Here is a 57,671-nt window from a genome sequence, read left to right as displayed (position 1 = left end):
CACGGGGAGGTGGCCAAGCAGACCACCCCGGCCACCCCCGACTTTCCCACCGGCCGTTCAACGACGTCCACCTACACCGATGGAACCGAACCCGCCGTCGGTGGCGGCACCACCCCGGCTGGCCTGCGCGAGTCGAGCAAGGACGCCAAGGGCAACGAGACGACCTACCGCTACAGTGCCACCGGGGACTTGGCCGAGCAGACCAGCCCCTCAGAGGTGGTATCGAAGTTCGGTCGTGACGCGCTGGGCCGAGTGACCTCGCGAACCGAGGTGTCAGCGGCCCACCCGGATGGTGTCACCACGACGTTCACCTACGACGGGCTCGGACGCCCGCTGACGCAGACCGCTCCCGGGGTGAAGAACGAGATCAGCAACGTCACCCACACCGCCAAAACCACCTACACCTACGACGCGGACGGCAACAGGCTCACCGAGACGGTATCGGATCTGACCGGCGGTGACCCGGCACGCACCACCACCTACACCTACGACGTCAAGGGCCAGGTAGAAACGGTCACCGACCCCGAAGGCAGTGTGATGCGCTCCACCTGGGACGTCACCGGCGCCCAAGCTTCGACGACCGACCCCATGGGCACTGTCCTCACCTATGCCTACACCAAGCGCGGTGAACCGTTCACCGCGACCCTCAAGAACTGGACCGGCAGCCCGGTCAGCCCGCAGGCCGCGCAGGATGTGGTGCTGGAGTCCCGCTCCTACGACCCCGGCGGGCGCCTGGCCGGCGAAGTGGACGCGATGGGCCGCAAGAGGGCTTACACCTACTTCACCGACAACCGCCTGTCCCAGGTGACCGGCGACGATGTCCGGCTGAACGGCTTGACGACCCCGACCGATGTGGTACTGGAGGACAACACCTACGACGCCGCCGGTCACCTCGTCAAGCAGGTCACCAACACACCGGCCAGCCAGGCCACCAGCGGTGAAAAGGTCACCACCGACTACGTCTACGACGCCGCCGGTCGGCTGACCTCCACCACGTTCGACCCGGCCGACCTCAAACGCAAGACCGCCTTCGAGTACGACGCGACCGAGAACGTCACCAAGAAGACCTTCACCGGCGCGAACACCACCAGGACGGAATCGACGCTCTACGCGTACAACTCCCTGAACCTGATGACCCAGCAGACCGTCGAGAACGGCGCCGACGACCTGGTCACCACTAATGTCTACGACGACCGCGGCCTGCTGACCGCGACCACCGACCCCCGAGGCAACGCCTCCGGCGCCACCGCCGCCGACTTCACCACCACGATGCGCTACGACCTCGCCGGGCAGCTCGTGGAGAAGAAAGCGCCACAGGTGAGGATCGAGAAAGCCGGGACGACCGCCGACGCGCGACCCACGGCGAAGTACGGCTACGACAGCACCGGCCTGACGACGCACACGGTCGACGCCGAAGGACGGACGATCACCTCGACGTACGACAAGGCCGGACGCCTCACCTCGGCGATCGCCCCGTCCTATACCCCGCCGGGTGGCAGTGCCGTCATCCCCAAGATCAGTTTCGGCTACGACGCCGCCGGTCGCCAGACCACGCTCACCGACCCGCGCAACCACATCACCTCCACCACCTACGACGCCCTGGGCCGACCGGTCAAGGTCACCGACCCCGGCCCCTCCGGTCCCGGCGGTGCCCGGGTGGCGGAGTACGACCTGCTCGGCGAGCAGCTCGCGGCGATCGACCCCAACGGCGCGCGTACCGAGGCCACCTACGACGACCTGGGCCGCAAGATCACCCAGACCCAGATCGAGCGCTTCCCCAGCACCGCCGCGCACACCACCAAGCTGAGCTACGACACAGCCGGCAACCTCACCAAAACCATCGCCCCGGGATCCGGCGACAAGACCACCACGTACGCGGTCAACGCCGCCGGACAGGTCAAGACCGTGACCGACCCCCTGACGCACGCCTCCTCGATCGCCTACGACCTGCTGGGCCGGCAGACCAAGGTGACCGACGCGCTGGGCAACGCCACCGAGGTCGAGTACGACCTGGCCGGGCGCAAGATCGCGACCAGAGATCTCACCGGAACCAACCCCGTTACGACCGTGCGCACCTTCGGCTTCGGCTACGACCCGGCTGGCAACCCGACCAGCACCACCTCCGGAGAAGGGCACGTCACCGAACGGCGGTTCGACGCGCTGGGCCGGATGACCTCCCTGATCGAGCCGGTCTCCGCGGGCACGTCGATCACCTCGACGTTCGGCTACGACGCCACCGGCGCACGCACCCGCACCACCGACGGCCGCGGCAACGCCACCTGGACGAGCTACAACACCCTCGGACTGGTCGAGTCGGTCCTCGAACCGGCCACCACCGCCCACCCGAACGCCACCGACCGGACCTGGAGCAGCGTCTACGACGCCGCGGGCAACGCCACCGCCACCGTGCAGCCGGGCGGGGTACGCCTCGATCGCACCTTCGACCACCTCAACCGGATGACCACGGAGACGGGCAGCGGCGGGTCGGTGGCCACTCCCACCCGCACCGTTACCTACGACACCGCGGGCCGCGTCACCGCGATCGGCGACTACACCCTCGACTACAACGACCGCAGCCTGCTGACCAAGGTGTCCAAGGCCACCAACCAGGTCGCCACCTACGCCTACGACGCCCTGGGCAACCTCAGCCAGCGCGTCGACCCCGCCGGGACGGCTACCTACACCTGGGATGACGCCAACAGGCTCAAGACCGCCTCCGACCCGGTGACCGGCCGCACCTGGACCTACGGCTACGACAACGCCGACCGCCTCAAGACCAAGACCTCCGCCAATCCGGTCAACACCCAGACCTACGACTACGACGCCGTCGACCGCCTCACCCTGCACTCGGTGAAGAACAGCTCCGGCACCGAACTGTCGAAGATCCTCTACGGGTGGGACAAGGACGACAACCTCATCAGCAAGACCACCAGCGGCACCGCCGGAGCCGGCACCAACACCTACGGCTACGACCGTTCCCGGCGTCTGACCTCCTGGACCGCGCCCGGAGGCGCCGTCACCTCCTACGAGTGGGACGCCTCCGGCAACCGCACCAAGGCAGGGGCCGACACCTTCGTCTACGACCAGCGCAACCGGCTCACCTCCGGCGCCGGGACCGACTACACCTACACCCCGCGCGGCACCACCGCCACCGAGACCAAGGCCGGCGTCACCCGCGACCTCACCTTCGACGCCTTCGACCGTCTCGTCTCCGACGGAGACGCCACCTACGGCTACGACGCCCTGGACCGGATGACCTCACGCACCAAGGGCACCGCCCAGCAGCGCTTCGTATACTCCGGCCTGAGCAACAACATCACCACCACCACCGACGGTGTGGGTGCCGTCCAGGCCAAGTACGGCCGTGATCCCTTCGGCGGCCTACTGAGCACGCAGGAGGGCGCGAGCCCCGCGCTCGCCACGATGAGCGACCTGCACGGTGACGTGGTGGGCACCTTCTCCGGCACCGCCCTGGTCGACTCGACCGCCTACGACCCCTTCGGCAAGGTCACCCACCGCTCCGGCACCCAGCCTGCCCTCGGTTACCAGGGTGATTACACCGACCCCGACACCGGCAAGGTCAACATGCACGCCCGCTGGTACCAGCCCGGCACCGGCGCCTTCGCCTCCCGCGACACCGCCACCCTCAGCCCCGACCCTTCGGTCCAGGCCAACCGCCACACCTACGCCAACGCCTCCCCTCTCACCCACACCGATCCCAGCGGACACAATTCCATTCAGCTCAACACCGTGAACTCCCCAAACAGCGCAAGTGGCGGTTCTGGCTGGCAGTCCTTCGATATGAACGCGTACATGAGTGCTCATATCGAAAAAATCACTACCTCGCCCTGGAATAGGGAAATCAACTGGCCGGAGCCGGGAAAGCCATACAATGCGTGGGATGTCGACGGTTCGGGCCTGTATAGAAGCGACGGCGTCCAGGACTGGGAACCTTGGAATCCCGGGCTCTCGGAAGAGGAAGCGAAGCGAATCGGTTACATGACCAACGGAAGGCCGGCCCCCAAGGGCTATTGGAAGGAGAGCAAGAAAGTACGAGAAACTTACATGAATCTATACAGCATACATGCCAGCGAAAAGGAACTCTCCAAGCTCTGGAAGCAGCTGACAGCACCAAAAGAACTTATCAAAGAAGTAGTCGTACCTAAGAACGACCGTCGGTCTGGGGCGCAATCGACAAAGACCGGTAAAGCACTGGTCTGCACTTATACAGTAAAAGGTCTTTGCAAAAAGGGAGAGGTGCCGCCCGCATGGGCCGCCAAAATATACAAGAATCTTCGTAACATGAAAATGTGCTATGAACGAGGGCCAAAGCAATGCGGCATAATTATTAACCTTGTAATTCACTCTTACCAAATGTCCGGAACCAGCCCCGTTGTTCCGGACAGTAAGACCAAAGGTGACGGGAAACTACGCCATTGGCTGCTCGCCACAGGGCTGGCCATCATGATGGGCGAAAAATTCGCCAGGAAATTTCTAGCCGTGCACGAGATAGGGGAGGAAGGAACAAAGGACAGCGTGGCAGATGTAAAAGTAAACAACGATGCCATCGAGTGGGCAATGACGGGCAATCGATACATTGTCTTGATTGGCGTATACGAAACCGACCACCCAAGATACTGGAGAGAAATAAAAGAAGGCTACAGGGATTACAGAAGTGGGAAAAAAACGAAAAGTAGATATGCAGATGCGCAACCTATGGCCTGGTAGAGGCTTCCGCTAAAGATCGGGCGCGTCGAAGATTCGTGCATATCAAGGCCAGAATCCCTGCTCTCGCACTGCAAAAACCAATGACAAAAGGATCTAACCAGGTTGCTAGCTTGAACGTCGGCTACACTGACCGTACGTAGCGAACCGTCAACGCAACCACACCAAACAGGGGTCGCAATGGAGAAGTTATCGCGATTCAAACATTGCTTGATGGCAGCTGTTTTGGCGTTAACAACAACCGCATGCTCCGCCGCATATCACGTGTCGGGATTAGACTGCCTCAGTGACCCCACCGAACAGATGGCAAATCGAGCGAAAGAAGAAAAAATTCTAGACCGCCCTCCGCCCAATACCCTCCCGATCACCGAAGAGTACACATCATTGGCCTGCGAAGACGACAACAGCATTGCCGAGGTCGGCCGCCGCTATCGATTCACAAGCCCACCCGCAACAATTTCATCTCATTACGAAAAAGAAGCAAGTGCGACTGGATGGCGCTTAATAAGGGACGGGAAGAAGGATGTCAACAAGCGCCTCGGATCCAAGGAAGATTGGCCTTCAGACACATGCTACATAAAAGATCTTGGAGATTTTGATGCAAATCTAGAGCTCAGTTTCGACTACTGGTCCGATGACGTAGAAAAGGATCCGTCCACAAAAACATACTGGCTTGAAATTTCTTTTTCTCCGGATGGCGGAAATTGTCAATCCACGAACAGTTCCGGAAAATGAAACAAATAGGACCCCGACTCGTCGAGAATTTGATCCATTGAAAACCGTCTGGCCGCGAAGCGGGCGGAAACCCGTCCACGGTCTCGCGGATGCCGGCCAAGTCCAGGGCCCGCAGCTGAAGTCAGGGTTGGGGCAGGTGGAGGCCCAGAACCGTCTCAGCGGCGAACGCGCTGGTCAGGAAGCGGATGAACTGATCGACGGTGTGGACTGCGAGATTGGCTCAGTGAACACGTACAACCAGAACTTCGCACCCTCACCGATGTCGTCAGCCCGCGGTCCGAGAACGTAGCGCTTACCGCCGACAATGACCGCCAACGCCACGTAGACGGGCCGGTCGGCGACCTGCTGTACACGGAGAAGGCGGCGCGCCGCGACGCAGGATTTTTATCGGCGACGGAAAGGATGCTAGTGGGCCGGGGAAGGCCACCGCGTCGTCGTCGGGAACGTGTTCCGCGCGCTGAAACGCATGATGTGGCTCGGTGGCTGGGCCGACGCCGGGCGCGGTGACCGCGACCCCACGAGTTCCCCAGCGGCTCGCCGCCGCCGAGTGTGACACCCCGAACACCGCTGCTCGCGCCAGGACGCCGACGGTCTCGCCGACCCCATCAGGGAGACCATCTCTTCCGTGGGCATATTCACAAGGGCTTTCACGGACGGCAAGGCGTGAGCCCGTGACGGAATCCGGCGACGCGCATGGAAGGCCGCGGAGTGGCCCGGGGACGCCGGAAGGCGGGTGGACGTCCACCCGCCTTCCGTTGAGACCGCTACCAGAACCTAGAGCAGGGCGTTCTGGGTGAGCCAGTCCTTGGCGACCATCTCGGCGTCGTCCTTGTCGACCGCGACGCGCTTCATCAGCGCGACCAGGCCGGCGGTGTCGAGCTTGGCGGAGACCGCGTCGAGGGTCGTCTTCACGGTGTCGTTCACGCCGGCCTTGTTGACCAGGGGCGCGATGTTCTCCGCGGCGAAGGCGCTCTTGTTGTCCTGGAGGGAGACCAGGTCATTGACGATGATCTTCGGGTCGGTGGTGAAGACGTTGCCGACCTGGACGGTGCCGTCCTTGATGGCGTCGGCGGTGGCGTCGCCGGTCTTCTTCCACTCCTTGAACTCCAGGCCGTAGGTGTCCTTGAAGTTCTTCTCCTGGCGGGTCTGGAACTCCGGCGGGCCGCCCACCGAGTAGTTCTTGGCGACCTTGACCAGGTCCTCGATCGTGGTGAGGCCGTCCTTGGTGGCGGTCTCCTTGGTGACGGTCAGCGAGTTGTTGTCCTCGGCCGGGGCGGGGGTGAGGACCTCCAGCTCGGCGGGGAGCTTCTCCTTGAGACCGGCGACGACGTCGTCCTTCGACTTCGCCGTGGTCGTGTTGTCGACGAAGGCGAGCAGGGAGCCGATGTACTCCGGCAGGATGGTCAGGCCGCCGCTCTTGATCTGGTCGTACAGGACCTCGCGGCTGCCGATGTTGAACTTCTCCTCGACCTGGACGCCCTTGGCCGCCAGGGCCTGGGAGTAGATCTCGCCGAGCAGGACGTTCTCCGGGAAGTTGGCCGACCCGATGACGACCTTCCCACCGGCCGCCGGCGCGGAGGCGGACCCGGACCCGGCCGGAGCCGGGGAGGCGCTGGTGAGCGGATCTCCTCCGCCGCACGCGGTAAGTGTGAGCGCCGCGGACAGGAGGACCGCCGCGGTGCTGATCAGGCGCTTCATGGTGCTATTCCCTTCCAGAACGGGGGGTAGGAAAACTATCTGATGGCCTGGCGCTCGCTCACCCCCGGGGAGACCGTTACGCGCTGCACCAGGGTGAACCCGAGCTGGACGAGAAGCGCCAGCAGTGCTACGAGGACCGCCCCGCCGATCGTGCTCGGGAAGTTCTTGGTCGCGAGACCGTCGATGATGAAGCGGCCGAGGCCGCCCAGGCCCACGTAGGCGGCCACGGTCGCGGTCGCCACCACCTGGATCGCGGCCAGGCGCAGGCCCAGCAGGATCAGCGGCAGCGCGACCGGCACCAGCACCCGGCCGAGGACCTGCCCGCCGCGCAGGCCCATGCCGTACGCGGCGTCGCGCAGGTCGGGGTCGACCCCTCGGACGCCCTCGTAGGTGTTGACCAGGATGGGCGGTACGGCCAGCGCCACCAGCGGGATGAGCACCGGCAGGATGGTGCCGACGCCCATGAACAGGACGATGAGGACCAGCAGGCCGAGCGTCGGCAGGGCGCGGGCCGCGTTGGCGGTGAGGATGACGAGCATCGCGCCCCTGCCGGTGTGACCGATCAGCAGCCCCAGCGGTAGCGCGATCAGCATGGCGAGCAGCAGCGAGAGCCCGGCGAACTCCAGGTGTTCGAGCAGCCGGTTGGGGATCCCGTCGGGTCCCGACCAGTTGGCCGGGTCACCGAAGAAGTCGATCAGCCAGTTCACACGGCCTCCTCTGCCCGCGCCCCGCTCAGCCGGTCCGTGGGAACGGTCAGGGACCCGATCATCCGGTTCACGCGGACCCCCTTGCCCGCGACCACGGGGTGAGCAGGCGTTGCGCCAGGATCAGCAGCAGGTCGGCGACCCCCGCGAGCACCACGACCAGCACGATGCCGACGACGATCGGGGTGTAGAACTGCCGCTGCCAGCCGTCGATGAACAGGTAGCCGAGCCCGCCCCTGCCGACCAGCGCGCCGACGCTGACCAGGCTGACGCTGGCCACCGTGGCCACCCTGAGCCCGGCCAGCACGACCGGTACCGCGATCGGCAGCTCGACCTGGAGCAGCCTGCGCAGCGGCGTGAAGCCCATCGCCACCGCGGACTGCCGCACGTGGTCGGGGACCGAGCTCAGCCCGTCGACGACCGCGGGGATCAGCACCGCCATGGCGTAGAAGGTGAGCGGGACCATCACGGTCGTCCGCGTGGCGAGACCGGTGATCGGGATGAGCACGATGAAGACGGCCAGCGAGGGCAGCGAGTAGATCACGTTCATGACGCCGACGGTCGGCTGGTAGAGCCAGCGCCACCGCACCCCGGCCAGCCCGAGCGGGAGCGCGATGATCAGCCCGACCAGGATCGGCACCAGCGCCATCACGATGTGGTCCTCGAGCAGGCCCTGGATCGTGTGCCAGTTGCGCCCGATCCAGTCCCAGCGGACCAGCGGTTCCTCATCCATCGACACCTCCCGCGAGTCCGCCGGCGCCTCGCGCGGGCCTGTCGGCGGCTCCCACGGAACCGTCAACGCCCCCCGCGGGTTCGTCCGCGCCTCGCGCGGAACCGTCGCCGCCCCCCGCGGAGCCGCCGGCACCTTCCGCCGGGACATCGGCGCCTCGCGCCGGTCCGCCGACGTCTCTCACGACCCTGGTGAGCGCCTCGTCCAGTGAATCGCGGGTGGCGACGCCCACGGCCCTGCCCGACCCGTCCACCGCGACGGCGTGGCCCGAGGGGGACAGCAGCGTCGCGTCCAGCGCGGCGCGCAGCGAGTCGCGCCCGCTGACGAAGGTCCCGTACGGCGCGAGCTCCGCGTCGGCGAGGGTGCCCGGCTCGGGCAGGTCCTTGACGGCGGCCCAGCCCAGCGGCCGGCCGTCCTCGTCCGTCACGGCCAGCCACGGCTCTCCGGTGGCGCGGGCCGCGACGGCGTCGGTGGAGGCGGGCGCGAGCAGGTCGGCACGGAGCCGCACCCCCTCGTCCGAGACGAACGACAGCCGCCTGATGCCCCGGTCGCGGCCCAGGAACTCGCGGACGAAGTCGTCGGCGGGCCGGGCCAGCAGCGTCGCGGGGTCGTCGAGCTGGGCCAAGTGGCCCCCGACGCGGAGCACGGCCACCCGGTCGCCGAGCTTGACGGCCTCGTCGATGTCGTGGGTGACGAACACGATGGTCTTGTTCAGCTCGGCCTGGAGCCGCAGGAGCTCCTCCTGCAGGCTCGTGCGGACGATCGGGTCGACCGCGCTGAACGGCTCGTCCATCAGCAGCACGGGCGGGTCGGCGGCGAGCGCGCGGGCCACGCCGACGCGCTGCTGCTGCCCGCCGGAGAGCTGGAAGGGATAGCGGTCGGCCATCTTGAGGTCGAGCCCGACCCGTTCGAGCAGCTCCATCGCCCGGTCGCGGGCCTTCTTCTTGTCCCAGCCGAGCAGCAGGGGCACCGTCGCCACGTTGTCGACGATCTTGCGGTGCGGGAAGAGCCCCGCCTGCTGGATGACGTAGCCGATGCCCCTGCGCAGTGTCGGCGGGTCGATGGTCTTGACGTCGACGCCGTCGAGGAGGATCTGGCCCTCCGAGGCGTCGATCATTCTGTTGATCATGCGGAGGGACGTCGTCTTACCGCACCCCGAGGGGCCGACGAAGACGGTTATCTCCCCGGTTGGCACCTCGAGGCTTAGATTGTCCACGGCGACGGTCCCGTCGGCGTAGCGCTTGGTGACACCGTTGAATGTGATCATGCGCAACCTCTTGTTTTCGCAGGGTTACGGCCCCCCTGCCCCAACCGTCCCCATGATCCCGCACGGGTCAGCCTATGCCCCACTTCTCCGATCTGTCTTCCAGGCTTTCCCGGACCGGCTCCGAAGCAGATCCACAAGTGTATTTCTCAACAAAAGGGCATTGAGTAGTGCGGGAGGTGCCCATGACTTGACATGATTACCCACATCGCTGGAGTCGATCCCTCTGGCACCGTACGTCACAGGCCTCACAGCCACTCCGACTCTCCACCACGCTCGCCGAACCACCAGAGGAACCGGTCCAGTGACTCAACCGCTCCTCGGTCAACGCTCGCGCGTCGAACTCATCGCCGAGCTCTATGACCGCCACGCAGCAGGGCTGTTCGCCTACTCCCACGACCAGCTGGGCAACGCGGACTCGGCCTCCGACGTCCTGGTGGCCGTCCTCTCGGGCGTCTCGGACGCCGAACCGCCGCGCGCCGCGCTGTACGCGCTCGCCCGCCGCGAGATCTTCCTGCGCGACATCGTCTACTCGCCCCCCGCCATCGGTCTCGACCCGGTCGCGGCCCTCGTCGAGCGCGTCCTGGGCGACCTGCGCACGCACCAGCGTGAGGTGCTGTACCTGTCGGGCGTGTGCGAGATGGACGCCTCCGAGCTGTCCTGGGTGCTCGACGTGGCCGTCGACACCGCCGACGAGCTGACGGTGAGCGCCTGCCGCCGCTTCGCCCAGTCGCTGGGCTACGCCCTGGCCTCGGCCAGGGTCCCCGAGAACATGACGGAGGTGTTCGGCGCCCTCGCCGTCGCCCCGGTCCGCGACGTGCTCAACCTCGCCTCCTGGGCCACTCCCCCGGCGGGACTTCGCGCCGCCGTGCTCGGGCCCCAGGCACCGCCCGCCGTTCCGGTCGCCAGACGGTCGATGTCCCCGCTGATCAGGCAGCTGTGGCCGACGACGCCCGCGTGGCCGCTGCCGCTCGCGGAGACCGGCGTCCCGACCGGTCCGCCGATCGGCGCCTCGGCCTTCCCCGTGCCGGACCTGCCGGACCATATGGCGGAGGACCGCTTCCCCGACCCCTTCGCACCGCGGGATCCCGACGCCGTCTCCACCTACGAGGCCACCACGGAGCCGATGCCCAGGCTCGGCGACTCGGTGCTCACCGCCCTGGACACCGCGGCCCTGCGGCCACGCCGCCGCCTCCAGCGCCCCCGGCCGCGCCGGGCGGCACCGCTTCCGGCCCCGATTCCCGGGGACGTGCTGGACGACGCCCCCGGGCGGGAGGACTTCTTCCGCCCGCTCACCCCGGAGGCACGGGCGGCCCGCGTCCACACCGACAGGCTCGTCGCCGCCGCCCCCCGCACCGAGGCCCCGCCCGCCGACCACACCGGGACGCCGGCCGCCGACCACACCGGGACGCCGGCCGCGGAGACGCCGCGGAGCCCTGTTCCCGCCGTTCCCGCCGTTCCCGCCGTTCCCGCCGCCGAGACCCCCCGCACCCCGCTCACCGTCGTCCCGCCCCTCGGCAACCCCGAGCACCTCGGGAACCCCGGGCACCTCGGCGACGTGCTGGACGACGGCCTCGGTGACGTGCTGGACGACGGCCTCGGTGACGTGCTGGACGACGCGCGTCCCCTTCCCGGCTGGCCCCTGCAGACCGACCAGCTCGACGCCCTCGCCGACCGCGAGCGCCACCGGCCCGCTCCGGCGCCCTTCCCCGCGCGAGAAGCCGGGCGGCACGCGTCCGCCGCCGACGACCGTCCCCGGCTCTCGCTCCCCGTCTGGACCACGCGGACGGAGAACCCCCCGCCTCCGGCGGAACGCCCCGAGCCCCCGCTGCCCGCCCCGGCCCCCCGGGCCGCCGATCCGGTCCGGCCCTCCGCCGTCGACTGGTTCGCCGACGTCCCTCCCTCCGGCGCCCGGACCCGCGAGACCCCGACCGCCCTTCCTGTCTGGTCCCCCCGGACCGACCACCTCCGCACCCCCGCCGGTCGCGCCCAGTTGCGTCTGCCCCGCTGGGTCATGCGCGAGGACCAGCCCGGCGACGCCCCCGACCGGACCGCCCCGCCCAACCACACCCTGACGCCGTACGACGCGCCGCTGGACGACGCGGCGACCATGCCGGGGAACGGGTTCGCGGCGATACCCCCGGCACCCCCGGCACCCCCGGCGCCCCTGGCCTCCGCGCCGTCCGCGCCGTCCGCGCCGCATCCGGCGCCCGAGGAGACCTCCCCCTCCGGCCGGACGTCCCGCAAGCGCGGGGGGGACCGGGCACCACGCAGCCACAAGGCGATGAAGAACGCGACCCATCACGACTGGGCCTGGGAGGTGATCGGCTTCGTCATCGCGGTGACGATCGCCATGATCGTCTTCTTCGCGGTACCGATGATGTCCACCCCGTAGGCCCTCCCGGAATCCCCGGGGCCTTTCCGTACTCCCGCCCGGCCGCGCCGGTGTGGCCGGGTGCTCAGAGCCAGCGTTCGGTGGCGGCGCGCCAGGCCAGCTGCATGCGGGTCTGGGCGCCGGCGAGTTCCATGATGTGCGAGACGCGCCGCTGCACGGTCCGCTGACTGACGCCCAGCCGGGTGGCGATCGACTTGTCCGGTACGCCCGCGACCAGCAACGAGACCAGGGAGAGGTCGTCGGAACCGAGCGGGCAGGGCGTCGTCCCCTCGGTGACGGCACCGTCCTCGGCGATCCGCAACGGCGTCGCCCGCTCCCAGCAGCCCTCGAAGAGGGCGATCAGCGCCTCCAGCAGCTGGTCGCCACGGACCAGCGCCGCCGTCGGTTCCGAGGTTCCCTCCTCCCGCGCCACCGGGATCACGGCGACCTCCCGGTCGACGACCGTCAGCCACACCGGCAGGCAGGGCGCGACCCTGGCCTGCTCGCCCAGTTTGGCCGCGTACGCCACGTTGGCCGGCATGCCCTGCTCCTCCAGCAGGGGCCCCTCGTAGATCACCCGATACTCGACCCCGCGGCGCAGCGCGTCCGGCTCGGCGAGGTTCTCCTCCGCGGGCGACACGACCGCGCGGCCCTGCCGAAGGCAGAGGACCTCGTGGCGGGCGTTCTCCTGCAGGTGGTCGAGGTGCTCCCGGAGCACGACGCGGTTCGGCAGGACCTCGATCAATCGGCCGGCGTCGCGGCGGCGGGCGCCCTCCCGGTACTCCTCGGAGAGCCGGTCCACCTCGCGCCGCGCCCAGTCGAGCGCCTGCTGGTGACGGAGGAGCTGTGAACCCAGCACGATGTCCGGCGCCACGGCCGTGAACCGCCGCCTGCCGGGACCGACCGTCCTGACCAGCCCCCTGACCCGCATGGACACCAGCACCGTCTCGGCCGTCTCGGCGTCGACACCCAGGTTCCCCACGAGGTCGGCGACCTCCGCCTCGGCGGTGGTGACCAGGAACCGGTAGACGCGCTCCTCCACGGGATCGAGTCCGAGGGATTCCAACATGACGCACATGATGACATCCGAAACGCCAGCGAAAGTTACATTCACCGTCTAACCGGACTTATATCGCCATTGTGAATTAACCGGGCGTGGGTCATATCGGGCGTGGAACGCACCACCCCCGCGACGGTGGAAATCGAGGGCGATCGGGGTTGTGACAACGATCTGTCAAGGCTAGTATCACGGCAACTCTTAGGAAACTTTCTTAAGAGAAAGTTAAGGCGGGAGCCTTCGTGGCCCCTGGTGAACCGTTCGAACCGACCAGGAGCTGCGCGAACCTCGATGACACGATCCGTCGTCACCCGCAGGTCCGGCCGCCCGGACGTCTCACACCGTCCGGAACCCGCAACGGAACCGGTAATGCGGAGCCTGCCGTCCTTACTCGCCCTGACTGGATTTGCAAGCCTCTCGCGCGAGCCACTCGCGCCCCGGTAGCACGGAATCTCGAACCTCTGCGGCCCCCACCGCACGAAGGAGTGATCAAGTGTTGAGACAGCGCATCATGGCCGCCCTCGCCGCCCTGACGGTCACGGGCGTGCTCGCGGTCGCCCTGCCGATGGCCTCGGCGTCCTCGGCGTCCTTAGCGTCCTCCGCCGCCGCGGCGGCCTGCGTGACCCCGTGGAACTCCTCGGCGGTCTACACCAACGGCATGACCGCCTCCCACAACGGCCGCAACTGGTCGGCGAAGTGGTGGACCCAGAACGAGGCCCCCGGCACCGCCGACGTGTGGGCGGACCAGGGCGCATGCGGCGGCGGCACGACGCCTCCCCCGGGCAGCTGCAGCCACCCGAACTGGGCGGCGGGCACCTGGTATCCCGCCGGGAGCATCGTCAAGTACACCGACGGCCGGTTCTACCGAGCCAAGAACGAGAACCCCGGCTACGACCCGGTGATCAGCACCTGGTACTGGGAGCCGTACACCTGCGGCGGCACGACGCCTCCCCCCACGAACCCGCCCACCTCGGGCTTCGTCGTGAGCGAGGCCCAGTTCAACCAGATGTTCCCGAGCCGGAACTCGTTCTACACCTACAGCGGCCTGACCGCGGCGCTGAGCGCCTACCCGGGCTTCGCGAAGACCGGCAGTGACACCGTCAGGAGGCAGGAGGCGGCCGCCTTCCTCGCCAACGTCAACCACGAGACCGGCGGCCTGGTCCACGTCGTGGAGCAGAACACCGCGAACTATCCGCACTACTGCGACGCGAGCCAGCCGTACGGCTGCCCCGCGGGCCAGGCGGCCTACTACGGGCGCGGCCCGATCCAGCTGAGCTGGAACTTCAACTACAAGGCGGCGGGCGACGCGCTCGGCATCAACCTGCTCGGCAACCCGTACCTGGTCCAGAACGACGCGGCGGTGGCCTGGAAGACCGCCCTGTGGTACTGGAACACCCAGAACGGCCCCGGCACCATGACGCCGCACGACGCGATGGTCAACAGCCGTGGCTTCGGCGAGACGATCCGCAGCATCAACGGCAGCCTGGAGTGCAACGGCAGGAACCCCGCGCAGGTGCAGAGCCGGATCAACGCCTACCAGCGCTTCGTGCAGATCCTCGGCACCACCCCCGGCGGCAACCTGAGCTGCTGAGCCGCCGGACGACCGGACGGCCGGTCATTCGACGGCCGCCGCGCGCCCGGCCTCCACCCCGGGCGCGCGGCCCCGCGGACCGTCCCCCGGGACGCGCGAACCCATGAGGCGGCGGCTCACACGGGCGACCCCACCTGGACGCCTTCGCGCCGGCCGCACGGCCCCGGACCGTCCCGCGGGGCACCGGGTCACTCCGACGACAGGACCAGCCCGCTGGTCGGCACACCCGTGCCGGCGGTGACCAGCACGTTCCGCACCCCGGCCACCTGGTTGGCCGAGGTGCCCCTGATCTGCCTGACGGCCTCGGCGATGCCGTTCATGCCGTGGATGTACGCCTCCCCCAGCTGGCCGCCGTGCGGGTTGACCGGGAGACGGCCGTCGATCTCGATGCCGCCCCCGGCCACGTAGTCGCGGGCCTCGCCGCGCCCGCAGAAGCCCAGCTCCTCCAGCTGGGTGAGGACGAACGGGGTGAAGTGGTCGTACAGGATGGCCGTCTGCACGTCCGAGGGTCCGAGTCCCGACTGCTTCCAGAGCTGGCGGCCGACCACCCCCATCTCCGGCAGGCCGGTCATGTCGTCGCGGTAGTAGCTGGTCATCATCATCTGGTCGGCGCCCGCCCCCTGGGCGGCGGCGGTGATCACGGCGGGTGACCTGCGCAGGTTCCTGGCCCGCTCGGCGGAGGTGACCACCAGCGCCACCGCGCCGTCGCTCTCCTGGCAGCAGTCGAGCAGGTGCAGCGGCTCCACGATCCACTTGGACGCCTGGTGCTCCTCCAGGGTGATCGGGCGACCGTGGAACCACGCGGCCGGGTTGGTGGAGGCGTGCCTGCGCATCGCGACCGCCACCCGCCCGAAGTCCTCGGAGGTGGCCCCGTACGCGTGCATGTAGCGCCGGGCGAACATGGCGACCCAGGCGGCGGGGGTCATCAGCCCGTACGGCACGTGCCAGCTCATCTCCAGCCCCTGGGACGAGGGCTCGCCGCCGATGCGGGCGTCGGGCTGGCCGAACCTGTTCCCCGAGCGCTCGTTGAACGCCCGGTAGCAGACCACGGTCTCGGCGACCCCGGTGGCGACGGCCATCGCCGCGTGCAGCACGGTCCCGCACGCCGCGCCGCCGCCGTAGTGGACGCGGGAGAAGAACGACAGGTCGCCGATGCCCACCTCGCGGGCCACGGCGATCTCCTGGTTGGCGTCCTGGGTGTAGGTGACGAGGCCGTCCACGTCCGAGGGCGCGAGACCCGCGTCGTCGAGCGCCGCGAACACCGCCTCGGCCGCCAGCTGGAGCTCGGACCTGCCCGACTGCTTGGAGAACTCGGTCGCGCCGATCCCGGCGACGGCCGTGCTCCCGGAGAAGGAGACCACGGTGGTGGGGGCCTTTCTGTGTTTCCGCCTTCTCGCCGCCGCTGGGGCGCGGTCAGCGGGAGGGGAGGGCGAACCTGACGGTGCCCGAGACGTGGTCGCCGAGGCTGACCCCGCCGCGGACCTCGACGGTGAACTCGCCGTCCTCGCAGGCGACCACGCTGCCGGTGAAGGCCAGCCTGTCGCCCGCGTACGCGGGGACGCCGAGCTTGACGTTGATGCCGCGGATGATCGCCTCGGGTCCGGCCCAGTCGGTGACGTAGCGCTCGACGAGACCCATGGTGGTCAGGATGTTGAGGAAGATGTCCTTCGACCCCTGCGCCCTCGCGCCCTCGACGTCGTGGTGGACGGGGGTGAAGTCCATGGTCGCGAGCGCGGTCGACACGACCACGGTGGGGCTCAGATCGATCGCGAGCTCGGGAAGCGGAGCTCCGACCCGCACCTCGTCGTCGGTAAGTGTCCGCATCACGCCTCCAGGGGGACCCACATGGGCAGGATCAGCTCGTCGTCCATTCGGCGGTACGTCAGGCGCACCGGCATACCGATACCCACCCGCGAAGCGTCGCAGTCCACCACGTTGCCCACGATCCGCACACCTTCCGGCAGTTCCACCACGGCGACCACGAAAGGTGTCCGGTGTCCCGGAACCGGCGGGTTGTGGTGGACGACGTAGCTGTACACCTCGCCCTCGCCGCTCGCCGTCACGAACGTGCGAGCGGCGGAGCGGCACGAGGGGCAGACCGGTCCCGGCGGGTGGCGAAGCTCGCCGCAGTCGGCGCACTTCTGGATCCGCAGCTCGCCCGCGGCGACCCCCTCCCAGAAGAAGGCGGTGTCGGCGTTGATCGCGGGTCTCAGCGGGTACGGCGTGCGCGGGGACGCGTCCCCGCGCGCCGTGGTCGCGTCCCCGCCCGGTCCCCCGGCCCGCTCCCCGGGCAGGAACTTCAGTACCCGGAACAGCATGTCGGCCACGGCCTCGCCGCCGGCGTACCAGGTGACGTTCCAGGTGACGAAGTAGCCCTCACCGAGCGCGGTCCGCTTCGGCCCGGTGATACCGGTCAGCCGGGTGGCCGGAACCAGGGACTCGCCGAGCCTCACGTAGCGGTGGTAGGTCTGCTCGCAGTTGGTGGCGACCACGCCGGTGTAGCCGTTGCCGTCCAGCGTCGCGAGCACGGCGTCGACCGGCGTGCCCGGCCGCTTCCTCCTGCTCCCGTCCACGCCGGGCATGGTCCAGACCTGGATCATCGCCGGTGGGGCCACGATCCCCCCGTGCACCCCGGCGGCGGCGGCCTCGGGGTCGGTGTAGAGCGGGTTGGCGTCGCCCATGGCGTCGGTCCAGTGCCGGATCATCGGGAGGTTCACCGGGTCCGCCTCCGCGACGCCGAGCACCTCGCCCTCGGCGATCTGCCGCTCGGCCAGGGCGGTGAGCCGTTCGTGCAGGGAGGCGGGCTCCGCCGTCGCGGGGGTCGGATTCGTCGCGGAGGTCGGGTTCGTCTGGGTGGTCGGGTCCGTCGGAGGGGTCTCGGTCATCGGGGCGGCCTCGGCAGGCTCAGGCCGAGCATGGCGATGAGCTCGCGCTGGACCTCGTTGACCCCGCCGCCGAAGGTGAGCACCAGCCCGCCCTTGGCACCGCGGTCGACGCGCCGCATCAGGTCCGCGGTGTCCGGGTCCGACGGGTCGCCGAAGCGGGCCAGGACCTCGCCGACGATCCTGCCGACGTCCTGCAGCCGCTCGGAGCCGTACACCTTGGTGGCCGAGGCGTCGGGGGCGCCCAGCCAGCCGAGGTCCATGTTGGCCGCGACCTGCCAGTTCAGCAGTTCGTTGGTCCGGAAGTAGGCGTAGACCTGGCCGAGCGCCCTGCGGACCGCGGGCTCCTCGATCGTGCCGGTGCGACGGGCCCAGGCCAGGAACCGGTCGTAGGTGTGGGCGAGGTTGCCCGCCGGGCCGAGCGTGACCCGCTCGTGGTTGAGCTGGTTGACGATCAGGTCCCAGCCCTTGTTCTCCTCCCCCACGACCATGTCCACCGGCACCCGTACGTCGGAGTAGTAGGTGGAGTTGGTGTGGTGGTTCCCGTCCATCGTGATGATCGGGGTCCACGAGTAGCCGGGGTCGGAGCAGTCGACGATCATCATCGTGATCCCCCGGTGCTTCTTCGCGTCCGGGTCGGTGCGGGCGGCGAGCCAGATGTACTGGGAGTAGTGGCCACCCGAGGTGAAGATCTTCTGCCCGTTGACGACGTAGTGGTCGCCGTCGCGGACCGCGGTGGTGCGCAGGGCCGCCAGGTCGGTGCCCGCCCCGGGCTCGCTGTAGCCGATCGCGAAGTGGCACTCCCCGGCCAGGATCTGCGGCAGGAAGAACTCCTTCTGCGCCGCCGTCCCGTACTGCATGAGGGTCGGGCCGACGGTCTGCACGGTGATGATCGGGTACGGCACCTCGGCGCGGGCGATCTCGTTGGCGAAGATCTGCTGTTCCAGCGGGCCGTACCCGCCGCCGCCGTACTCCTTGGGCCAGCCGAGCCCGAGCTTGCCGTCGCGGCCGAGGGTACGGCAGTGCTCCATGTAGGCCTGACCGAACGGGTCGGTGGAGATCCGCGCGCGTCCCTCGGCGGTGAGACAGGACTGGAAGTACTCGCGCAGCTCGTCGCGGAGCCTCTTCTGGTCGGGAGTCAGGTCGATCAGCATCAGACGAGCGCTCCGATCGTGTCGAGCCGGGCTTCCACCCCGCCCAGCAGGTGGGCGTGGTGCTTGCCCCAGGCGAAGTAGCGGTGCAACGGGTAGGTCACGTCCACGCCGATTCCGCCGTGCAGGTGCTGGCAGGTGTAGAGCGCCCGCAGCGCCTGGTCGGTCGCGGTCAGGGCGCCGACGGCCAGGTCCGCTTCGGCCTCCTCGTCCGCGCCCTCGGCCAGCCGCCACGCTCCGGACCACACGGCCACGTCCAGGGCCCGCCCGGCGATGTAGACGTCGGCGATCTGCACGGTGACCGCCTGGAACTCGGCCAGCGCCCGGCCGAACTGCTTGCGCGTCCTGATGTACTCGGTGGTGAGCGCCAGCGCCCCGGCCAGCACGCCGGAGGTGACGGCGATGTTCCCGGCCAGTGCCAGCCTGCGCAGGCCGTCGGCCGCCGTACCGTCCTCGGCCCCGACGAGCTCGCCCGGGGTGGCCTCCAGGGCGAGCGCGGCGGCGGGTTCGCCGGTGGAGGTCGGCACCGGCCGCAGGCCCGCCCGGGCCGGGTCCACCAGGAACAGGCCGACCCCGGCGGCGGTCGCGGCGGGAACCAGGACCCTCGCCGCCTGGGCGGCGTAGGGCGTGGTGCCCTTGGCGCCGTCCAGCACCCATCCGGCGCCGTCCCTGCGGGCGGTCGTGACCGGCGGGGCGGCGAGGTCGCCGAAGTCACGGCCCGGCTCGGAGGGGGCCACGGCCAGTGAGATCTCGCCGTCGGCCAGCGGGGCCAGTGCCTCGCGCTGCTCCCGGGAGCCGTACCTGGTGATCACCTGCGCCGCGACCAGGCTCTGCTCGGCGGGGACCGGTGCCACGTGGGCGCCGATCTCCCGCAGGACGACCGCCATCTCCACCGGTCCGAGTCCCGCGCCTCCGGCCTCCTCGGGCAGGACGGCACCGAGCAGCCCGGCCCCGGCGAGGGAGCGCCACAGGGCGGTGTCGTAGGACGCGCCGCTCTTCTCGTGGGCTTCGAGCCTGCTCGAGGTCACCTCCTTGCCGAGGAGGTCGACCGCGAGTTTGCGCAGATCGGTCTGTGTCTCGTCGAGATTGAAGTCCACTGGCGCTCCAGGGTTTCTGTCGGCCGCTTCGCCCTTCCGGAAAGTAGAACAGATTCTATTCTGTGTCCAGAGCCAGCTAATCGCAATAAGTCACCGAATAACCGCCGCACCGCATATGCCATGTAAGCGTGGGGCATCTTTGTGACTGGCGAGTAACCCATCGGAGTATCCTGAAATCAGATAACGTGTTCTCATGCGCACCTCGCATGTGACCACCGATACGCCGGTCATCCCGCACCGGACCGGAAGGCACGCCCCGAGCGACGCCGATCCGGCCACGACCGAGGGGGCATCCGGCATGCAGAGCGAATCGGCGTCCACAGGTGTCCGCACCAGGAGTCAGCACCAGCGACGCAAGCGCATCGTCCAGGCCGCCGCCGCCCTCGCCTCGCGGGGCGGCGTCGAGGCGATGCAGATGCGGACCGTCGCCGAGCGTGCCGGGGTCGCGCTCGGAACGCTCTACCGATACTTCCCCTCCAAGATGGATCTCGTCGTCGCCGTCGTCGGCGAGGAGATCGAACTCCTGGAGACCAGCATCGAGCGCCGCCCGCCCAACGCCACCACGGCCTCGGGCCGGGCCGTCGACGTCCTGATGCGCGCCACCCGGGGCCTGATGCGCGAGCCCGAGCTCGCCGACGCGCTCATCCGCTCGTTGATCATGGCCGATGTCGACATACCGTTCGGCGACCGCATGGCGGGCCTGCTGCTCCGCGTCGCCGGGGACGACCTCACCGTCGAGACCGCCACCGAGGAGCAGTTCGCCCTGGCGGGCTCGCTGTCCAGCGTCTGGGTGCACGAACTCATGGAGATGCTCAGGGGCCGGCGCACGTACGAGCAGATCCAGCGCCGCATCGAGATCGCCGCCGGACGCCTGCTGGCCGACTTCCGGTCCTCCCCCTCCGGCTGAGTCCGCCCCCGTCCCACCGGACCGGAGGCGCTGTTGCCGGAGGCCCCGTGCCACCGGAGGCGCTGTTCGCCGGAGCCCCTGCCACCGGAAACCCCGCCGCTCCTTCCGCCTGAAACTAGAACCCGTTACAGTCGGTGGCGGAAGCGACTAGAGCGACGTTCTGGAGCGACGCGCGAGCGGGCGGATCGGCGGGAACGGCCGCCCGGCGGCCGCGAGCTCCGACCCGGATGGCGAGGAGATCGTTATGGGTGCGGTGATCGTCGAGGCCGTGAGGACCCCGATCGGCAGGCGCAACGGATGGCTCGCCGGGCTGAAGCCGCAGGCGGTCCTCGCCGCGGCGCTCAACGGCCTGATCGGCAGATCGGGCATCGATCCCGCCGCCGTGGAGCAGGTTTTCGCCGGATGCGTCACGCAGGCCGGAGAGCAGGGCGGCCATGTCGGGCGGCACGCCTGGCTCTACGCCGGGCTGCCGTACCAGACGGGCGTGACCACGGTCGACGCGCAGTGCGGCTCCTCGCAGCAGGCGGTGCACCTGGTCGCGGCGCTCATCCAGGCCGGGGTCATCGACGTCGGCGTGGCCTGCGGCGTCGAGGTGATGAGCCGGGCGCCGCTCGGTTCCAACGTGCTGCCCGCCGATCCCCGGCCCGACGACTGGGCCATCGACCTGCCCGACCAGTTCACCGCCGCCGAGCGGATCGCGCGGCGGCGCGGGCTGACCCGCGAGCGGCTCGACCGGTTCGGCGCCAGGTCCCAGCGCCTGGCCGCGGAGGCGTGGGCCCGGGGACGCTTCGACCGGGAGGTCGTCCCGGTGACCGCGCCGGTCCTCGGCCAGGACGGGGTGCCCACCGGCGAGACCCGCGTCGTCGACAGGGACCAGGGACTGCGCGAGACCACCGTCGAGGGGCTGGCCGGGCTCAGGCCCGTCATGGGCGAGGACGGCATGCACACGGCGGGCACCTCCTCGCAGATCTCCGACGGCGCGGCGGCGGTGCTCCTCATGAGCGAGGAGGCCGCCGCCCGGCACGGCCTGCGGCCCCGGGCGCGCGTCCTCGCCCAGGCGCTCGTCGGCTCCGAGCCGTACTACCACCTGGACGGGCCGGTGGACGCGACCGCCAGGGTGCTGGCCGCGACCGGGATGAGTACGGCCGACATCGACAGGTTCGAGGTGAACGAGGCTTTCGCCTCGGTGGTCTTATCCTGGGCATCGGTGCACAAGCCGGACATGGAACGGGTCAACGTCAACGGCGGCGCCATAGCGCTCGGCCATCCGGTCGGAGCGACCGGATCCCGACTGATCACCACCGCCCTGCACGAGCTTGAGCGGTCCGACTCCTCGACCGCGCTGGTGTCGATGTGCGCGGGCGGGGCGCTCGCGACCGCGACCGTCCTGGAGCGCCTCTGAACGGCATCGCCGCCCCGGGACACCCGCGAACGGCGCCGATCCCCTGGAGCGTCTTGAGCGGCGCCGCACAAGGAGCACCACCGTTGAAATCCCGCAGGCCGCACAAGGAGCGCCACCGTTGAAATCCCTCCGCAGGCCGTACAGCGAGCAGCGCCCGTTCGACACCGGCGGCGGGGTGTGGAGCGTGCCCGTCCCGATCCCGGGCAACCCGCTCGGCTACACGCTCGTCTACGCGATCGAGTCCCCCGCCGGTCCCGTGCTGGTCGACGCGGGCTGGAACGCCCCCGAGGCGTGGCTGGCGCTGCGCGACGGGCTGGGGGCGGTCGGCATGGACGTCCGCGACGTGCGCGGCGTGGTCGTGACCCACTTCCATCCCGACCACGCCGGGCTGGCCGGTCAGGTCAGGGAGGAGTCCGGCGCGTGGATCGCCATGCACGAGGCCGACGCCGCGCTGATCGGGTTCATGCGGAACTTCCAGGGGGACGCGCACCGCGACTTCCAGGCCGACATGCTGCGCCGGGCGGGAGCGGGCACCGTCGAGGTGGAGGAGGTGACGGGGAACCGGCCGCAGCCGCCCGCGGTACCCGACCGCGTCCTCACCGACGGCGACCTGATCGACCTGCCGGGGCGCAGGCTCCGGACGATCTGGACGCCCGGTCACACGCCCGGCCACGTCTGCCTGCACCTTGAGGACGCCGACCGGATCTTCACCGGGGACCACGTGCTGCCGGCGATCACGCCGCACATCGGGATCTACCCGTACGACCGCGCGGACGTGGATCCGCTCAGCGACTTCCTGGAGTCGCTGGAGAAGGTGAAGGGCCTGGGCCGGCTCGAAGCTCTCCCCGCCCATGAATGGATATTTCAGGACACGGGGGCTCGGGCGACGGAGATCGTCGTCCACCACGAGGAGAAGCTCCGACGGCTGGCCGCCCTGCTCGCCGAGGCCGAGGGACCTCTCACTATTTGGGAGATAGCTGGACGTATGACCTGGAATCGCCCGTGGGAGGACTTTCCTCCCGTACTGCGCGGGATGGCGGCCGGAGAGGCCGCGGCCCACCTGCGCACGCTGGAGGTTCGCGGAATCATCCGCCGCGCGACGGGAGTGGATCCGGTCCGGTTCGCCATACACTCATAGACATCGGATGTCTGGCGCGACCTGAGGACGGTGCAGAGTGGCGGTCACCGACGCCGCTATCGACAAGATCAAGCAGATGATCCTGTCTGGCGAGCTCGCCCCGGGCAGCAGGCTGCCCAAGGAGGCCGACCTGGCCGATCGGCTCGGACTGTCGCGCAACTCGCTGCGCGAGGCCGTCAGAGCCCTGGCCCTGATCAACGTGCTGGACGTGCGCCAGGGCGACGGCACGTACGTGACCAGCCTGGAGCCGAGGCTGCTGCTCGACGCGATGTCGTTCGTGGTCGACTTCCACCAGGACGACACCGTGCTGCAGTTCTTCCAGGTCCGGCGGATCCTGGAGCCCGCGGCGACCGCGATGGCGGCGACGTGCATGTCCGAGTCCGAGGTCGCCGAGCTGCGCAAGATCCTCGACGAGCTGCCTCCCGACCCGAGCGTCGAGCAGCTGGTCGCCAACGACCTGGAGTTCCACCAGCGCATCGCGGCGGGCTCGGGCAACGCGGTGCTGTGCTCCCTCATCGAGAGCCTCTCGGGGCCCACCACCAGGGCCAGGATCTGGCGGGGCCTCACCCAGGAGAACGCCCTGGAGAAGACCCGCGAGCAGCACACCGCGATCTGCGACGCCATCGCCGCCCGCCAGCCGGAGGTGGCGCGGGCCTGGGCCACGGTCCACATCGCCGGCGTCGAGGAGTGGCTCCGCAGCGCCCTCGCCTGACTCAGGTGAGCGCCTGCCGGGTGCGCCGCAGGAAGTCGCGCTCGGCCGCGTTGCCGGTGCGGGCGATCGCCGCCTCGTAGGCCCGCGCCGCCTCGGCGGTGCGGCCCAGACGCCGGAGCAGGTCGGCGCGGACGGCGTGGAACAGGTGGTAGCCGTCCAGGTCGAGGCCGTCGACCAGGGTGAGCGCCGCCCCCGGCCCCTCGACCTCGGCCACCGCGACCGCGCGGTTGAGGGCCGCCACCGGGTTGGGGGCCAGGGCCAGGAGCAGGTCGTACAGCGCCAGGATCTGCCACCAGTCGGTGAGGGCCGCGCTCGGCGCGTCGCTGTGGACGGCGTTGATCGCGGCCTGGATCTGGTACGGACCGGGCCGGTCGCGCCGCAGGCACCACCGGACGACGGCCTGGCCCTCGGTGATCAGGTCGCGGTCCCAGCGGCCCCGGTCCTGGTCCGCCAGCAGCACCAGGTCGCCGTCCGGCGTGGTGCGGGCGGCCCGGCGGGAGTCGACGAGCAGCATGAGCGCGAGCAGCCCCATGACCTCGGGTTCGCCGGGCATGAGCTCGGCCAGGAGCCGTCCCAGCCGGATGGCCTCCGCGCAGAGCTCCTCGCGCACCAGCCGCTCGCCCGAACTCGCCGTGTGGCCCTCGTTGAAGATGAGGTACACCACGGCCAGGACGGCCCGCAGCCGGTCAGGGAGATCGGCCTCGGCCGGGACACGGTACGGGATCCCCGCGTCACGGATCTTGTTCTTGGCCCGGACCAGGCGCTGGGCCATGGTCGGCTCGGGCACCAGGAAGGTCCTGGCGATCTCGGCGGTGGTGAGCCCGCCCAGCAGCCGCAGGGTCAGCGCGACCCGGGCGTTGGCGGCGAGCGCGGGATGGCAGCAGGTGAAGATCAGGCGGAGCCGGTCGTCGCGCACGGCGCTCTCCTCCAGCGGTTCGTCCCCGGCGTGCAGCAGGGCCGCCTGGGCGTGACGGTCCTGGCGGGTCGCCTCCCGGCGGAAGCGGTCGATCGCCCTGTTGCGGGCGGTGGTGATGATCCACCCCGCCGGGCTCGGCGGCAGGCCGGTGGAGGGCCACCGGCCCGCCGCGACGGTGAACGCGTCCTGGACCGCCTCCTCGGCGAGATCGATGTCGCCGAGGAGACGCACCAGGACCGCGACCGCGCGCCCGTACTCGGCACGGAACACGCGGTCGATCTCCGAGGCGGGGACGCCCGGCATACCGGACGTCAGCCGTCCACCTCGCCCTGGAACGGCCGCACCTCGATCGGGAGGAGGCCGATCGCCAGGGCGAGCCTGCGACCCCATTCGAGCGCCGCGTCGAGGTCGGGCGCCCTGACGACCGTGAACCCGCCGAGGTGTTCCTTGCCCTCGGTGTACGGGCCGTCGGTCATGAGCGTGTCGCCGTCCTTCACCCGGATCACGGTCGCCGTGTCCGGGGAGTGCAGGCCGCCGGAGAAGACCCACGCACCGGCGTCCTTCATCTCCTGTTCCAGGATCTCCAGATTCCGGGCGATCGGCCCCAGTACCTCGGGACCGGGAGAACCTCCGCCGGGCTGGTAAATGCTGAGCAGATACTGTTTCATCGCGCGTTCCTCCTGGACGACCGGTGCGGCGCCGTCGCCGCCTTCCTACCCGTCACACGAACGGCGCCGGGCGCATTCGACACCGGGCGCGGCGTCCTTCGAAGATATTTCCGCCCCGACACGGAACCGTGCTCAGACGCCGAGCCGGGTTTCCCCTCTCGTTCGCCTGTGTTCGCAGGTGTCGTGACCATCTCCGTCCCCAAGAACACGATCTTCCCGGAACCGGCGCTCCGGGTGGATCGGCTCCCCGGAGGCTGAGCATGCACCCCGCGGAGGGCCCCGAGCCGCCGGACGGAGAACTCACGACCACGGACTCGGAGGGGAGGTGGGACCAAAACACTTTCCTCAGGCAATACATTAACCAGGTAAAGATTTATGGCCGACTCCTCCGGCCGAACGATTGGAGTACGCCATGCGCATCGGTGTCGCGCTGCCCACCGATCACACGCGGCTGTCCGCCGCGGCCAACTCCGTCGACACCCTGGTCGGCGAGGTGAGGGAACTCGCCGCCGCGGGGCTGACCTCGGCCTGGTTCACCCAGCGGTTCGACCACGACGCCATCACGGTGGCCGCGCTGGCCGCGCGCGAGGTGCCCGGCATCGACGTCGGCACCGCGATCGTGCCGATCTACCCGCGGCACCCGATCGCGATGTCGATGCAGGCCCAGACCGCACAGGCGGCCGGCCACGGGCGCTTCACGCTGGGCGTCGGGCTGTCGATCAAGTCGTTCGTCGAGGAGACCTACGGGATCGCGCCGCACCCCAGGATCCGGCATCTGCGGGAGTACCTGGAGGTGCTGCGCGACCTCTTCGAGAACGGCACCGCGAACCTGGGCGGCGAGACGCTGGTCGCCAGGACCTCCCTACCGGCGAGCGTGCCGGGCGCGCGGCCGCGGGTGCCGGTGCTGGTCGCGGCGGCGGGCGAGCAGACCCTGCGCGCCGCGGGCGAACTCGCCGACGGCGCGCTGCCGATCCTGTCCGGCCCGCGCACGCTGGCCGAGTACACCGTGCCGACCATCGCCCGGTACGCGGAGGCGGCCGGGCGGCCGGCGCCCCGGGTCGCCGCGATCGTCTCCGGCGTGGTGACCGCCGACGTGGCGGGCGCCCGGGCCCGCGCGGAGGAGAACATGGGGTACTACGGGACCATCCCGTCCTATCGCGCGGCACTGGACCGCGAGGGCGTCGACCATCCCGCCGATCTGGTGGCGATCGGAGACGAGGAACTCCTCGCGGACCAGGTGACCGCGTACTTCGAGGCGGGCGTGACCGAACTCGTCTACACCCAGACCGCGATCGGTTCCGCGGAGGACGAGCGCCGCACCTGGAAACTGCTCGGCGAGCTGGCCTCAGGACACCGGCACGGACCGGCGGCGGTGCCCGCCGCGAGAGGGGAACGACACGATGACGACGATGCTCGCGCAGATCGGTGACCTGCACCTGGACGACGGCGAACGGACGACCCGGCGCGCCACCCGGATCATGGACTACCTGCGGGCCCTGCCCCGCCTCCCCGACGCCGTGCTGGTCACCGGGACATCACCGACCACGGCGATGAGTCCGAGGCGGAGTGCAGCCGTTCCGGACAGCGAACCTCCAATAGAACACACCAGACCGGTGCCGACGTAATCGTGGCGGTCAGTTCTCACGCCCACGCCGACGAGACGGCTTCGCAAGATCACGACAACGAGCCACCGGATCGTCGATTTCCGTCAGGTTCGGGCCGGCGCCGTCACCATCACAGCAAGCGGGCTTGGTGCGCTCGCCCACCGGCGGTTCGTGCAGCCCGCACACCTGCCACAGCGAGGTGTAGACGTCATGTGTGCGGTTGCGCTCGTCATGAGGTCCCAACATCAGAATCCATGAACGGCCCAGGCCCTCGAACGCGACCACGACGCGCATGGCCGCTCTCAAGTGCTTGACGCACAGGCGGTTCACCGGAATCTCTCCGGTGAGTCGATAGCCGAGAGCCGCGCAACCTCGCGCTTCCAGATCACCGACGAAAGCGACGAAGGCTCTCAGGTCAGCTCCGCGCAACGTCTCGGCCTGCTTCTCCGCGAGAACGGAGAGATAGACCTCAGTCTTCGTCAGCGGCCGGTTCCGAGTTCCTGGAACCCCACTCCGCCCGGATCTCCCGCCACGGGCGGCCCTCGTTCTGGCTCATCTGCCGAAGACCGTCAGCCAGCTGGTCACTCTCCAGAAACTCCTGGTCCTGCAAGCGGCGCCAGACGGCCTCGGCGAGATTGCGGGTACGGCCGACCCGGCGCAGGTCCTGGACAAGGGTCGCCACGGCGTAAAGGCGTTCGGCCTCAAGCATCAGTCGTGGCTTTCCCCTGACCTGCGTGAGCAGCCCTTCCCCGACCCATGCGCGAACCGTCTTCTCGTCAACACCAAGGAGCTTGGCCGCGACCGTCGCTCGCACCGGCTCGGCATGAGCGAGCAGGTCGTGAACGACTTCCCTGACCGTGTCACGAGTGTCGGCCTCGTGGGTGCTGGCGGCCACTCCGTCCAGTCGCTGCGCCTGGTCGAACAGGGCCAGTGCGGCCCGCTCCTCGACCTCTTTCCTGCGAAGGGTCTGCGTCGCACCGGCCCTCTCGTGATCGCCCCGCGCCGACGCCGCCCGATGCTTCCGTTTTTTGACCGCTCCCGCCGAAGCTTTCCCGGGCTTGGCATCAACCATGAGGAGGCCTCCTTCCCGCCTCATACTACTCCCTGATTCTGGCCCAAAATCGGGAATCAGCAGGATCTCGGGCTCCCCTGCCGCGGCGCGTTCAGGGGATGAGGCCTTCGGCGGCGAGGTCGGCCCACAGGGCCTCGGGGACGGGCTTGGCGGTCAGTTCCGCGTTGCGGGTCACCTCGGCGGCGGAGCGGGCGCCGATGACCACGCTGGCGACGGCGGGGTGGCGCAGGGGGAAGGCGAGGGCCGCCTGGGGCAGGGTGACGTCGTGGCGCTCGCAGACGGCGGCGATGCGGCGGGCGCGCTCCAGGAGCGGGCCGGGGGCGGGGGCGTAGTCGTAGGTGCCCGACGGGTCGTGGGTGGCCAGCAGGCCGCTGTTGAACACCCCGGCGGCGAGCACCGAGACGCCGCGCTCGGCGCACAGCGGCAGCAGCTCGTCCTCGCCCGACTGGTCGAGGAGGGTGTAGCGCCCGGCGAGCATGACCATGTCGACATCGGTCTCGCGGACGAACCGGGCGAGCATTCCCGTCTGGTTCATGCCGGCCCCGACGGCCTTGACGACGCCCTGGTCGCGCAGCTCGGCCAGGGCCGGGTACGCCTCGGAGACGGCCTGCTCCCAGTGGTCGTCCGGGTCGTGGATCAAGGCGATGTCGACCGCGTCGAGACCGAGCCGCTCCAGGCTCTCCTCCAGCGACCGCAGCACCCCGCCCCGCGAGAAGTCCCACACCCGGCGCAGGTCGGCGGGAACGTCGAAGCCCTGGTCGTCCCGGCCGAAGGGGCCCTCGCCGGTGGCGGGCACGAGCAGGCGGCCGACCTTGGTGGACAGGGCGTAGGAGTCGCGGGGCCTCTCCGCCAGGGCGGCGCCGAGACGCCGCTCCGACAGGCCGAGCCCGTAGTGGGGCGCGGTGTCGAACAGGCGGATCCCCGCCTCGTAGGCCGCGTCCACCGCCGCGCGCGCCGTGTCCTCGCCGACCTCCGAGAACAGGTTCCCGATCGGGGCCGTGCCGAAGCCGTATCTGCTGACCTGCACCGCTTGCTCCGTTCTGTACGGCTTCATGGCTCTCATGCCGCTTGATGCATTTGTATCGCTTCATGCCTCGCGGGTGGTCATCCATTTCCACACGTGTCCGCGTGGGCTCCACCACCCGTACGGGCCCAGGGTTTCGCGCGGGCCTCGCGCCCGTACGGCTTCACGTCCCCGTACGGGCTGCGCGTCCACGCGGCTCACGCCCCGTCGAAGGCTCCCGCCCTTGTCGAAGGCTCACGCCCCTGCGCCAAAGGCTCACGCCCCCGTCGAGGCGGCCGCGTCAGTCTTGGGCCTTGCCGCCCGCCAGGCGGCTGATCATCAGGGCGACCAGGATGATCGAGCCGTAGACGAGCTGCTTCCACTCGCCGGGGACGCCCTTCAGGGTCAGGATGTTCTCGACGAGGCCGATCACCAGGACACCGGTGAGCGCGCCGAGGATCGTCCCCTTGCCGCCGTCCATGCTGACGCCGCCGATGACGGCCGCGGCGAAGGCCATGAAGATCCAGCCGACGCCCTGGTTGGCGCTGATGCCGCCCAGCCGGCCGGTCTCCAGCACTCCGGCGAGCGCGGCGACGATCCCGCCGATGACGAAGACGACCCAGAGGACCCGCTCGACCCTGATGCCGGCCGCGCGGGCGGCGTCGGCGTTGCCGCCGATGGCGTAGAGCGAGCGGCCACCCCGGAAGTAGCCGAGGGCGACGATGGCCACCGCGAAGAGGACGCCGGTGATCCAGATGGCCGCCGGCAGGCCGAGCCAGCGGGCGCTGCCGAGGTAGAGGAACGACTCGGGCAGCTCGAACAGGCTCTTGCCCTGGGTGAGACCCAGCTGGAGGCCGTGCACGACGATCATCATGGCCAGCGTGACGATGAAGGCCGACAGCTGGAACCGCAGGATCAGGAAGCCGTTGAAGGCGCCGACCAGGCCGCCGACCAGCAGGCACAGCGGGATGGCCAGGATGCCGGGCAGCTCCAGGCCGAACCCTCCGGCCGCCACCGGGATGACCAGCATCACGCCGAAGGCGGGCGCCATGCCGACCGTGGACTCCAGCGACAGGTCGAACTTGCCCGCGATCAGGATCAGCGCCTCGGCGAGGACCACCAGCGCCAGGGCCGACTGCTGCTGCAGCACGTTGGTCAGGTTGCCCGTGGTGAGGAAGACCGGGTCCACGAAGGAGCCGGCGATCAGCAGAACGACGATCACCGGGACCAGGGTGAGGTCGCGGAACCGCCCGAGCTGGACGCGGCGGCCCTGCGGGGCCGCCAGCACGGGCGGGGGGGTCTTTGTCGTGGTCATGAGTGCTCGATACCTTCCATCGCCGCCACCAGCTCGTTGTCGGTCCAGCCGCGCGGCACGTCCTTGACGATCCTGCCGTGGAACATGACGAGGACGCGATCGCAGATTCGCAGGTCGTCGAGCTCGTCGGAGACCAGGACGGCCCCCGCCCCCCGCTCGGCCGCGTCCTCCACGGCGCCGAGCAGGGAGTGCTTCGCCTTGACGTCCACCCCGGCGGTCGGGTTGATCACCACGAGCGCGTTCGGGTCGTCGGCGAGCGCCCTGGCCAGCACCACCTTCTGGGCGTTGCCGCCGGACAGGTCGGCCACCTGCTGGTCGGGGCCCGTCGTCTTGATGTCCAGCAGGTCGATCATCCGGGTGCCGCGCTCGCGGCGGCGGGCCGGGGAGACCACGCCGTAGCGGCCGAGCTTGTGGGCGATCGGGATGGTCGCGTTCTCGGCGATCGAGAGCAGCGGCACGAAACCCTGGTGGTGCCTGTCCTGGGGGACGAACCCGAGCCCGGCGCGGAGCGCGGAGGGCACGTCGCCCTGCCTGATGTCGGTGCCGTTGACGGTCACCGTCCCGGTGTCGGCCCGGTGCAGGCCGACCAGGGTCTCGGCGAGACCGACCTTGCCGCTGCTGCCGGAACCGGCGAGGCCGACGATCTCCCCCGCCCTGACGGCGAGGTCCACGTCCTCGTAGCGCCCGGCGAGACTGAGTGCCCGCGCGGACAGCACCACGGGGGCCGAGGGGGCGACCGTCCGGGTGCGGTACTCGTAGGCGGCGGTGGCCTCGCCGGTCATCGCGTCCACGAGCCGGTCGTGGGGCAGGTCGCCGACCGGGGCGGTGACGATGTGCCGGGCGTCACGGAAGACCGAGACGCTCTGGCAGATCTCGTACACCTCCTCCAGGTGGTGGGAGATGAACATCATCGTGACGCCCTGCTCGCGCAGGGAGCGCATCCGGTCGAAGAGCCGCTGGATGGCCGGGCCGTCGAGCTGCGCGGTGGGCTCGTCCAGGATGATGAACCGGGCGCCGAACGACAGCGCCCTGGCGATCTCCAGCAACTGGCGCTGCTCGACCCCCAGGTCTCCGGCCATGGTCTCCGCGTCGACGTCCACGCCGTACTGCTCGAGCAACTGGCGGGCCCGCGTGCGAAGGCTCCGCCAGCTGATCCTGCCCCGCTCCGTCTGGCGGTTCAGGAAGAGGTTCTCCGCGACGGACAGGGTGGGGATGATCGTCGACTTCTGGTAGACGCACGCGACCCTCTGCCGCCAGGCGTCCCGGTCGGCCGGCGGCGGCGCGGGCTGCCCGGCGAAGCGGACCTCGCCCTCGTCGGGACGCTGGAGCCCGGTCAGGATCGACACCAGCGTGGACTTGCCCGCGCCGTTCCTGCCGACGAGCGCGTGCGTCTCCCCCTCGCTGATGGCGATCCCGGCACCGTTGAGCGCGGTGGTCGGGCCGAAGCGCTTGGTGATCCCAAGCGCCTCGACTGCCTTGACGGAAGATGTCATCACTTGACCTGGTTACCCCAGAGAGCCTGGTCGTCCACGTTCTCCTTGGTGACCAGGGGAGCGGGGAGCTGGTCCTCGAGACCGTTCGGCAGCTGGATGATCGTGCTGTCGTGGTCGGTCGGGCCGGGCTGGAAGGTCTTGCCCTCGGCCGCGGCCTTGGCGTAGAAGAGCGCGTACTTGGCGTAGAGGTCGGCCGGCTGGGAGACCGTGGCGTCGATCTCGCCCTTGCGGATCGCCTCGAACTCCTGCGGGATGCCGTCGTTGGAGATCACGAAGACGTGCTTGGGGTCCTCCGGCGGCACGATCAGGCCCTTGGCCTTGAGCACCTGGAGGGTGGGGGCCAGGTGGACGCCTCCGGCGTGCATGTAGACGCCCTTGATGTCCGGGTGCTGCTCGAGACGGGTCTGGAGCATGGAGGCGGCCTTCGTGCCCTCCCACTCGGTCGGCTCCTCGAAGACCGTGATGCCGGGGAACTTGTCCTTCATGCAGCCGCGGAACGCCTCGGCCCGGTCACGGCCGTTGATCGACGAGAGCGCGCCCATGAGCTGGACGACCTTGCCCTTGCCGCCGAGCTTCTCGCCGAGGAACTCGCACGCCTTCGTGCCGTACGCCTTGTTGTCGGCCCGCACGACCATGTAGACCTTGCCCTTGTCGGGGCGGGTGTCCACGGTGACGACGGGGATGTTCTTGCCCTCCAGCGACTGCAGCGTGGAGGCGATGGCACCGGTGTCCTGCGGGGCCATGACGATCACCTTGGCGCCCTGGCCGGTCAGGGCCTGGGTGTTGGCGACCAGCTTGGCCACGTCGTTCTGCGAGTTGGTCGGCGGCATCAGGTCGACGCCCAGCTCGGTCGCCATCTGGGGGACGTACTTGTTGTACGAGTTCCAGAAGTCGGAGTCGGTGCGGGGGAAGTCGATTCCGACCTTGGCGCCCGCGGGGGCGGCGGCCGCGTCACCGGTGGGCTGGGCCGCGGTGGTGGCGGGCTCCGACGATCCGCAGGCGGAGAGGGTGAAGGAGATCGCGAGCAGTGCCGCACCTGTCGCCGCGGGTCCGATTTTCATACCGTTGCCTCGATTCAAAGCTGTATGGGGGGTGAATTATTTCTCGACCGACGCGTGGAGCCCGGTCATGACTTCGGCCGGAGCCTGAGCCCCTGCATCCCGCCGTCCACGGCCAGGACCGTGCCGGTGGTGGCCGCCGCGAGCGGGCTCGCGAGGTAGGCGATCGCCGCGGCGACCTCCGGGGCGCTCACCAGGCGGCCCATCGGCTGGCGGGCCTCCAGGGCCGCCCGCTCGGCCGCCGGGTCCTGTGCCGCGTCGAGCAGGCGCTGCACCCAGGGGGTGTCGGCGGTGCCGGGGTTGACGCAGTTGACCCGGATGCCCTCGCGGACGTGGTCGGCCGCCATCGCCAGGGTCAGCGACTGGATGGCCCCCTTGGACGCGCTGTAGAGCGCCCGCTGGGGCAGTCCCGCCGTCGCCGCGATCGAGCAGGTGTTGACGATCGCGGCGTGCGCCGAGCGGCGCAGGTGCGGCAGGCTCGCCCGGGTGACCCGGACGATGCCCAGGACGTTGACGTCCAGGACCCTGAACCACTCCTCGTAGGGGTTGTCCTCGATCGTCCCGGCGGCGCCGATCCCGGCGTTGTTGACCAGGATGTCCAGGCCGCCGAGCCGCTCGACGGCCTGGGCGACGGCCGCGTTGACCGCCTCCTCGTCGGTGACGTCCGCCCTGACCTCGACGAACGGGCCGCCGGAGGCGTTGATGTCGAGGGAGGCCACCCTCGCGCCCCGCTCGGCGAGCAGGGTGGCGGTGGCCAGGCCGATGCCGGAGCCGCCACCGGTGACCAGGGCGCGCAGGCCGTCGAACTCACCCATTGAGGGACCTCCATACCGGGCCGTCGGGGTAGGTGTAGTCGATGATCGAGGCGGCGTGCATGGCCGCTCCGAAGCCGGGCCGGCTCGGCGCGGCGTAGGCGCCGTTCTCGATCACCACGGGATCGACGAAGTGCTCGTGGAGGTGGTCGACGTACTCGATCACCTTGCCCTCCATCGAGCCGCTGACCGCGACGTAGTCGAACATCGACAGGTGCTGCACCAGCTCGCACAGGCCGACCCCGCCCGCGTGCGGGCAGACCGGGACGCCGAACTTGGCGGCGAGCAGCAGGATCGCGACGTTCTCGTTCACGCCGGCGACGCGGGCCGCGTCGATCTGCAGGTAGGAGATCGCGCCGGCCTGCAGGAGCTGCTTGAAGACCATGCGGTTCTGCACGTGCTCGCCGGTGGCCACCGGGATGGGCGCGATGCCCCGGGCGATGGCGGCGTGGCCGAGCACGTCGTCGGGGCTGGTCGGCTCCTCCACCCAGTGCGGGCGGAACTCCGCGAGGGCGTTCACCCAGGCGATGGCGGAGTCGACGTCCCAGCGCTGGTTGGCGTCGATCGCGATGGGGAAGTCCTCGCCGCAGGTCTCGCGGGCGATGCGCATCCGCCGCCTGTCGTCCTCCAGGTCGGCGCCGACCTTCAGCTTGATCTGGGTGAAGCCCTCGTCCATCGCCTCCTTGCACAGGCGGCGCAGCTTGTCGTCGCCGTAGCCGAGCCACCCCGGGGAGGTCGTGTAGGCCGGGTAGCCGTGCTCGCGCAGGTGGGCCACGCGCTCGCGCCTGCCGGGCTCGGCGGCGCGCAGGATCTCCAGCGCCTCCCGCGGGGTGAGCGCGTCGGTGAGGTAGCGGAAGTCGACAAGCTCGACGAGCTCCTCGGGGGACATCTCGGCCAGCAGCAGCCAGAGGGGCTTGCCCGCCCGCTTGGCCTTGAGGTCCCAGAGCGCGTTGACCACGGCGGAGATCGCCATGTGCATGACGCCCTTCTCCGGGCCGAGCCAGCGCAGCTGGGAGTCGTGGACCATGTCCTTCCAGAGCGCGCCCATGTCCTCGACGTCCCTGCCGAGCACGTACGGCTCCAGGGCCCTGATCGCGGCGGTCTGCACCTCGTTGCCGCGCCCGATGGTGAAGGCGAAGCCGTGGCCCTCGAACCCGTCGTCGGTCCGCAGGACCAGGTAGGCGGCCGAGTAGTCGGGGTCGGGGTTCATCGCGTCGGAGCCGTCGAGCTCCAGCGAGGTGGGGAAGCGGATGTCGTGGGTCTCCATCGAGATGACGCGGTACGCGCCGACCCCCGCCAGAACCTCCTCCGCCGCCTCGGCCACGATGGCTTCGACCGGCGCGTCCTCGCGGGTGTCGATCCTGTCGCTCATGCCTGCCCCACGGTCTGTCGCTGGCTCCCGAGGCCGTCGATCTCCAGCTCCACGGTCTGCCCGGCGCGCAGGTACGGCGTGCCGGGCAGGCCGAGCGCGACGCCCGCCGGGGTGCCGGTGTTGATGAGGTCACCGGGTTCGAGGACCATGAACCGGCTGAGGTAGCGGACGACCTCCGCCACCGTGAAGATCATGTTCTTGGTGTCGCCGTTCTGGAACCGCGTGCCGTCCACCCACAGGCGCAGACCCAGGGCCTGCGGGTCGGCGATCTCGTCGGGGGTGACCAGCCAGGGGCCGAGCGGGTTGAAGGTCTCGCAGGACTTCCCCTTGTCCCACTGGCCGCCGCGCTCCAGCTGGAACTCGCGCTCGGAGACGTCGTTGGAGACGGCGTAGCCCGCGATCTTGGACAGTGCCTCCTCGTGCGTCTCGACGTAGCGGGCCGTCTCGCCGATGACGACGGCCAGCTCGACCTCCCAGTCGGTCTTCACGCTGTCCCTGGGGATGAGCACCTCGTCGTTGGGCCCGACGATCGTGTTGGGAGCCTTCATGAAGACGATCGGCTCGGCCGGGATCGCGGCGTTCGTCTCCTCCGCGTGGTCGCGGTAGTTGAGCCCGATGCACACGATCTTCCCTGGTCGCGCGATCGGAGCGCCGATCCGCAGCCCCTCGGCGTCCAGCACGGGAAGCTCGTCCCGCTCCAGCGCCTCTCGGACGCGAGCCACTCCCCCGGAAGCGAAGAAAGCCCCGTCGATCTCGGCTTCCGAGATTTCGCGGAGATTACCGGCCCCGTCCAGGACGGCCGGTCGCTCCTGGCCGACGGGTCCCACTCGCAGCAGCTTCACACCGCACCCTTCGTTGATACATCGGATGTCTTGTCTCGTGATGCTGAACGACGCCGAACCCCGGTGTCAACCCCTCACCGGCCGATACATCCGATCCGTTATCGAGGAGAAACCGCAGCTGACAGGGGTAATGCCGGATCGTGCCCTAATTTTGACCTCCAGTCATCGGGTTTCCTCGCGCGGACGGAAATGGAGATCATCTGGGACGTTCGCGGTGGTGAGGGGCACAAAAGTGATCAACCGTCCAGAAACATCGGAGGATGAGGCTTGTTACGGCGGAATTTCGGTGCTATCTCCTTGAAACAGTCCCGCCCTGTGATCGGAGGAATCCGTTGCCCCGCCCCCCACGACGCCGTCTCGGCGTCGCACTCCTCGCCGCTCTCACCCTCGCCACCGGGTTATACGGCCAGAGCTCGGCCAACGCGGAGCCGTCAGCAAATATGACCACGCCAAATACACCCGATGACTTGACGCTCTGGTACGACAAACCGGCCACCGACTGGGAGACCCAGGCGCTGCCGATCGGCAACGGCGCGCTGGGCGCCATGGTGTTCGGCGGCGTGAACAGCGAGCAGATCCAGTTCAACGAGAAGTCCCTGTGGACCGGCGGCCCCGGCGCGAACGGCTACGACTTCGGCAACTGGACCTCCCCCAGGCCGAACGCGATCGCCGAGGTCAGGGCACAGATCGACCGCGACGGCAGGATGTCCCCCGAGGCGGTGGCGGCCAAGCTCGGCCAGCCCAAGAGCGGCTTCGGCGCCTACCAGACCTTCGGGGACCTCTGGCTGGACATGCCCGAGATCCCCGGGAACACCGTCACCGGCTACCGACGGGAGCTGGACCTGCGCGACGCGGTCGCCAGGGTCGGCTACACCGCGAACGGGGTGACCCACTCCCGCGAGTACTTCGCCAGCCACCCCGGCAACGTCGTCGTCGGCAAGGTCTCCGCCGACAAGCGCGGCAAGGTCTCCTTCACGCTGCGCACCTCCTCGCCTCGTGACGACAAGCAGGTCTCGGTCTCCAAGGGCCGCCTCACCGTCAAGGGCGTGCTCGCCGACAACGGCATGAGGTTCGAGTCGCAGGTCCAGGTGATCACCCGGGGCGGCACCCGCACCGACGGCACCGACAAGATCACCGTCACGGACGCCGACAGCGCGGTGTTCGTGCTGTCGGCGGGCACCGACTACTCCGACGTCTACCCGGCCTACCGGACCGTGGACCCGCACGCCAAGGTGACCAAGGCGGTCGACAGGGCCTCCCGCAAGTCGTACGAGGAGCTCAGGTCCGAGCACCAGGCCGACTACCGGAAGCTGTTCGACCGGGTCGAGCTGGACCTCGGGCAGAAGACCCCGGCCATCCCGACGGACAGGCTGCGCGCGGCGTACACCGGTGGCGCCTCGGCCGACGACCGGGCGCTGGAGGCGATGTTCTTCGCCTACGGCCGCTACCTGCTGATCGCCTCCTCCAGGGAGGGGTCGCTCCCGGCCAACCTGCAGGGCGTGTGGAACAACTCCACCAATCCCCCCTGGTCGGCCGACTACCACGTCAACATCAACCTGCAGATGAACTACTGGCTCGCCGAGCAGACCAACCTCGCCGAGACGACCGAGCCGTACGACAGCTACATCCGGTCGATGGTCGCCCCCGGGCAGAAGACCGCGAAGGAGATGTTCGGGGCGCGCGGCTGGGTGGTGCACAACGAGACCAACCCGTTCGGCTTCACCGGCGTGCACAACTGGGCCACCTCGTTCTGGTTCCCCGACGCGGCGGCGTGGGTGACCCAGCAGATGTACGACCACTACCGCTTCAGCGGCGACACCAAGTACCTGCGCAAGACCGCGTACCCGGTGATGAAGGGCGCGGCCGAGTTCTGGCTGGACACCCTCTACACCGACCCGCGTGACGGCAGGCTGGTGGTCTCCCCCAGCTACTCCCCCGAGCAGGGCGACTTCACGGCGGGCGCCTCGATGTCCCAGCAGATCGTCTTCGACCTGCTGACCAACACCCTGGAGGCGGCCGAGGAGCTGAAGACCGACAAGGCCTTCCAGTCCGAGGTGAAGGCCGCGCTGGCCAAGCTCGACCCGGGCATCAGGATCGGTTCCTGGGGACAGCTCCAGGAGTGGAAGGAGGACCTGGACGACCGGGGCAACACCCACCGGCACGTCTCCCACCTGTTCGCCCTGCACCCCGGACGGCAGATCACGGCCGGCACCCCGGAGGCCGAGGCGGCCAAGATCTCGCTCACCGCGCGGGGCGACGGCGGCACCGGCTGGAGCAAGGCGTGGAAGGTCAACTTCTGGGCCCGCCTGCTGGACGGCGACCACTCGCACAAGATGCTCAGCGAGCAGCTCAAGGGCTCCACGCTGGACAACCTGTGGGACACCCACCCGCCGTTCCAGATCGACGGCAACTTCGGCGCGACCTCCGGCATCGCCGAGATGCTGCTGCAGAGCCAGCACGACACGGTCCACGTGCTGCCCGCGCTGCCGTCGGCCTGGTCCACCGGGTCGGTCACCGGCCTGCGCGCCCGGGGCGACGTGACCGTGGACGCCTCGTGGAAGGACGGCAACGCCGACAGGGTCACCGTGCACGCCGGGACGTCCGGCCCCCTCAAGGTCCGCGCCGCCATGATCGGTGGCCGCTACCACGTCGAGGACGAGCGTGGCCGGACGATCACCCCGCACCGCGACGGTGACGTCATCACCATCGACGCCAAGGCGGGCAGGTCCTACACGCTCGTCAACGAGGTGACCGTCAAGATCACCGCCCCGGTCGTCGCGGGCGCCGGCGAGTCGATCCCGGTCACCGTCACCGTCACCGCGACCGGCCGGGAGAACGTGCCCGCCGGCACGCTGACCCTCGCCCTGCCGCAGGGCTGGACCGCCGCCCCCGCCTCGATCGAGGTGCCCGCCGTCTCGCCGGGCAACCCGAAGACCTTCACGTTCTCGGTGGCCGTCGGTCCCGCGAACGGGACCAGGTCCGCGCGGGTCGCGGCGGAGCTGTCGGGAAGCGGCTGGAAGGCCGGCGGCTCGGCGGCCGTCGGCCTCAACCCGTGCGTCTCCCCCCCGGCGGACCGGGCCGTCGTCGCCTGGGACCCGACGTCGGGAACGACCGTCACCGACACCTCCGGCAGCGGCAGGAACGCCACCGTCGTCGGCGGCGCGACCTACGACACCGGGGCCCCGAGCGGCAGCGGGCTGGTCCTGAACGGCTCGACCTACCTCACCACCGGGAACACCCTGCTGGGCTACCTGCCCGAGGCGACGTTCGCGGCCGAGGTCAAGATCGAGGGGACCGGCTACCGGCGACTCTTCGACTCCCAGCCCGGCGGCAACCCGGGCACCGACGGGATCATCGTCGACCTCACCCCCTCCAACACCCTGCGCTTCATCGGCGCCGGGCAGAACGTGGGGCTGAGCGGGACGATCCCGACCGGCCGCTACATCGACCTCGTCGTCACCATGGACCGCAACGGCGTGATCAACGCCTACGTCGACGGCACCCGGGTCGGCGGCGGCACGGCCACCAACGACGGCATCACCGGCTGCACCTCCCGGCCGCTGCGCTTCGGCGCCGACCAGGACGGCGGCCAGCGCCTGAGCGGCGCGGTCGACCGCATGGCCATCCTGCCGAAGGCCCTGACCGCCGCGGAGGTGGGAACCTGGCGCGACATCGCGTTCTGACCCCGGCGCTCCCGTACGCGGTCCACCCCCGGTTCCCCCGTCGGAACCGGTTCTGAATCCCCCGTGAGGCCCGGGACGCACCCACGCGTCCCGGGCCTCGCGACCGTGTGCGGTGCCGAGGGCCGCCGTGCGGGATGCCCGGCAGCATCGCGCGAAATGTCTGCGGCCGTGGTCCGGGGTCCTAACTTGACGGGCCCCCCCTGCCGTAATAGAACACGTTTCAGAAAGAGGAATCGCCAGACGCCCGATCAAGCGCCTGGTGGATCGGCGTGCCCCGGGCGGGAGGCGGGAACATCGGAAAGTCCCGCGATCGCCACGTTCGCGATGGATTCTCAGCGAACAGGGAGGGTACGCCGCTGACCGCACCCCAGGCCGTACCGACAATGAGCCGTGTCACGAGAACGCCGACCCGGCTCGCAGGAGGACCGATGGATATCGATCTGGTCGACCAGGACTTCTATTGGCGGAACGGCGCGCCGTACGAGCAGCTGGCCTGGCTACGGGCGAACGCGCCGGTCTACGCGCACCCGGGCGACACCGAGCGGGGCTGGCCCGGCTTCTGGGCGGTCACCAGGCACGCCGACGTGGTGCAGGTCTCCCGCCGCTCCGACCTGTTCTCCTCGAGCAGGAAACTCGCGCTCTTCAACGAGATGCCCGAGGACCAGATGGCCCTGCAGCGGATGATGATGCTCAACCAGGACCCGCCGGACCACACCCGGCGGCGCTCCCTGGTCAACCGGGGTTTCACCCCGCGCATGATGGGCGCCCTGGAGCAGCACATCCGCGACATCTGCCACGAGCTGGTGGACGAGGCCAAGGGACGCGGTTCGGTCGACTTCGTCAGGGACATCGCCGCCCCGCTGCCGCTGTACGTGATCTGCGAGCTGCTCGGCGCCCCCGTCGAGGACCGTGACAAGATCTTCAGCTGGTCCAACCAGATGATCGGGGCCGAGGATCCCGACTACGCGGCCGACCCCGAAGAGGGCACGAACGCGGCCATGGAGGTCTACGCCTACGCCAACGCCCTGGCCGCCGAGCGGCGCGCACAGCCCCGCGAGGACATCGTCACCAAGCTGATCATGCCCGACGCCGCCGGGGAGACGCTCACCGAGGAGGAGTTCGACCTGTTCGTGCTGCTGCTCGTGGTGGCGGGCAACGAGACCACCCGCAACGCGGCCTCGGGCGGCATGCTCGCCTTCTTCGAGAACCCCGAGCAGTGGCGGCGACTGGTCGCCGACCGCGCCCTCGCCCGCACCGCGGCCGACGAGATCGTCCGCTGGGTCTCCCCGGTGAACCTCTTCCGCCGTACGGCCACCACCGACACGACGATCGGCGGGCAGGAGGTCAAGGAGGACGACAAGATCGTGGTCTTCTACAGCTCCGCCAACCGGGACGAGGAGGTGTTCGCCGATCCCGGCGTCTTCGACATCGGTCGTGACCCCAACCCGCACATCGGCTTCGGCGGCGGCGGGGCCCACTTCTGCCTGGGCAACCATCTCGCCAAGCTGGAACTGCGGGTCCTCTTCGAGGTGCTGGCCGAGCGGCTGCCCGGCCTGGAGCAGGCCGGTGAGGCCCGCCGCCTGCGGTCCAACTTCATCAACGGCATCAAGGACCTGCCGGTCTCCGTCGCCTGAGGTCCGGCGCCGCCGGGGACGACACCGAGAACTCCACCGAGAGCGACACGGAGAACGACGCCGGAGACGGCGCCGAAAGGCCATGCGGGGCCGGGCGGCCCCGCATGGCCTTTCTCGTGCCGACATGCCGGCGGCTGCGGTGATGTCGGTGGCATGGGGAAAGGCCGGAGAGATCCCCGCCTCTCCGGCTCGTCCAGCGGGTCACAGGGGTGACAACGCCCCCACCTTTTAAACATTTTGTTGAACACTAGATATTGACAACAAGTTGTTCGACGGCTCATCCTGGTCGCATGCCCGCTTCTCATGACGGATCATCCGACCCCTTCACGCCTCCCGACCCGGGCCTGACCCGGGCGCATCGCGAGTACGCCTCCCTGTCGCGCATCGCCGAGCGCCACGCGGCCGATGAGGGCCGGCGCCTCCGGCAGGTCCACCCCACGGTCCTCGGAGCCCACGAGGCCGTCAGGCTCGTGACGTTCCTCCTGAGCGGCAGCGCCCATCGCGAGGAGGGCGAGCCGGAGGTGGACCACGCCGACATCACCGCCGCCCTGACCCTCCTGCCCAGGGTCCGCGCGGAAATGGACGAGCTGGAGGCGTCGCTCCTCCTCATGGCGCGGGGCCGCGACCTCACCTGGCAGGAGATCGCGTTTGGTCTCGGCCTCGCCACCCCCCAGGCGGCCAAGCAACGCTACGAGCGCCTGGCGGGCCGCACCACCGCCCGGCCGGCCCAGAAGCCGGGTTGAGCGACCGGTGTTCTCCGGTGGCCTCGCGGTGCTCCTTCTTCGCATGCCGGGGTGATCGTTGCCGGTCACCGGGAGAGGAGAGGCGGCCACATGGTGTCGTTCCTCGCCGGGTTCACCCGAGTGCGGCGCTGTCCATCTCGCGTGCCGGCCTGCCGGAGCTCTTGTTCTCGTCCGAGGTCGGCAGGCCCGCGGAAGCCAGCAGAGCCAGCTTTTCCGCATCGCTGGACCCGGCTTCCGGGTGATACACGACGAGCATCAGGCCCTCGGTTCCGCCTATGCCCAGTCGTTCCCGGTTGAGGGTCAGTTCCCCGACCTGCGGGTGGTTGATCCGCATCAGCGACCCGCGCTGCCCGCGGACCTCGTGGCGGGCCCAGAGCCGACGGAAATGGGGACTCGCCAGTGAGAGTTCTCCGGTGAGCTCGATGAAGCGAGGATCGTCGATGTCGTTGCCCACGGACTGCCGCAGGTTCGCGACGAGGCATTCCGTGACGTCTTTCCAGTCCGGGTGCAGAGCCTGCTCGGCCGGATCCAGGAACATGTCCCTCAGCTGGTTGCCCCCTGCGGCGAGGCCGGGAGAGAGTGCCCTGGCAAGACTGTTCGAGGCCAAGATGTCGAAGTACCGGCCTTCGATGAAAGCGGGCTGGACGAGGGAGTCCAGGAGCTTGAGGGCGCCGGGCGGCGGGATCTCCCTGGGCGGCCGGCGTCTGCGCCGCCGGGGTGCCTCCGAGACCAGGGTCCGCAGATGGGCGATGTGGTCGTCGTCGAGGTGGAGCACGCGAGCGATCGACTCGAGCACCTGCGCGGACGGGTTGCGATCGCGGCCCCGTTCCAACCGCAGGTAGTAGTCGGCGCTGATGCCGGCGAGCATGGCGACCTCCTCGCGCCGCAGCCCGGGCACACGCCGCACACCGACGCCGGGAATGCCCGCCTGCTGAGGCGTCACCAGCTCGCGCCGGGCACGCAGGTACGCGCCGAGGGCGTTCGTCGTCGCGCTCATGAGGCCGGCCCAGGACTCCGCGAGGCGCACAGAGGGGGCCCTGTCACACCCCAGGCTCGAGAGGGCTCTGGTCGAGGCGAGTAGCTCCGCATAGCGTGCTCAACGGTCCGCTCGGGCCACATATTTCGCGAGGAGTGACATGACCGTCACACTGATCACCGGGGCCAACAAGGGCATCGGTTTCGAGACAGCCAAGCAGCTTCTGGAGCTGGGGCACGTCGTCTACCTCGGTGCGCGTGACGTCGAGCGAGGCGAGAAGGCCGCGGCGGCGCTGGGCGCACGATTCGTGCAGCTCGATGTGACCGACGACGCGTCGGTGAACAACGCGCTGGCGACGATCGATGCGGCCGAGGGCCGGCTCGACGTCCTGGTGCACAACGCGGGCATCCTCGGGGACGGAGCCGGCGACGGCCCCACGGCTCTGCGAGTCTTCGACACCAACGCGGTGGGAATCGTGCGCGTCACGGAGGCGGCGCTTCCCCTGCTGCGCAGATCCTCGAACCCCACCGTGGTCACCGTCTCGAGCAGCGCCGGGTCGTTCTGGGCGGTGAACAACCCCGACCGGCCGGAGTTCCACGTGAGGGCTGCGCTTTACTCCGCGTCCAAGGCAGCGGCTACCATGCTCACGGTCCAGTACGCCAAGTCCCAGCCGGGCATCAAGTTCAACGCGCTCGAGCCGGGCTTCACCGCCACCGACATGACCGCCGGCCTGCCTTTCGAAGGTGGAAGATCACCGGAAGAGAGCGCCAGAACCGTCGTGCGTCTGGCGACTCTCGCCGCGGACGGCCCGACAGGAAGGTTCCAGGACGAGGCCGGGGAACTGCGCTGGTGAGCGCGCAGGAACGATCGAGGGGTTCGGGGTGTTCGCCGGCGAGTCCGGATGGGTGACGCGTCGTAAGACCTCGGAAGAGGTCTGGGCCGTGCCGGAGCCACTGCCGAAGCCGCTGCCGAAGCCGAAGGAAACCGGGGCAGGCCGTGCCGGATCGGCGCCCGTCCGATGAACCCGCTCGCGGAGCGTGCCGGCGGTGGGCCGGGCGTCGCCCGCCCGGCCTGCGCCTCAGGAAGGGCGAACCTCCCCTCGACGCCGGAGCAGTTCCTCGATCAGGTCGGCCGCGCGGACGGTGCCGCCCTCGCCCCGGACCTCGTCCTGGAGCTTCGCCAGCCGCGCCGCCACCTCCGGGTCGGAGGTGAGGTCGAGCAGGGCGGCGCGCAGCGCCTCGGGGGTGGCCTCCTCGGTGTCGATCCGGCGGCCGACCCCGAGCTCCACGAGCCTGTCGGCGTTGCCGAACTGGTCGGCGGCCTGCGGGACGGCGATCATCGGGACGCCGCAGTACAGGCCCTCCTGGGTGCCGCCCATGCCCGCGTGGGTGACGAACGCGTCGGCCTGCTCCAGGATCGAGAGCTGCGACACCCAGGGGTGCACCTCGACGTTGGCGGGGATCACCCCGAGTTCCGCCCGGTCCACGAACTTTCCGACCTGGAGGACGACGTGCCAGCCGGGCAGGTCGCCGAAGGCCGCCAGGCAGGAGCGGTAGAAGCCCGGCAGGTTGGTGAAGGCCGACCCCAGGGAGACGAGCAGCACCTTCTCCGCGCCCTCGGGGCGGACCCAGGGTTCCTGGTGGGAGCGGGTGGCGAAGCAGGGTCCGGTGAAGGTGATCCGGGCGGGATCGACCCGGTCGGCGTTGGGCTGCATGACCTTCGGGATGAGCGCCAGTGCCCGTGGCGGGCGGCCCCCGAAGTCATCGGAGTCGATGCCGTGGATGCCGTTGTCGCGCAGCCACTCCTCGAACCGCCGGTAGTGCTCGGCCCCGCCCGGAGCCCTCCTCAGCTCCTCGAGCATCGGCGCCATGTCCTCCCGGTAGCCCTCCCAGCCCACGTAGGTCGGCGAGAGCTGCATCAGGGGGATGTCCCAGTTCTCCGCGAGCACCCGGGCGGTGTAGCCCCCGATGTCGTAGAGGAACAGGTCGGGCCGGTCGTTCTCGTACGCGGCGCGGAGCTGCGGCAGCATCGAGATCGCGTCGTCGAGGAAGACGTCGAGCTGGGCGATCGGGTCCTCCGGCCACTCGGCGGTGTCGCCCATGGGCAGGGTCGAGGTGTACGGGACGAACTCGGCGCCGGCGCCGGTGATCACCTCGGCGAAGGAGGGGTCGTTGGCGTAGGTCACCCGGTGCCCGCGCGCCACCAGCTCCCTGATCACCTCGATGCTCGGGTTCACGTGGCCCGGCGCGGGGATGCTGACCATCGCGATGTGCGCACGTCGGGGCATGGTTTCTCCTCTGTCGGATCTTCGGGGTATCGCGAGAAACGATACGTTCCGTCTCGTCGATGGGTACAGCATCACCCCTGCCGTGCACGATGTCAAGACGAGACGTTCCGGCTCGCCTAGCGGGCGAGAGCCCGCCGGGTCAGGCCGGGCGGGTCAGGCCGGGCCACTTCGGGACCGCTTAAGGGCCCCTTCGACACCGCTTCGAGGTCACCCGGAGCCGTCCCGGCGCCGGGGCGACTCCGGGCCGGGGCGGGGGCGGGGCCGCTCCGGGCGAGCCCACGGACGGAAAAAGGCCCCGGGAACGGGAGGCCCGGGGACAGGAGGCTCGGGGACGGGAGGCTCAGGGCCAGGAGGAGTCCTGGTCGGGGTCGCCGCCCTCGGAGAGCAGCTTGACGTCCGACTCGACCATCATCGCCACGAGTTCCTCGAAGGTGACCGTGGGCTCCCAGCCGAGCTGGACGCGGGCCTTCTTCGGGTCGGCGCACAGCAGGTCGACCTCCGCCGGACGGTGCAGGTTCTGGTCGGTGACCACGTACCGCTCCCAGTCGAGCCCGGCGGCGGTGAAGGCGGCCTCCACGAGGTCGCGGACGGTGTGGGTGCGGCCGGTGCCGATCACGTAGTCCTCCGGCGTGTCCGCCTGGAGCATCAGGTGCATCGCGCGGACGTAGTCTCCGGCGAACCCCCAGTCGCGCCGCGCCTCCATGTTGCCCAGGCGCAGCTCGGAGGCGAGGCCGAGCTTGATCCTGGCCACGCCGAGCGTCACCTTCCTGGTGACGAACTCGGCTCCCCGGCGCGGGGACTCGTGGTTGAACAGGATCCCCGACACCGCGTACATGCCGTAGGACTCGCGGTAGTTCTGCGTCAGGAAGTGCCCGTACGCCTTGGCCACCCCGTACGGCGAGCGGGGGTGAAAGGGGGTGATCTCGGTCTGCGGGGTCTCGCGGACCTGGCCGAACATCTCCGAGGAGGAGGCCTGGTAGAACCGGATCTGGCCCGAGCCCGCCGCCGTGCGCGAGGAGGAGATGCCCGAGCAGACCCGGATGGCCTCGAGCATGCGCAGCACGCCCATGCCGGTCACCTCCGCGGTGAGCTCGGCCTGCTCCCACGACATGGGGACGAAGGAGATGGCGCCCAGGTTGTAGACCTCGTCGGGCTGGACCTTCTCGACGGCGGAGATCAGCGAGCCCTGGTCGAGCAGGTCACCCCGGACGAGCTGGACGTCCTGGAGAAGCTTGCGAAGCCGTGACACGCGGGGGTTGGCCTGCCCTCGGGCGAGGCCGGAGACCTCGTAGCCCTGACTGAGCAGGCACTCGGCCAGATAGGAACCGTCCTGCCCGGTGATACCGGTGATCAGCGCGCGCCTGGCCAACGCGTCCTCCTCGCTTGCGGGGGCGGCGACCTATGCCTGGTCTTGTGCCGTTTGATGGCGAATGTACCCGCACACCCCCCGGCGGGCACCAGCACCCCACGGCACAGCACACCTAGAACGCGTTACACCGAATCACGCTCGGTAAGGCTAACTTCCCAGTTCGCACCCTGTGAAGCACGATCTAGGAACAATTCCACATCAAGTAGAACAGAGCCCATGAATGGTAGGGTCCGAGGACTAAGGTCATCTTTCACGGTACCTGTCCCCTTTTCGGACAGGTTGAGAAGGGGGTTGCCGTGCCGGGTGCTGAATCACTGCGCGTCGCGCTGCTGTCGTACCGCAGCAAGCCGACCTGTGGTGGGCAGGGCGTCTACCTGCGTCATCTCAGCCGCGAGCTGGTCGCCCTGGGGCACAGCGTGGAGGTCTTCTCCGGCCAGCCCTACCCGGAGCTCGACGAGGGCGTCGTCCTCACCAAGATTCCCAGCCTGGATCTGTACCGCGACGAGGACCCCTTCCGCACCCCCGGACTGCGGGAGTACCGCGACTGGATCGACCTGCTCGAGGTCGGCACCATGTGGACCGCCGGATTCCCCGAGCCGCTCACCTTCAGCCTGCGGGCGTACCGCGAGCTGAAGAAGCGCGTCGGCGACTTCGACGTCGTGCAGGACAACCAGACCCTCGGCTACGGCGTGCTCGGCATCCAGAAGCTGTTCCCGGTGGTCGGGACCATCCACCACCCGATCAGCGTGGACCGGCGCATCGAGCTGAAGGCCGCGACGCTGCGCAAGAAGATCCCCATGCGGCGCTGGTACGGCTTCGTGCGCATGCAGGCCAAGGTCGCGCCGCGGCTCAACCCGATCCTGACCGTCAGCGAGTCGTCCCTCGCCGACATCCACCGCGACTTCAACGTGCCGCAGAAGAACATGCGGCTCATCCCGCTGGGCGTCGACACCCGCTACTTCCACCCGCGCCCGGAGATGCCCAAGCGGCCCGGCTCCATCGTCGCGGTGGCCAGCGCCGACTCCCCGATGAAGGGCGTCGCGACGCTGCTGCGGGCGGTGGCGAAGCTCGCCACCGAGCGCGACGTCAACCTCACCGTGGTCAGCAGGCCCACCCCCGGCGGCCCGACCGAGAAGCTCGTCGCCGAGCTGGCGCTGCAGGACCGGGTCAGGTTCGTCCACGGCATCTCCGACACCGAGCTGGGCGAGCTGATCGCCACCTCCGAGATCTCGGTCGTCCCCTCCCTGTACGAGGGCTTCTCGCTCCCGGCCGTCGAGCACATGGCCTGCGGCACCCCGCTGGTCGCCAGCCGTACCGGGGCGCTGCCCGAGGTCGTCGGCGACGCCGCCGTGCAGGTGGCGCCGGGCGACCCCGAGGAACTGGCCGCGGTGCTGCGCCGCCTGCACGACTCCCCCGAGGAGCGGGCGGCGGTGGGCAGGAAGGGCTACGACCGGGTGATGGAGCGCTTCACCTGGAACGTCGTCGCCAAGCGGACCGTGGAGGCCTACCACGAGGCCATCCAGGCCCGCCGCGCGACGTGAGCGACACCCCCGAACGAGACCACCTGTGAAGAGGAGCGGCGAGTGCTGACTGTCGACTTCGACCGGCTGCCCGTGGGACCGGGGAACCGAGTCCTGGACCTGGGCTGTGGCGGCGGACGGCATGCCTTCGAGGTGCTGCGGCGCGGTGCCGACGTGGTGGCCTTCGACATGGACGCCAAGGAGCTGGAGGGCGTGGCGAGCATGTTCGCCGCGATGGACAAGGCCGGGGAGGTGCCGCCCGAGGCGACGGCGGACACCGTGACGGGCGACGCGCTCGACATGCCGTTCGAGGACGGCAGCTTCGACCGGGTGATCGCGGCCGAGGTGCTGGAGCACATCCCCGACGACATGGCCGCGATGCGCGAGATCTTCCGGGTGCTCAAGCCGGGCGGCCAGGCGGCCGTCACCGTGCCGAGCTTCCTGCCCGAACGGATCTGCTGGGCACTCGACGAGGCGTACCACACCGCTCCCGGCGGGCACGTCCGCATCTACACGCTGGCCGAGCTGAGCGCGAAGCTCAAGTCGACGGGCTTCACCGTCGGCCCGCACCACCACGCCCACGGCCTGCACGCGCCGTACTGGTGGATCAAGTGCGCGGTCGGCGTCGGCAACGACGACCACCCGCTCGCCAAGGCGTACCACGAGCTGCTGGTCTGGGACATCATGAAGCGTCCCGCCGCCACCAGGATCGCCGAGGCGGTGCTCAACCCGCTCATCGGCAAGAGCGTGGTGCTCTACGTCCGGAAGCCTGCGTGAACTCTGAGGGAGAAGCGGTGAGCGGCTCCATGGGGTGGGAAATGCAGTGGGAACAGGTCGTCCGGACCGCGTGGAGCATCGCGGCGGTGCAGGAGCCCGACGGCGGCGTCCCGTGGCCCGAGGGGCACGTGGACGCCTGGAACCACGTCGAGTGCCTGATGGCGATGAGCGTGGCGGGACTCACCGACCCGGTTCGCCGGGGGTACGACTGGCTGGCCCGCACGCAGCGGGCCGACGGTTCCTGGCCGATGAAGCTGGTCGGCGGCGAGGCCGTCGAACAGGGCGGGGAGTCCAACCACGCCGCGTACGTCGCGGTCGGCGTCCGGCACGAGCTGCTGGTGACCGGGGACGAGGAATTCGCGCGGCGGATGTGGCCGGTCGTCCGGGCGGCGCTGGACTTCGTGGTCGGCCTGCAGACCACCCGGGGTGAGATCGTCTGGGAGCGCGCGGCCGACGGCAGGCCCGCCGAATACGCCCTGCTGACCGGCTGCGCCTCCATCCACCAGGGCCTGCGCTGCGGCGTGCTGCTCGGCGAGCACCTGGGCGATCCGCAACCCGACTGGGAGCTCGCCGCCGACCAGCTCGGCCACGTGCTGGCCGCCCACCCCGAGGCGTTCGCCGACAAGAGCCGCTTCTCGATGGACTGGTACTACCCGATCCTGGGCGGCGCGGTACGCGGCCCGGCCGCGGAGGCGCGGCTGGCCGAGGAGTGGGACACGTTCGTGGAACCGGACCTCGGCATCCGCTGCGTCTCCGACCAGCCGTGGGTGACCGGCGCCGAGACGTGCGAGCTGGTGCTGGCCCTCGACGCCCTGGGCGACCGGGAGCGGGCGTCGAAGCTCTTCTCGGACATGCAGCACCTGCGGCACGAGGACGGCTCGTACTGGACCGGCTGGCAGTTCGTGAACGAGAAGCACTTCCCGCACGAGCGCTCGGCCTACACCGCGGCCGCGGTCGTGCTCGCCGCCGACGCGCTGGCCGGGCACACCCCCGCCTCGGGCATCTTCCGCGACGCGGGCGCGTACGTGACCGACCGGCCCACCGCCGCCTGCGGCTGCAGCCACGCCCGTTCCAGGGGCTGACCCCCGGTCCCGCACCTCCCGTCACGACCCGTCCACGACCCCGGCATCGACCCCGGCCGCGGGGAGGTGGCGCGGAGCCCCGGTCGGCGGGCCCGGCGGGGACTCCCGGCCGGGCCTGCGGCGTTTTCTTTGCACGGAATCAGAAACGCGGTGCTTGAAGGGCCGGAGGCGGCTCACTACGTTCGGGTCCGTGAGTAACGCGGAGGGCACTCGGACGGTGGCTCAGAGCGACGACGCGGAGACGTCCGACGCGAGAACCGGCACCGAGGCCGTCGACCCGCCGGACCTCCCGGCGCCCTCCCACACTCCGGACCTCCCGACGCCTCCCGGCACGCCGGACACTTCGGGTCCTCCCGATCCCGCCGACCTCCCACCCCCGCCGGAAGCGCCGGAAGCGCCGACTCCTCCCGCCCTCCCGGACCTTCAGGACCTTCAGGACTCCCCGGCCTCCCCTCCGTCCCACCGCGAACCCCCGCGTCCTTTCGAGCCCCCGCACCCGCCCGAAGCCTCGAAGAACCCGCCCGAGTCCTCGGATCCGCCGGAAGCGCCGGATCCGTCCCCGCCTCCGGAGCCCCGGGAGTCCCTCACCCCGGTCAGGCCGAAGGGCATGGCCCGGCTGCTGTGGCAGGACCCGGCCCGGATGGGGTTCGGGGTGCGGCGGTTCCGGCTGGGGCCGGCGCGCGAGCTCCTGGAGGGCGCGGGCGGGGCGTTCGTCTCCGGCTTCAACGCGGTGGTCGCCGGGGAGACCGAGCGGATCGACGACCTCCGCGAGGACCTGCGCGGCTTCGCGTACGAGGGCGCGGGCATGGCCTGCGCCACCCTCGACGTGCTCACCCTCACCGGCGGGCGCCGGCTCAGGGAGCTGCTGAGCGGGCAGGGCCTGCGCCACCCGCACCTCATCCACATGGGCACCGGCCGGGCGTACGCCCGCATGCGGCTGCGGCCGATGTGGGGCGTCCACTCGGTGCATCCGCTGCTGCGCTGGCTGGCCCACGACGGCTTCGGCTTCCACCAGGGTTTCTTCTCCTCCGACCGGACGGTGGGACGCCAGCGCACGGCCGGGCTGATGGACCGGACGCGGCGGGCGATCTTCGACCAGGGGCTGGGGCGGATGCTCTGGTTCCACGAGTGCGCGGGGGCGGGCGACGTCGTGCTGCGCGTCACCGAGTTCCCCGCGGGACGCCGCGCCGACCTGTGGAGCGGGGTGGGCCTGGCCGCCACGTACACCGGGGGCGCGAGCACCGCGGACCTGGGACGGCTGGCCTCGGCCGCGGCCGAGGACGGCTTCCGCGCCCACCTCGCCCAGGGCTGCGCCTTCGCCTGCGCCGCCCGGCTGATCTCGGCCGTCGTCCCCGAGCACACCGTCGCCGCCGCCCCCGTGCTGTGCGGGGCCGAGGTGGACGAGGCGGCGGGCTGGACCGACACCGCGCTCGTCGCGCTGGGCCACAACGCGCACAGCGACGACCACTACCAGGCCTGGCGGGCGGGGGTCAGGAAGGCCTGGGCACGGCGCGACCGCGACTCATGACACTCATGACACCTACGACCACGCATGACCACGATTCGGAGGGCGGTGGGAACGGTGCCGGGGGTTCGCAGGTACGCGGCGGGAGTCCTGGCCCTGGTGGCCGCGACCGCCGGGTGGAGGCTGACCGCCCTGCCGGACGCCTCGGCCGTGGAGGCGTCCGCCGGCTTCTCCTTCCACGCGAGGCGGCTGGGCCCGCCCGCGGAGCCCGGTGACCGCGTCCTGCGGCCGGTCGCGCCGGGGTACGCGAACCTCCAAAGCCGGGTGTCGTCGCTGGGTGCCGGGGTGGCCCTGTTCGACGTGGACGACGAGGTCGTCGCCGACGACCTGTGCCTGGTCGACCCCCGCCGCGACACGGTGACCGTCAGGCCGGCGCCGGGGACCTCCCGCGGCTACCGGCCGTTCACGCTGGTACCCCCGCAGCGCGGGCGGCACGAGGCGCCGACCGGGTGCCTGCCCGCCGACCTCGACCAGGACGGCTGGGAGGACCTGGTCGTCTACTACTGGGGCCGCTCCCCCTCCCTGTTCCTGCGCGTGCCCGGGGCGCCCCCGTCCGGCGCGGCCTTCCGCCACCGCGCGCTGACCGGCGAACCGGAGATCTGGAACACCAGCGCCGCCACGGCCGGTGACTTCGACGGGGACGGCCGCCTCGACCTGGTCTTCGGCAACTACTTCCCCGACGGCGTCAGGGTGCTGGGCGGCGGCGCCGACCACGGCGACGCCGTGATGCCCGACTCGCTGTCCGCCGCCGCCAACGGGGGCGGCGACCGGCTCTACCGGGCGACGGGACCCGCGGTGTTCACCGAGGCCGAGGGGGTGTTCGACGAGGTCGAGGGCGGTGCGGGGGGCGGGGGCTGGACCCTCGCGCTGGGCGCCCAGGACCTGGACGGCGACGGGCGGCCCGAACTGTACGTGGCCAACGACTTCGGCCCCGACCACCTGCTGGTCAACGAGTCTGCGCCCGGCAGGATCCGGTTCACCGAGGCCCGGGGCACCCGGCACCTGACGACCCCGCACTCCCGGGTCCTCGGCCGCGACTCGTTCACGGGGATGGGGGTGGCCTTCACCGACCTCAACGCCGACGGCAGGCCGGACATCCTGGTGAGCAACCTCACCGGGAACCACGCGTCGCACGAGAGCAACTTCGCCTTCGTCTCACGACCCGGCGGGCTCCACGAGGGTCACGCGCCGTACGACGACCTCGGCGAGGAACTGGGGCTGAGCCGCAGCGGCTGGTCCTGGGACGTCAAGGCCGCCGACTTCGACAACGACGGCATCGACGAGATCATGCACGCGACCGGGTTCGTCAGGGGCGAGGCCGACCGGTGGGCGCGGCTGCGGGAGGCGGCCTCGGCCAACGACCTGTTCTTCTCCCGCCCCTCGCTGTGGCCGGACCTGCGGGCCGGGGACGACCTGTCGGGCCGCGACACCAACACCTTCTTCACCAGGGGCCCGGACGGCCGCTACGTGGACGTGGCGCGGCGGGCCGGTGTCAGCGGCGACGACAGTGACGACGGCGACGGCGACACGGTCAGCCGGGCGTTCGCCGTGGGCGACGTCGACGACGACGGGCGGCTGGACTTCGCGGTCGCCAACCAGTGGTCCGCGTCGGTGCTCTACCGCAACCACGGCCCGACGGCCCCGTTCGTGGGCCTGCGGCTCCGCCTCCCCGCGGGCGCCTGCGGCACGGCCACCGCGACACCCCTCGCGTGGACGCCCACGGGGCGGGCGCGACCCGGGCCGACACGGCCCGCCATCGGAGCCGTCGCCACGGTGCGCCTGCCCGGCGGGGTCACGCGCAGCAGGCAGCTCTACCCCGCCAACGGCCACAACGGCGTCTCCGCGCCCGAGCTGCTGTTCGGCCTGGGCGACGACCTGCCGGGCGCCACCGTCCCCGTCGAGATCTCCTGGAGGGACGCCTGCGGCGGCGCCCGTACCGCGTCGCTGTCCCTGGAGCCCGGCTGGCACCGGATCCTGCTGGCCGGCGGCCGCGCCGCGGAGGTCCGGCGGCCGTGAACGCCGACCGGAGGCGGGACGAGGCGTTCCGGAGGCTGGCGGAGTCCCTCACCCTGATCACCGTGCTCGGGCACACCGTGCTCGGGTTCGAGCAGTCCTGCCTGGCACCGGTGGTCGGCGTGCTCACCGGCGTGACCGCCGAGTTCGCGCTGGAGACCGTGGAGGCGTGGTCGCGGCGGCGCCCGGCCCGCTACCTCGGGGTGCCCCGCGCCCGGGTCGCCGGCTTCTTCCTGCCCTCCTACGTCTGCGGCCTGCTCTGCGCGATGCTGCTGTACGGCAACGGGCACCTGATGCCGGTCGCGCTGGCCGTCCTCGTCGGCGTCGGCGGCACGTACGTCTTCCGCGTGACGGCGCCACCGGCACCACAGGCGCCGCGGGTCCCGAAGGCGCGTGAGACGCCGGAGACGGCGAGAGAGGCCGGCGGGGCGGGGCGGACCGCCGAGGACGCGCCGGGCAGGCCGTTCCTGAACCCGGCGGCCTTCGGGGTCGTCGCCGTGCTGCTGCTGTTCCCGTGGGTCGGGCTCGCTCCGGCGTACCAGTTCACCGCGTGGGTCTCGGGGCCGTTCGACCTGGTCGTGCCGCTGGCCGTGCTGGTCTGGGGAACGGCGGTGAACGCCAGGCTCGCGGGGAGGCTGCCGCTGGTCATCGGCTGGGTCGGCGGGTTCGCCCTGCAGGCGCTGGTCAGGGGAGGGCTGACCGACGTGTCGGCGGTCGGCGCCCTGCTGCCGATGACCGGGACGGCCTTCGCCCTCTACACCGGATACATGATCATCGACCCTGCCACGTCCCCGGCCAGGCCGCGCGACCAGGTCGCGTTCGGCCTGGCCACCGCGGCGGTCTACGGGCTGCTCGTCCAGTTCCACGTCGTCTTCGGGCTGTTCCTCGCCCCGGTGGTCGTCGGTGCGGGCCGGAGTCTCCGGACGGCCCTTCACGACCGCCTCCACCCGCCCGGCGCCGGCGGTCCGGTGGCGGGCGGGTCGTCCGGGGAGCTCAGCCGATACCGGGACCGACCCGTTCGAGCACCCGCAGCGAGCCCTCCTGCCGGACCTCCTTGAACGCGCCGGAGGCGAGCACCCGCTGGTAGACGCGGTAGGGAGCCTGCCCGCCCTTGGCCGGGTCCGGGTAGATGTCGTGGAAGACCAGGGCACCACCCGGCATGACGTGCGGCGCCCACCCCTCGTAGTCCTTGGTCACCGGATCCTCGGAGTGGCCGCCGTCGATGAAGAGCATCGCCAGCGGGGTGTTCCACAGCGCGGCGACGCGCTCGGACCTGCCGACGATCGCGACGACCTCGTCCTCCAGACCGGCGGAGGCGATGGTGGCCCGGAACGTGGGCAGCGAGTCCATCTTGCCGAAGCGCAGGTCCATCAGCGTGGGGTCGTGGTGGGCCCAGCCCGGCTGGATCTCCTCGGAGCCCCGGTGGTGGTCGACGGTGAAGACGACGGACCCGGCCTGCCGGGCCCCCGCCCCGAGGTAGACGGCGGACTTCCCGCAGTAACTGCCGATCTCGCAGATCGGGCCGCGCGGGCCGTACTCGGCGGCGATCTCGAACAGCGCGATTCCCTCCTGGTGTGGCATGAAACCCTTGGCGCGCTGGGCGACGTACAGCAGGTCGGCCGGCATGGTGGCGATGCTCATCGCAGCAGACTACCGAGACCGAACAACATTCCGAATGCCCTTGCCCGACCTTGTGGAACGTGTTCTACTTTGCACCGTGAACCAGCGCGCCCGCATCGTGATGTCCGACGACGAGGTGACGGCTTTCGTCGGAGAGTCACGGAAGCTGCAACTCGGCACGATCAACCCTGACGGGACACCGCACATGGTGACCATGTTCTACGGGCTGACCGAGGGCAAGATCTCGTTCTGGACCTACGGCAAGGCGCAGAAGACACTCAACATCCAGCGCGACGCCCGGGTGAGCTGCCTGATCGAGGCCGGGGACGAATACTCCGACCTGCGCGGCGTCCTGGTCTACGGGGTCGCGCGGAGGATCGACGACCCCGAGGGCATCCTCGACGTCGGTATGAACGTGGCCAGACGGATGGCCGGGATGCCCGACGCGGAGGAACTCCTCACGGAGTACGTGGCCTACACCGGCCGCAAAAGGGTCGCCTTCGTGGTCGAGCCGAGTCGAGTGATCTCCTGGGATCACCGTAAGCTCGCCATTCCCGGTTAGGAGGCCCGTATGAAAATCAACGTCGACTATCTGGTCTGCGAGGCCAATGCGATCTGCATGGGACTCGCCCCGGAGGTCTTCGAGCTCGACGACGACGACCAGCTGCACCTGCTGCTGCCTGAGCCGCCGCCGGAGATGATGGACCGCGTCCGGCACGCGGTCCGGTCCTGTCCCAAAGCCGCCCTCTCCCTTGAGGAGAACTAGGAGGACCCCCCATGCGTGGTGCGCTTCTGCATGCCGTCGGCGACGACAAGCTCGACATCCGCGATGACTTCACCCTCGCACCGGTAGGCCCCACGGACGTCCGCATCAAGATCAGGGCCACCGGCGTCTGCCATTCGGACCTGTCGGTGATCAGCGGCGTGCTGCCCATGCCGCTGCCGGTGATCCCCGGTCACGAGGGCGCGGGCGTGGTCGTCGAGGTCGGCGACCACGTGACCTCGGTCCAGCCCGGCGACCACGTCATCCTCAACTGGACCCCGGCATGCGGCAGCTGCGCGAACTGCCTGGTGAACCAGCCGTTCCTGTGCATGACGTACGTGATGGACAGCTTCGTCAACGCCCGCTTCCGCTACGGCGGCGACACCCCGGCGTTCGGCATGGCCGGGTGCGGCAGCTGGTCCGAGGAGGTCGTCGTGCCCTGGCAGGGCGCGATCAAGGTCGATCCCGACGTGCCGTTCGAGGCGGCGGCCCTGATCGGCTGCGGGATCACCACCGGTGTGGGCGCGGCGCTGAACACGGCCAAGGTGCGGGCGGGCTCGACCGTCGCCGTGGTCGGCGCGGGCGGCATCGGCCTGTCGGTGATCCAGGGGGCCCGCATCTCCGGCGCCACCACGATCCTCGCGATCGACCCGCTGGAGTCCAAGCACGCCCTCGCCAAGAAGGTCGGCGCGACCCACGCCATCACCCCGGACCAGCTCATGGACGCGGTCGGCACGCTCACCGGCGGCGCCGGGTTCGACTACGGTTTCGAGGCCGTCGGCAAGTCCGCCGCCATCATGACGGCCTGGCAGGCCACCCGCCGGGGCGGCGACACAATCGTGGTGGGCGCGGGCGCGATGGACGACAACGTCCCGCTGAGCGCCTTCAGCCTGCTGTTCGAGGGCAAGAACATCCTCAGCTCGCTGTACGGCGGCTCGGACGTCCGGCGCGACTTCCCGTTCTTCGCGGGGCTCTACAAGGCGGGCAAGCTCGACCTGGAGAGCATGATCAGCTCTCGTATCAAGCTGGCCGACCTCAACGACGCGGTGGCGGCGCTCAGGGGCGGCGAGGTGCTGCGCCAGATCGTCGTCATGGACTGAGGCACGTCCGGTCCGACCCTCGGCCGGGTCACCGGGCCGCCCGCCTGAGCGGGGCGGACCGGTGGCCCGGCCGTGTTCACCGTGGTTCACCGTGCGCGTCTCAGCCTTCGGCCGGGGGTTCAGTCCGAGGAGAAGGCGGCGTCGAAGGCGGTGGTGGGCGGGGTGATGGCGTTGAGCTTGCGGATGACGGCCAGCGCGTCGGGGGCGCCGTCGAGGCGGTCCATGCCGGCGTCCTCCCACTCGATGGAGATGGGTCC

The 57,671-nt window shown here is 70.1% G+C and carries 48 protein-coding genes and 1 pseudogene (1 of these 49 running past the window's edge); 23 read left to right on the top strand and 26 right to left on the bottom strand.

What is annotated here, in order from left to right:
• Nucleotides 1-4,728 carry the 3' portion of a LamG-like jellyroll fold domain-containing protein gene (locus ACVCAG_RS03500; protein WP_447189436.1) on the top strand. The gene continues 2,520 nt to the left of window position 1, outside the view, so 4,728 of the gene's 7,248 nt are visible here — the last part of the coding sequence; the start codon falls outside the window, past its left edge; the stop codon is at nt 4,726-4,728.
• 210 nt (nt 4,729-4,938) lie between these two features.
• Nucleotides 4,939-5,460 (top strand): hypothetical protein, encoded by a 522-nt coding sequence (locus tag ACVCAG_RS03495; protein ID WP_440084483.1) that lies wholly within the window; start codon nt 4,939-4,941, stop codon nt 5,458-5,460.
• Between the two features lie 774 nt (nt 5,461-6,234).
• On the opposite strand, the gene ACVCAG_RS03490 is transcribed toward ACVCAG_RS03495, so the two are convergent.
• The 4 genes from ACVCAG_RS03490 to ACVCAG_RS03475 form a co-directional block, all read right to left on the bottom strand.
• Nucleotides 6,235-7,158 carry a glycine betaine ABC transporter substrate-binding protein gene (locus tag ACVCAG_RS03490; protein WP_440084482.1) on the bottom strand — a complete coding sequence of 308 codons (924 nt, stop codon included), beginning with the start codon at nt 7,156-7,158 and terminating at the stop codon, nt 6,235-6,237.
• A 35-nt stretch (nt 7,159-7,193) separates the two neighbouring features.
• A complete protein-coding gene (locus ACVCAG_RS03485; RefSeq protein ID WP_440084481.1) occupies nt 7,194-7,865 on the bottom strand; it encodes an ABC transporter permease subunit in 672 nt (223 codons plus the stop codon).
• A gap of 67 nt (nt 7,866-7,932) precedes the next feature.
• Nucleotides 7,933-8,595 (bottom strand): ABC transporter permease subunit, encoded by a 663-nt coding sequence (locus ACVCAG_RS03480; protein WP_440084480.1) that lies wholly within the window; start codon nt 8,593-8,595, stop codon nt 7,933-7,935.
• The gene (locus ACVCAG_RS03475; protein WP_440084479.1) at nt 8,588-9,859 is read right to left on the bottom strand and encodes an ATP-binding cassette domain-containing protein; all 1,272 of its coding nucleotides are present in this window, start codon (nt 9,857-9,859) and stop codon (nt 8,588-8,590) included. The genes ACVCAG_RS03480 and ACVCAG_RS03475 overlap by 8 nt, the downstream gene beginning before the upstream one ends.
• Before the next feature lie 301 nt (nt 9,860-10,160).
• Here ACVCAG_RS03475 and ACVCAG_RS03470 point away from each other — a divergent pair, with 301 nt between their 5' ends.
• Nucleotides 10,161-12,251, top strand: a complete 2,091-nt coding sequence (locus ACVCAG_RS03470; RefSeq protein WP_440084478.1) for an RNA polymerase sigma factor — start codon at nt 10,161-10,163, stop codon at nt 12,249-12,251.
• Between the two features lie 64 nt (nt 12,252-12,315).
• On the opposite strand, the gene ACVCAG_RS03465 is transcribed toward ACVCAG_RS03470, so the two are convergent.
• The gene (locus ACVCAG_RS03465; RefSeq protein WP_440084477.1) at nt 12,316-13,299 is read right to left on the bottom strand and encodes a helix-turn-helix domain-containing protein; all 984 of its coding nucleotides are present in this window, start codon (nt 13,297-13,299) and stop codon (nt 12,316-12,318) included.
• A gap of 481 nt (nt 13,300-13,780) precedes the next feature.
• On the opposite strand from ACVCAG_RS03465, the gene ACVCAG_RS03460 reads away from it, so the two are divergent.
• Nucleotides 13,781-14,878: a glycoside hydrolase family 19 protein gene (locus tag ACVCAG_RS03460; protein WP_440084476.1), complete on the top strand. Its 1,098-nt coding sequence runs from the start codon at nt 13,781-13,783 to the stop codon at nt 14,876-14,878.
• A 188-nt stretch (nt 14,879-15,066) separates the two neighbouring features.
• On the opposite strand, the gene ACVCAG_RS03455 is transcribed toward ACVCAG_RS03460, so the two are convergent.
• Genes ACVCAG_RS03455 through ACVCAG_RS03435 form a run of 5 tightly spaced genes read right to left on the bottom strand, consistent with a single transcriptional unit; the run spans nt 15,067 to nt 20,008 of the window.
• Nucleotides 15,067-16,239, bottom strand: a complete 1,173-nt coding sequence (locus ACVCAG_RS03455) for a lipid-transfer protein (protein ID WP_440084475.1) — start codon at nt 16,237-16,239, stop codon at nt 15,067-15,069.
• 52 nt (nt 16,240-16,291) lie between these two features.
• Nucleotides 16,292-16,702, bottom strand: coding sequence for a MaoC/PaaZ C-terminal domain-containing protein (locus ACVCAG_RS03450; RefSeq protein ID WP_440069281.1), 411 nt, complete (start codon nt 16,700-16,702; stop codon nt 16,292-16,294).
• Nucleotides 16,702-17,763: an OB-fold domain-containing protein gene (locus tag ACVCAG_RS03445; protein ID WP_440084474.1), complete on the bottom strand. Its 1,062-nt coding sequence runs from the start codon at nt 17,761-17,763 to the stop codon at nt 16,702-16,704. The genes ACVCAG_RS03450 and ACVCAG_RS03445 overlap by 1 nt, the downstream gene beginning before the upstream one ends.
• Nucleotides 17,760-18,914 (bottom strand): acyl-CoA dehydrogenase family protein, encoded by a 1,155-nt coding sequence (locus tag ACVCAG_RS03440; protein WP_440084473.1) that lies wholly within the window; start codon nt 18,912-18,914, stop codon nt 17,760-17,762. Before ACVCAG_RS03440 ends, ACVCAG_RS03445 begins: the two co-directional genes overlap by 4 nt.
• Nucleotides 18,914-20,008, bottom strand: coding sequence for an acyl-CoA dehydrogenase family protein (locus tag ACVCAG_RS03435; protein WP_440084472.1), 1,095 nt, complete (start codon nt 20,006-20,008; stop codon nt 18,914-18,916). The genes ACVCAG_RS03440 and ACVCAG_RS03435 overlap by 1 nt, the downstream gene beginning before the upstream one ends.
• Before the next feature lie 298 nt (nt 20,009-20,306).
• Between ACVCAG_RS03435 and ACVCAG_RS03430 the strand changes: the two genes are divergently transcribed.
• The 4 genes from ACVCAG_RS03430 to ACVCAG_RS03415 all read left to right on the top strand — a co-directional run bounded on the left by ACVCAG_RS03430 (nt 20,307) and on the right by ACVCAG_RS03415 (nt 24,167).
• Entirely contained in the window at nt 20,307-20,915 is a 609-nt protein-coding gene (locus ACVCAG_RS03430) for a TetR family transcriptional regulator (protein ID WP_440084641.1), read from the top strand.
• Nucleotides 20,916-21,159: 244 nt separating this feature from the next.
• On the top strand, nt 21,160-22,317 hold the full coding sequence (locus ACVCAG_RS03425; RefSeq protein ID WP_440084471.1) for a steroid 3-ketoacyl-CoA thiolase: 1,158 nt from the start codon (nt 21,160-21,162) through the stop codon (nt 22,315-22,317).
• A gap of 118 nt (nt 22,318-22,435) precedes the next feature.
• Nucleotides 22,436-23,455, top strand: a complete 1,020-nt coding sequence (locus ACVCAG_RS03420; protein ID WP_440084470.1) for an MBL fold metallo-hydrolase — start codon at nt 22,436-22,438, stop codon at nt 23,453-23,455.
• 37 nt (nt 23,456-23,492) lie between these two features.
• A complete protein-coding gene (locus ACVCAG_RS03415) occupies nt 23,493-24,167 on the top strand; it encodes an FCD domain-containing protein (RefSeq protein ID WP_440084469.1) in 675 nt (224 codons plus the stop codon).
• A gap of 1 nt (nt 24,168) precedes the next feature.
• On the opposite strand, the gene ACVCAG_RS03410 is transcribed toward ACVCAG_RS03415, so the two are convergent.
• On the bottom strand, nt 24,169-25,386 hold the full coding sequence (locus ACVCAG_RS03410) for a sigma-70 family RNA polymerase sigma factor (RefSeq protein WP_440084468.1): 1,218 nt from the start codon (nt 25,384-25,386) through the stop codon (nt 24,169-24,171).
• Between the two features lie 8 nt (nt 25,387-25,394).
• The gene (locus ACVCAG_RS03405; RefSeq protein ID WP_440084467.1) at nt 25,395-25,751 is read right to left on the bottom strand and encodes a YciI family protein; all 357 of its coding nucleotides are present in this window, start codon (nt 25,749-25,751) and stop codon (nt 25,395-25,397) included.
• 412 nt (nt 25,752-26,163) lie between these two features.
• Between ACVCAG_RS03405 and ACVCAG_RS03400 the strand changes: the two genes are divergently transcribed.
• Entirely contained in the window at nt 26,164-27,180 is a 1,017-nt protein-coding gene (locus ACVCAG_RS03400) for a TIGR03564 family F420-dependent LLM class oxidoreductase (protein ID WP_440084466.1), read from the top strand.
• Nucleotides 27,152-27,376 (top strand): hypothetical protein, encoded by a 225-nt coding sequence (locus ACVCAG_RS03395; RefSeq protein ID WP_440084465.1) that lies wholly within the window; start codon nt 27,152-27,154, stop codon nt 27,374-27,376. The genes ACVCAG_RS03400 and ACVCAG_RS03395 overlap by 29 nt, the downstream gene beginning before the upstream one ends.
• Before the next feature lie 9 nt (nt 27,377-27,385).
• On the opposite strand, the gene ACVCAG_RS03390 is transcribed toward ACVCAG_RS03395, so the two are convergent.
• From ACVCAG_RS03390 to ACVCAG_RS03350, 9 genes are all read right to left on the bottom strand, one after another.
• The gene (locus ACVCAG_RS03390) at nt 27,386-27,784 is read right to left on the bottom strand and encodes a hypothetical protein (RefSeq protein WP_440084464.1); all 399 of its coding nucleotides are present in this window, start codon (nt 27,782-27,784) and stop codon (nt 27,386-27,388) included.
• A 40-nt stretch (nt 27,785-27,824) separates the two neighbouring features.
• Entirely contained in the window at nt 27,825-28,427 is a 603-nt protein-coding gene (locus tag ACVCAG_RS03385; RefSeq protein ID WP_440084463.1) for a hypothetical protein, read from the bottom strand.
• 91 nt (nt 28,428-28,518) lie between these two features.
• Nucleotides 28,519-29,454 (bottom strand): aldo/keto reductase, encoded by a 936-nt coding sequence (locus ACVCAG_RS03380; RefSeq protein WP_440084462.1) that lies wholly within the window; start codon nt 29,452-29,454, stop codon nt 28,519-28,521.
• A gap of 277 nt (nt 29,455-29,731) precedes the next feature.
• On the bottom strand, nt 29,732-30,745 hold the full coding sequence (locus tag ACVCAG_RS03375) for an ABC transporter permease subunit (RefSeq protein WP_440084461.1): 1,014 nt from the start codon (nt 30,743-30,745) through the stop codon (nt 29,732-29,734).
• Nucleotides 30,742-32,238, bottom strand: coding sequence for an ATP-binding cassette domain-containing protein (locus tag ACVCAG_RS03370; protein ID WP_440084460.1), 1,497 nt, complete (start codon nt 32,236-32,238; stop codon nt 30,742-30,744). Before ACVCAG_RS03370 ends, ACVCAG_RS03375 begins: the two co-directional genes overlap by 4 nt.
• Nucleotides 32,238-33,299 carry a substrate-binding domain-containing protein gene (locus ACVCAG_RS03365; protein WP_440084459.1) on the bottom strand — a complete coding sequence of 354 codons (1,062 nt, stop codon included), beginning with the start codon at nt 33,297-33,299 and terminating at the stop codon, nt 32,238-32,240. Before ACVCAG_RS03365 ends, ACVCAG_RS03370 begins: the two co-directional genes overlap by 1 nt.
• A gap of 65 nt (nt 33,300-33,364) precedes the next feature.
• Nucleotides 33,365-34,111, bottom strand: a complete 747-nt coding sequence (locus tag ACVCAG_RS03360; RefSeq protein ID WP_440084458.1) for an SDR family oxidoreductase — start codon at nt 34,109-34,111, stop codon at nt 33,365-33,367.
• Complete coding sequence (locus tag ACVCAG_RS03355) at nt 34,104-35,480, bottom strand: L-fuconate dehydratase (protein ID WP_440084457.1); 1,377 nt, start codon at nt 35,478-35,480, stop codon at nt 34,104-34,106. The genes ACVCAG_RS03360 and ACVCAG_RS03355 overlap by 8 nt, the downstream gene beginning before the upstream one ends.
• Nucleotides 35,477-36,322: a fumarylacetoacetate hydrolase family protein gene (locus tag ACVCAG_RS03350; RefSeq protein WP_440084456.1), complete on the bottom strand. Its 846-nt coding sequence runs from the start codon at nt 36,320-36,322 to the stop codon at nt 35,477-35,479. The genes ACVCAG_RS03355 and ACVCAG_RS03350 overlap by 4 nt, the downstream gene beginning before the upstream one ends.
• 467 nt (nt 36,323-36,789) lie before the next feature.
• Here ACVCAG_RS03350 and ACVCAG_RS03345 point away from each other — a divergent pair, with 467 nt between their 5' ends.
• From ACVCAG_RS03345 to ACVCAG_RS03335, 3 genes are all read left to right on the top strand, one after another.
• Nucleotides 36,790-40,005 carry a glycosyl hydrolase family 95 catalytic domain-containing protein gene (locus tag ACVCAG_RS03345; protein ID WP_440084455.1) on the top strand — a complete coding sequence of 1,072 codons (3,216 nt, stop codon included), beginning with the start codon at nt 36,790-36,792 and terminating at the stop codon, nt 40,003-40,005.
• A 428-nt stretch (nt 40,006-40,433) separates the two neighbouring features.
• The gene (locus tag ACVCAG_RS03340; RefSeq protein ID WP_440084454.1) at nt 40,434-41,639 is read left to right on the top strand and encodes a cytochrome P450; all 1,206 of its coding nucleotides are present in this window, start codon (nt 40,434-40,436) and stop codon (nt 41,637-41,639) included.
• 290 nt (nt 41,640-41,929) lie between these two features.
• Nucleotides 41,930-42,382 carry a DNA-binding protein gene (locus ACVCAG_RS03335; protein WP_440084453.1) on the top strand — a complete coding sequence of 151 codons (453 nt, stop codon included), beginning with the start codon at nt 41,930-41,932 and terminating at the stop codon, nt 42,380-42,382.
• A 112-nt stretch (nt 42,383-42,494) separates the two neighbouring features.
• Here ACVCAG_RS03335 and ACVCAG_RS03330 read toward each other — a convergent pair whose 3' ends face one another.
• Nucleotides 42,495-43,379 (bottom strand): MmyB family transcriptional regulator, encoded by an 885-nt coding sequence (locus ACVCAG_RS03330; RefSeq protein ID WP_440084452.1) that lies wholly within the window; start codon nt 43,377-43,379, stop codon nt 42,495-42,497.
• A 139-nt stretch (nt 43,380-43,518) separates the two neighbouring features.
• Between ACVCAG_RS03330 and ACVCAG_RS03325 the strand changes: the two genes are divergently transcribed.
• A complete protein-coding gene (locus tag ACVCAG_RS03325; protein ID WP_440084451.1) occupies nt 43,519-44,211 on the top strand; it encodes an SDR family NAD(P)-dependent oxidoreductase in 693 nt (230 codons plus the stop codon).
• A 225-nt stretch (nt 44,212-44,436) separates the two neighbouring features.
• Here ACVCAG_RS03325 and ACVCAG_RS03320 read toward each other — a convergent pair whose 3' ends face one another.
• Nucleotides 44,437-45,645, bottom strand: coding sequence for a macrolide family glycosyltransferase (locus ACVCAG_RS03320; protein WP_440084450.1), 1,209 nt, complete (start codon nt 45,643-45,645; stop codon nt 44,437-44,439).
• A 340-nt stretch (nt 45,646-45,985) separates the two neighbouring features.
• Nucleotides 45,986-47,014 (bottom strand): GDP-mannose 4,6-dehydratase, encoded by a 1,029-nt coding sequence (locus ACVCAG_RS03315; RefSeq protein ID WP_440084449.1) that lies wholly within the window; start codon nt 47,012-47,014, stop codon nt 45,986-45,988.
• A 296-nt stretch (nt 47,015-47,310) separates the two neighbouring features.
• Between ACVCAG_RS03315 and ACVCAG_RS03310 the strand changes: the two genes are divergently transcribed.
• From ACVCAG_RS03310 to ACVCAG_RS03285, 6 genes are all read left to right on the top strand, one after another.
• Nucleotides 47,311-48,555, top strand: a complete 1,245-nt coding sequence (locus ACVCAG_RS03310) for a glycosyltransferase (protein WP_440084448.1) — start codon at nt 47,311-47,313, stop codon at nt 48,553-48,555.
• A 42-nt stretch (nt 48,556-48,597) separates the two neighbouring features.
• Entirely contained in the window at nt 48,598-49,311 is a 714-nt protein-coding gene (locus ACVCAG_RS03305; protein WP_440084447.1) for a methyltransferase domain-containing protein, read from the top strand.
• A 29-nt stretch (nt 49,312-49,340) separates the two neighbouring features.
• Nucleotides 49,341-50,393, top strand: a complete 1,053-nt coding sequence (locus ACVCAG_RS03300) for a prenyltransferase (RefSeq protein ID WP_440084640.1) — start codon at nt 49,341-49,343, stop codon at nt 50,391-50,393.
• Between the two features lie 607 nt (nt 50,394-51,000).
• A complete protein-coding gene (locus ACVCAG_RS03295; protein ID WP_440084446.1) occupies nt 51,001-51,921 on the top strand; it encodes a DUF1702 family protein in 921 nt (306 codons plus the stop codon).
• 24 nt (nt 51,922-51,945) lie between these two features.
• The gene (locus ACVCAG_RS03290; RefSeq protein WP_440084445.1) at nt 51,946-53,934 is read left to right on the top strand and encodes a CRTAC1 family protein; all 1,989 of its coding nucleotides are present in this window, start codon (nt 51,946-51,948) and stop codon (nt 53,932-53,934) included.
• Entirely contained in the window at nt 53,931-54,989 is a 1,059-nt protein-coding gene (locus ACVCAG_RS03285) for an enediyne biosynthesis protein UnbU (protein ID WP_440084444.1), read from the top strand. Before ACVCAG_RS03290 ends, ACVCAG_RS03285 begins: the two co-directional genes overlap by 4 nt.
• On the opposite strand, the gene ACVCAG_RS03280 is transcribed toward ACVCAG_RS03285, so the two are convergent.
• Nucleotides 54,925-55,572: a class I SAM-dependent methyltransferase gene (locus ACVCAG_RS03280; RefSeq protein ID WP_362696934.1), complete on the bottom strand. Its 648-nt coding sequence runs from the start codon at nt 55,570-55,572 to the stop codon at nt 54,925-54,927. The two genes, ACVCAG_RS03285 and ACVCAG_RS03280, sit on opposite strands and share 65 nt — an antisense overlap.
• A gap of 76 nt (nt 55,573-55,648) precedes the next feature.
• On the opposite strand from ACVCAG_RS03280, the gene ACVCAG_RS03275 reads away from it, so the two are divergent.
• From ACVCAG_RS03275 to ACVCAG_RS03265, 3 genes are read left to right on the top strand one after another with little or no spacing between them, the layout of a single operon-like run.
• A complete protein-coding gene (locus tag ACVCAG_RS03275; RefSeq protein WP_362696936.1) occupies nt 55,649-56,113 on the top strand; it encodes a pyridoxamine 5'-phosphate oxidase family protein in 465 nt (154 codons plus the stop codon).
• A gap of 9 nt (nt 56,114-56,122) precedes the next feature.
• A complete protein-coding gene (locus tag ACVCAG_RS03270; protein ID WP_362696938.1) occupies nt 56,123-56,317 on the top strand; it encodes a ferredoxin in 195 nt (64 codons plus the stop codon).
• Nucleotides 56,318-56,328: 11 nt separating this feature from the next.
• On the top strand, nt 56,329-57,414 hold the full coding sequence (locus ACVCAG_RS03265) for an alcohol dehydrogenase catalytic domain-containing protein (RefSeq protein WP_440084443.1): 1,086 nt from the start codon (nt 56,329-56,331) through the stop codon (nt 57,412-57,414).
• A gap of 119 nt (nt 57,415-57,533) precedes the next feature.
• On the opposite strand, the pseudogene ACVCAG_RS03260 reads toward ACVCAG_RS03265, so the two are convergent.
• Nucleotides 57,534-57,671, bottom strand: a pseudogene (locus tag ACVCAG_RS03260) (sugar phosphate isomerase/epimerase); the annotation flags it as partial.

Source organism: Streptosporangium sp. G12 (assembly GCF_052983175.1).
This window is presented reverse-complemented; position numbering and strand designations above follow the sequence as displayed.

What these genes read in the sequence shown, in the direction of transcription:
- ACVCAG_RS03495 (WP_440084483.1), top strand. Translation starts at nt 4,939, where the DNA reads ATGGCAGCTGTTTTGGCGTTAACAACAACCGCATGCTCCGCCGCATAT.
- ACVCAG_RS03490 (WP_440084482.1), bottom strand. Translation starts at nt 7,158, where the DNA reads ATGAAGCGCCTGATCAGCACCGCGGCGGTCCTCCTGTCCGCGGCGCTC.
- ACVCAG_RS03480 (WP_440084480.1), bottom strand. Translation starts at nt 8,595, where the DNA reads ATGGATGAGGAACCGCTGGTCCGCTGGGACTGGATCGGGCGCAACTGG.
- ACVCAG_RS03475 (WP_440084479.1), bottom strand. Translation starts at nt 9,859, where the DNA reads ATGATCACATTCAACGGTGTCACCAAGCGCTACGCCGACGGGACCGTC.
- ACVCAG_RS03465 (WP_440084477.1), bottom strand. Translation starts at nt 13,299, where the DNA reads ATGTTGGAATCCCTCGGACTCGATCCCGTGGAGGAGCGCGTCTACCGG.
- ACVCAG_RS03450 (WP_440069281.1), bottom strand. Translation starts at nt 16,702, where the DNA reads ATGCGGACACTTACCGACGACGAGGTGCGGGTCGGAGCTCCGCTTCCC.
- ACVCAG_RS03445 (WP_440084474.1), bottom strand. Translation starts at nt 17,763, where the DNA reads ATGACCGAGACCCCTCCGACGGACCCGACCACCCAGACGAACCCGACC.
- ACVCAG_RS03440 (WP_440084473.1), bottom strand. Translation starts at nt 18,914, where the DNA reads ATGCTGATCGACCTGACTCCCGACCAGAAGAGGCTCCGCGACGAGCTG.
- ACVCAG_RS03430 (WP_440084641.1), top strand. Translation starts at nt 20,307, where the DNA reads ATGCAGAGCGAATCGGCGTCCACAGGTGTCCGCACCAGGAGTCAGCAC.
- ACVCAG_RS03425 (WP_440084471.1), top strand. Translation starts at nt 21,160, where the DNA reads ATGGGTGCGGTGATCGTCGAGGCCGTGAGGACCCCGATCGGCAGGCGC.
- ACVCAG_RS03410 (WP_440084468.1), bottom strand. Translation starts at nt 25,386, where the DNA reads ATGCCGGGCGTCCCCGCCTCGGAGATCGACCGCGTGTTCCGTGCCGAG.
- ACVCAG_RS03405 (WP_440084467.1), bottom strand. Translation starts at nt 25,751, where the DNA reads ATGAAACAGTATCTGCTCAGCATTTACCAGCCCGGCGGAGGTTCTCCC.
- ACVCAG_RS03400 (WP_440084466.1), top strand. Translation starts at nt 26,164, where the DNA reads ATGCGCATCGGTGTCGCGCTGCCCACCGATCACACGCGGCTGTCCGCC.
- ACVCAG_RS03395 (WP_440084465.1), top strand. Translation starts at nt 27,152, where the DNA reads ATGACGACGATGCTCGCGCAGATCGGTGACCTGCACCTGGACGACGGC.
- ACVCAG_RS03385 (WP_440084463.1), bottom strand. Translation starts at nt 28,427, where the DNA reads ATGGTTGATGCCAAGCCCGGGAAAGCTTCGGCGGGAGCGGTCAAAAAA.
- ACVCAG_RS03375 (WP_440084461.1), bottom strand. Translation starts at nt 30,745, where the DNA reads ATGACCACGACAAAGACCCCCCCGCCCGTGCTGGCGGCCCCGCAGGGC.
- ACVCAG_RS03370 (WP_440084460.1), bottom strand. Translation starts at nt 32,238, where the DNA reads ATGACATCTTCCGTCAAGGCAGTCGAGGCGCTTGGGATCACCAAGCGC.
- ACVCAG_RS03365 (WP_440084459.1), bottom strand. Translation starts at nt 33,299, where the DNA reads ATGAAAATCGGACCCGCGGCGACAGGTGCGGCACTGCTCGCGATCTCC.
- ACVCAG_RS03360 (WP_440084458.1), bottom strand. Translation starts at nt 34,111, where the DNA reads ATGGGTGAGTTCGACGGCCTGCGCGCCCTGGTCACCGGTGGCGGCTCC.
- ACVCAG_RS03355 (WP_440084457.1), bottom strand. Translation starts at nt 35,480, where the DNA reads ATGAGCGACAGGATCGACACCCGCGAGGACGCGCCGGTCGAAGCCATC.
- ACVCAG_RS03340 (WP_440084454.1), top strand. Translation starts at nt 40,434, where the DNA reads ATGGATATCGATCTGGTCGACCAGGACTTCTATTGGCGGAACGGCGCG.
- ACVCAG_RS03335 (WP_440084453.1), top strand. Translation starts at nt 41,930, where the DNA reads ATGCCCGCTTCTCATGACGGATCATCCGACCCCTTCACGCCTCCCGAC.
- ACVCAG_RS03330 (WP_440084452.1), bottom strand. Translation starts at nt 43,379, where the DNA reads ATGAGCGCGACGACGAACGCCCTCGGCGCGTACCTGCGTGCCCGGCGC.
- ACVCAG_RS03325 (WP_440084451.1), top strand. Translation starts at nt 43,519, where the DNA reads ATGACCGTCACACTGATCACCGGGGCCAACAAGGGCATCGGTTTCGAG.
- ACVCAG_RS03320 (WP_440084450.1), bottom strand. Translation starts at nt 45,645, where the DNA reads ATGCCCCGACGTGCGCACATCGCGATGGTCAGCATCCCCGCGCCGGGC.
- ACVCAG_RS03300 (WP_440084640.1), top strand. Translation starts at nt 49,341, where the DNA reads ATGGGGTGGGAAATGCAGTGGGAACAGGTCGTCCGGACCGCGTGGAGC.
- ACVCAG_RS03295 (WP_440084446.1), top strand. Translation starts at nt 51,001, where the DNA reads ATGGCCCGGCTGCTGTGGCAGGACCCGGCCCGGATGGGGTTCGGGGTG.
- ACVCAG_RS03290 (WP_440084445.1), top strand. Translation starts at nt 51,946, where the DNA reads ATGACCACGATTCGGAGGGCGGTGGGAACGGTGCCGGGGGTTCGCAGG.
- ACVCAG_RS03280 (WP_362696934.1), bottom strand. Translation starts at nt 55,572, where the DNA reads ATGAGCATCGCCACCATGCCGGCCGACCTGCTGTACGTCGCCCAGCGC.
- ACVCAG_RS03270 (WP_362696938.1), top strand. Translation starts at nt 56,123, where the DNA reads ATGAAAATCAACGTCGACTATCTGGTCTGCGAGGCCAATGCGATCTGC.
- ACVCAG_RS03265 (WP_440084443.1), top strand. Translation starts at nt 56,329, where the DNA reads ATGCGTGGTGCGCTTCTGCATGCCGTCGGCGACGACAAGCTCGACATC.